Annotated in this window: 54 protein-coding genes, 1 tRNA gene and 1 other RNA gene; 17 read left to right on the top strand and 39 right to left on the bottom strand. The window is 53.4% G+C overall.

Translation table 11 applies throughout. The features are described 5' to 3' along the window. From FKW19_RS03650 to hrcA, 7 genes are all read right to left on the bottom strand, one after another. A partial coding sequence (locus FKW19_RS03650) for a biopolymer transporter ExbD (protein ID WP_035351224.1) occupies positions 1–437 on the bottom strand: 437 nt, incomplete at its 3' end. A 53-nt stretch (positions 438–490) separates the two neighbouring features. Then, positions 491–910, bottom strand: a complete 420-nt coding sequence (locus FKW19_RS03655) for a biopolymer transporter ExbD (RefSeq protein ID WP_089178349.1) — start codon at positions 908–910, stop codon at positions 491–493. 30 nt (positions 911–940) lie between these two features. Then, positions 941–1,915, bottom strand: a complete 975-nt coding sequence (locus tag FKW19_RS03660; RefSeq protein WP_089178348.1) for a MotA/TolQ/ExbB proton channel family protein — start codon at positions 1,913–1,915, stop codon at positions 941–943. 107 nt (positions 1,916–2,022) lie between these two features. After that, on the bottom strand, positions 2,023–2,772 hold the full coding sequence (locus tag FKW19_RS03665) for an energy transducer TonB (protein WP_006116656.1): 750 nt from the start codon (positions 2,770–2,772) through the stop codon (positions 2,023–2,025). Positions 2,773–3,113: 341 nt separating this feature from the next. Beyond that, positions 3,114–4,245, bottom strand: a protein-coding gene (gene prfB / locus FKW19_RS03670; protein ID WP_096884278.1) for a peptide chain release factor 2 whose coding sequence is annotated in 2 segments (ribosomal slippage) — positions 3,114–4,175 and positions 4,177–4,245 — 1,131 coding nt in all. Because the reading frame shifts where the segments join, the coding sequence is not laid out codon by codon here. 58 nt (positions 4,246–4,303) lie between these two features. Beyond that, positions 4,304–7,057, bottom strand: coding sequence for a penicillin-binding protein 1A (locus tag FKW19_RS03675; protein ID WP_089178347.1), 2,754 nt, complete (start codon positions 7,055–7,057; stop codon positions 4,304–4,306). A 96-nt stretch (positions 7,058–7,153) separates the two neighbouring features. Further along, complete coding sequence (gene hrcA, locus FKW19_RS03680) at positions 7,154–8,254, bottom strand: heat-inducible transcriptional repressor HrcA (RefSeq protein WP_193561100.1); 1,101 nt, start codon at positions 8,252–8,254, stop codon at positions 7,154–7,156. A gap of 100 nt (positions 8,255–8,354) precedes the next feature. On the opposite strand from hrcA, the gene rph reads away from it, so the two are divergent. Both rph and rdgB read left to right on the top strand, forming a co-directional pair. Next, a complete protein-coding gene (gene rph / locus FKW19_RS03685; protein WP_035350695.1) occupies positions 8,355–9,089 on the top strand; it encodes a ribonuclease PH in 735 nt (244 codons plus the stop codon). Next, complete coding sequence (gene rdgB, locus FKW19_RS03690) at positions 9,086–9,685, top strand: RdgB/HAM1 family non-canonical purine NTP pyrophosphatase (protein WP_089178345.1); 600 nt, start codon at positions 9,086–9,088, stop codon at positions 9,683–9,685. Before rph ends, rdgB begins: the two co-directional genes overlap by 4 nt. Before the next feature lie 16 nt (positions 9,686–9,701). Here the strand turns inward: rdgB and FKW19_RS03695 are convergent, their stop codons facing one another. The 4 genes from FKW19_RS03695 to aroA all read right to left on the bottom strand — a co-directional run bounded on the left by FKW19_RS03695 (position 9,702) and on the right by aroA (position 15,221). Next, a complete protein-coding gene (locus tag FKW19_RS03695; RefSeq protein ID WP_193561101.1) occupies positions 9,702–11,054 on the bottom strand; it encodes an L-dopachrome tautomerase-related protein in 1,353 nt (450 codons plus the stop codon). Positions 11,055–11,167: 113 nt separating this feature from the next. Next, entirely contained in the window at positions 11,168–12,886 is a 1,719-nt protein-coding gene (gene rpsA / locus FKW19_RS03705) for a 30S ribosomal protein S1 (protein ID WP_006116649.1), read from the bottom strand. A 284-nt stretch (positions 12,887–13,170) separates the two neighbouring features. Then, positions 13,171–13,824 (bottom strand): (d)CMP kinase, encoded by a 654-nt coding sequence (cmk, locus tag FKW19_RS03710; protein WP_089178343.1) that lies wholly within the window; start codon positions 13,822–13,824, stop codon positions 13,171–13,173. Then, the gene (gene aroA, locus FKW19_RS03715; RefSeq protein WP_089179855.1) at positions 13,821–15,221 is read right to left on the bottom strand and encodes a 3-phosphoshikimate 1-carboxyvinyltransferase; all 1,401 of its coding nucleotides are present in this window, start codon (positions 15,219–15,221) and stop codon (positions 13,821–13,823) included. Before aroA ends, cmk begins: the two co-directional genes overlap by 4 nt. A 193-nt stretch (positions 15,222–15,414) precedes the next feature. Here aroA and FKW19_RS03720 point away from each other — a divergent pair, with 193 nt between their 5' ends. Then, positions 15,415–15,750, top strand: a complete 336-nt coding sequence (locus tag FKW19_RS03720) for a TIGR02300 family protein (RefSeq protein WP_006116646.1) — start codon at positions 15,415–15,417, stop codon at positions 15,748–15,750. Positions 15,751–15,823: 73 nt separating this feature from the next. Here FKW19_RS03720 and folB read toward each other — a convergent pair whose 3' ends face one another. The 6 genes from folB to ffs all read right to left on the bottom strand — a co-directional run bounded on the left by folB (position 15,824) and on the right by ffs (position 20,261). Further along, positions 15,824–16,225 carry a dihydroneopterin aldolase gene (gene folB, locus FKW19_RS03725; RefSeq protein WP_089178342.1) on the bottom strand — a complete coding sequence of 134 codons (402 nt, stop codon included), beginning with the start codon at positions 16,223–16,225 and terminating at the stop codon, positions 15,824–15,826. Positions 16,226–16,228: 3 nt separating this feature from the next. Next, positions 16,229–17,029 (bottom strand): SDR family oxidoreductase, encoded by an 801-nt coding sequence (locus FKW19_RS03730; protein WP_035350721.1) that lies wholly within the window; start codon positions 17,027–17,029, stop codon positions 16,229–16,231. A gap of 20 nt (positions 17,030–17,049) precedes the next feature. After that, the gene (gene recR / locus FKW19_RS03735; protein WP_035350698.1) at positions 17,050–17,646 is read right to left on the bottom strand and encodes a recombination mediator RecR; all 597 of its coding nucleotides are present in this window, start codon (positions 17,644–17,646) and stop codon (positions 17,050–17,052) included. Positions 17,647–17,677: 31 nt separating this feature from the next. Next, positions 17,678–18,001 (bottom strand): YbaB/EbfC family nucleoid-associated protein, encoded by a 324-nt coding sequence (locus FKW19_RS03740; protein ID WP_035350700.1) that lies wholly within the window; start codon positions 17,999–18,001, stop codon positions 17,678–17,680. 99 nt (positions 18,002–18,100) lie between these two features. Further along, positions 18,101–20,092 carry a DNA polymerase III subunit gamma/tau gene (locus tag FKW19_RS03745; protein ID WP_089178341.1) on the bottom strand — a complete coding sequence of 664 codons (1,992 nt, stop codon included), beginning with the start codon at positions 20,090–20,092 and terminating at the stop codon, positions 18,101–18,103. A gap of 71 nt (positions 20,093–20,163) precedes the next feature. Then, an RNA gene (ffs, locus tag FKW19_RS03750) (signal recognition particle sRNA small type) lies at positions 20,164–20,261 on the bottom strand. A 29-nt stretch (positions 20,262–20,290) separates the two neighbouring features. Between ffs and FKW19_RS03755 the strand changes: the two genes are divergently transcribed. From FKW19_RS03755 to nagA, 3 genes are read left to right on the top strand one after another with little or no spacing between them, the layout of a single operon-like run. Then, positions 20,291–20,833 carry a hypothetical protein gene (locus tag FKW19_RS03755; RefSeq protein ID WP_050793146.1) on the top strand — a complete coding sequence of 181 codons (543 nt, stop codon included), beginning with the start codon at positions 20,291–20,293 and terminating at the stop codon, positions 20,831–20,833. A gap of 33 nt (positions 20,834–20,866) precedes the next feature. After that, positions 20,867–22,141, top strand: a complete 1,275-nt coding sequence (gluP, locus tag FKW19_RS03760; protein WP_089178340.1) for a glucose/galactose MFS transporter — start codon at positions 20,867–20,869, stop codon at positions 22,139–22,141. Between the two features lie 12 nt (positions 22,142–22,153). Beyond that, positions 22,154–23,257 (top strand): N-acetylglucosamine-6-phosphate deacetylase, encoded by a 1,104-nt coding sequence (gene nagA, locus FKW19_RS03765; protein WP_089178339.1) that lies wholly within the window; start codon positions 22,154–22,156, stop codon positions 23,255–23,257. Positions 23,258–23,305: 48 nt separating this feature from the next. Here the strand turns inward: nagA and mdoH are convergent, their stop codons facing one another. The 3 genes from mdoH to FKW19_RS03780 form a co-directional block, all read right to left on the bottom strand. Further along, positions 23,306–25,438, bottom strand: a complete 2,133-nt coding sequence (gene mdoH, locus FKW19_RS03770) for a glucans biosynthesis glucosyltransferase MdoH (RefSeq protein ID WP_193561102.1) — start codon at positions 25,436–25,438, stop codon at positions 23,306–23,308. 2 nt (positions 25,439–25,440) lie between these two features. Next, positions 25,441–26,985 (bottom strand): glucan biosynthesis protein, encoded by a 1,545-nt coding sequence (locus FKW19_RS03775; RefSeq protein ID WP_089178337.1) that lies wholly within the window; start codon positions 26,983–26,985, stop codon positions 25,441–25,443. A 66-nt stretch (positions 26,986–27,051) separates the two neighbouring features. After that, positions 27,052–27,417, bottom strand: a complete 366-nt coding sequence (locus FKW19_RS03780) for a winged helix-turn-helix domain-containing protein (RefSeq protein ID WP_006116636.1) — start codon at positions 27,415–27,417, stop codon at positions 27,052–27,054. 69 nt (positions 27,418–27,486) lie between these two features. Here FKW19_RS03780 and FKW19_RS03785 point away from each other — a divergent pair, with 69 nt between their 5' ends. Then, a complete protein-coding gene (locus FKW19_RS03785; protein WP_089178336.1) occupies positions 27,487–27,999 on the top strand; it encodes a GNAT family N-acetyltransferase in 513 nt (170 codons plus the stop codon). Between the two features lie 6 nt (positions 28,000–28,005). On the opposite strand, the gene recA is transcribed toward FKW19_RS03785, so the two are convergent. Together recA and FKW19_RS03795 are read right to left on the bottom strand one after the other, a co-directional pair. Next, complete coding sequence (recA, locus tag FKW19_RS03790) at positions 28,006–29,031, bottom strand: recombinase RecA (protein ID WP_269320058.1); 1,026 nt, start codon at positions 29,029–29,031, stop codon at positions 28,006–28,008. 261 nt (positions 29,032–29,292) lie between these two features. Continuing rightward, positions 29,293–30,747 (bottom strand): gamma-glutamyltransferase, encoded by a 1,455-nt coding sequence (locus tag FKW19_RS03795; RefSeq protein ID WP_089178335.1) that lies wholly within the window; start codon positions 30,745–30,747, stop codon positions 29,293–29,295. A gap of 47 nt (positions 30,748–30,794) precedes the next feature. Here FKW19_RS03795 and FKW19_RS03800 point away from each other — a divergent pair, with 47 nt between their 5' ends. Next, positions 30,795–31,673: a DsbA family protein gene (locus FKW19_RS03800; protein WP_089178334.1), complete on the top strand. Its 879-nt coding sequence runs from the start codon at positions 30,795–30,797 to the stop codon at positions 31,671–31,673. Between the two features lie 51 nt (positions 31,674–31,724). Here FKW19_RS03800 and hemA read toward each other — a convergent pair whose 3' ends face one another. Both hemA and FKW19_RS03810 read right to left on the bottom strand, forming a co-directional pair. Beyond that, positions 31,725–33,032 carry a 5-aminolevulinate synthase gene (gene hemA / locus FKW19_RS03805; protein ID WP_006116631.1) on the bottom strand — a complete coding sequence of 436 codons (1,308 nt, stop codon included), beginning with the start codon at positions 33,030–33,032 and terminating at the stop codon, positions 31,725–31,727. Positions 33,033–33,092: 60 nt separating this feature from the next. Continuing rightward, positions 33,093–33,569, bottom strand: a complete 477-nt coding sequence (locus FKW19_RS03810; protein ID WP_035352952.1) for a hypothetical protein — start codon at positions 33,567–33,569, stop codon at positions 33,093–33,095. Between the two features lie 157 nt (positions 33,570–33,726). On the opposite strand from FKW19_RS03810, the gene FKW19_RS03815 reads away from it, so the two are divergent. The 3 genes from FKW19_RS03815 to FKW19_RS03825 are packed head-to-tail and all read left to right on the top strand — an operon-like array spanning position 33,727 to position 37,956. Further along, positions 33,727–35,658 carry a transketolase-like TK C-terminal-containing protein gene (locus FKW19_RS03815; RefSeq protein WP_089178333.1) on the top strand — a complete coding sequence of 644 codons (1,932 nt, stop codon included), beginning with the start codon at positions 33,727–33,729 and terminating at the stop codon, positions 35,656–35,658. Between the two features lie 52 nt (positions 35,659–35,710). Further along, positions 35,711–36,733 (top strand): type I glyceraldehyde-3-phosphate dehydrogenase, encoded by a 1,023-nt coding sequence (gap, locus tag FKW19_RS03820; RefSeq protein WP_006116628.1) that lies wholly within the window; start codon positions 35,711–35,713, stop codon positions 36,731–36,733. Further along, positions 36,733–37,956, top strand: a complete 1,224-nt coding sequence (locus FKW19_RS03825; RefSeq protein WP_006116627.1) for a phosphoglycerate kinase — start codon at positions 36,733–36,735, stop codon at positions 37,954–37,956. Before gap ends, FKW19_RS03825 begins: the two co-directional genes overlap by 1 nt. Before the next feature lie 81 nt (positions 37,957–38,037). On the opposite strand, the gene FKW19_RS03830 is transcribed toward FKW19_RS03825, so the two are convergent. The 7 genes from FKW19_RS03830 to FKW19_RS03860 all read right to left on the bottom strand — a co-directional run bounded on the left by FKW19_RS03830 (position 38,038) and on the right by FKW19_RS03860 (position 44,613). Next, complete coding sequence (locus FKW19_RS03830; protein ID WP_063353255.1) at positions 38,038–38,919, bottom strand: DMT family transporter; 882 nt, start codon at positions 38,917–38,919, stop codon at positions 38,038–38,040. Between the two features lie 59 nt (positions 38,920–38,978). Continuing rightward, positions 38,979–39,641, bottom strand: a complete 663-nt coding sequence (locus FKW19_RS03835; protein ID WP_089179854.1) for a tyrosine-protein phosphatase — start codon at positions 39,639–39,641, stop codon at positions 38,979–38,981. Between the two features lie 176 nt (positions 39,642–39,817). Further along, on the bottom strand, positions 39,818–40,600 hold the full coding sequence (locus tag FKW19_RS03840; RefSeq protein WP_006116624.1) for a succinate dehydrogenase iron-sulfur subunit: 783 nt from the start codon (positions 40,598–40,600) through the stop codon (positions 39,818–39,820). 36 nt (positions 40,601–40,636) lie between these two features. Next, positions 40,637–42,448, bottom strand: coding sequence for a succinate dehydrogenase flavoprotein subunit (sdhA, locus tag FKW19_RS03845; protein WP_063353254.1), 1,812 nt, complete (start codon positions 42,446–42,448; stop codon positions 40,637–40,639). Between the two features lie 117 nt (positions 42,449–42,565). Then, positions 42,566–42,979: a succinate dehydrogenase, hydrophobic membrane anchor protein gene (sdhD, locus tag FKW19_RS03850; RefSeq protein WP_006116622.1), complete on the bottom strand. Its 414-nt coding sequence runs from the start codon at positions 42,977–42,979 to the stop codon at positions 42,566–42,568. Between the two features lies 1 nt (position 42,980). Next, positions 42,981–43,454, bottom strand: coding sequence for a succinate dehydrogenase, cytochrome b556 subunit (sdhC, locus tag FKW19_RS03855; RefSeq protein ID WP_006116621.1), 474 nt, complete (start codon positions 43,452–43,454; stop codon positions 42,981–42,983). A 136-nt stretch (positions 43,455–43,590) separates the two neighbouring features. Continuing rightward, the gene (locus FKW19_RS03860; protein ID WP_089178332.1) at positions 43,591–44,613 is read right to left on the bottom strand and encodes an aspartate-semialdehyde dehydrogenase; all 1,023 of its coding nucleotides are present in this window, start codon (positions 44,611–44,613) and stop codon (positions 43,591–43,593) included. Between the two features lie 401 nt (positions 44,614–45,014). Between FKW19_RS03860 and FKW19_RS03865 the strand changes: the two genes are divergently transcribed. The 5 genes from FKW19_RS03865 (at position 45,015) to FKW19_RS03885 (ending at position 50,441) form a co-directional block, all read left to right on the top strand. Next, complete coding sequence (locus FKW19_RS03865; protein ID WP_089179853.1) at positions 45,015–46,166, top strand: NAD(P) transhydrogenase subunit alpha; 1,152 nt, start codon at positions 45,015–45,017, stop codon at positions 46,164–46,166. Then, complete coding sequence (locus tag FKW19_RS03870; RefSeq protein WP_089178331.1) at positions 46,163–46,489, top strand: NAD(P) transhydrogenase subunit alpha; 327 nt, start codon at positions 46,163–46,165, stop codon at positions 46,487–46,489. The genes FKW19_RS03865 and FKW19_RS03870 overlap by 4 nt, the downstream gene beginning before the upstream one ends. Further along, positions 46,490–47,905 carry an NAD(P)(+) transhydrogenase (Re/Si-specific) subunit beta gene (locus FKW19_RS03875; protein ID WP_089178330.1) on the top strand — a complete coding sequence of 472 codons (1,416 nt, stop codon included), beginning with the start codon at positions 46,490–46,492 and terminating at the stop codon, positions 47,903–47,905. 76 nt (positions 47,906–47,981) lie between these two features. Next, positions 47,982–49,010, top strand: coding sequence for an alcohol dehydrogenase AdhP (adhP, locus tag FKW19_RS03880; RefSeq protein ID WP_063353251.1), 1,029 nt, complete (start codon positions 47,982–47,984; stop codon positions 49,008–49,010). Positions 49,011–49,049: 39 nt separating this feature from the next. After that, entirely contained in the window at positions 49,050–50,441 is a 1,392-nt protein-coding gene (locus tag FKW19_RS03885; RefSeq protein WP_006116615.1) for an NAD-dependent succinate-semialdehyde dehydrogenase, read from the top strand. Positions 50,442–50,524: 83 nt separating this feature from the next. Here the strand turns inward: FKW19_RS03885 and FKW19_RS03890 are convergent, their stop codons facing one another. The 4 genes from FKW19_RS03890 to xseA form a co-directional block, all read right to left on the bottom strand. Further along, positions 50,525–51,700, bottom strand: coding sequence for a phosphoserine transaminase (locus FKW19_RS03890; protein WP_089178329.1), 1,176 nt, complete (start codon positions 51,698–51,700; stop codon positions 50,525–50,527). A gap of 31 nt (positions 51,701–51,731) precedes the next feature. Then, positions 51,732–51,818: transfer RNA gene (locus FKW19_RS03895), tRNA-Leu, on the bottom strand. A gap of 54 nt (positions 51,819–51,872) precedes the next feature. Beyond that, on the bottom strand, positions 51,873–52,214 hold the full coding sequence (locus tag FKW19_RS03900) for a hypothetical protein (protein ID WP_003623232.1): 342 nt from the start codon (positions 52,212–52,214) through the stop codon (positions 51,873–51,875). A 98-nt stretch (positions 52,215–52,312) separates the two neighbouring features. After that, positions 52,313–53,767, bottom strand: coding sequence for an exodeoxyribonuclease VII large subunit (xseA, locus tag FKW19_RS03905; protein ID WP_089178328.1), 1,455 nt, complete (start codon positions 53,765–53,767; stop codon positions 52,313–52,315). Positions 53,768–53,818: 51 nt separating this feature from the next. On the opposite strand from xseA, the gene purD reads away from it, so the two are divergent. Then, on the top strand, positions 53,819–55,102 hold the full coding sequence (gene purD, locus FKW19_RS03910; RefSeq protein WP_089178327.1) for a phosphoribosylamine--glycine ligase: 1,284 nt from the start codon (positions 53,819–53,821) through the stop codon (positions 55,100–55,102). A gap of 50 nt (positions 55,103–55,152) precedes the next feature. On the opposite strand, the gene rimI is transcribed toward purD, so the two are convergent. From rimI to FKW19_RS03930, 4 genes are all read right to left on the bottom strand, one after another. Further along, positions 55,153–55,605, bottom strand: coding sequence for a ribosomal protein S18-alanine N-acetyltransferase (rimI, locus tag FKW19_RS03915; RefSeq protein ID WP_193561103.1), 453 nt, complete (start codon positions 55,603–55,605; stop codon positions 55,153–55,155). 2 nt (positions 55,606–55,607) lie between these two features. After that, positions 55,608–56,300 carry a tRNA (adenosine(37)-N6)-threonylcarbamoyltransferase complex dimerization subunit type 1 TsaB gene (gene tsaB, locus FKW19_RS03920; protein ID WP_089178325.1) on the bottom strand — a complete coding sequence of 231 codons (693 nt, stop codon included), beginning with the start codon at positions 56,298–56,300 and terminating at the stop codon, positions 55,608–55,610. Beyond that, complete coding sequence (locus FKW19_RS03925) at positions 56,297–56,926, bottom strand: malonic semialdehyde reductase (RefSeq protein ID WP_089178324.1); 630 nt, start codon at positions 56,924–56,926, stop codon at positions 56,297–56,299. The genes tsaB and FKW19_RS03925 overlap by 4 nt, the downstream gene beginning before the upstream one ends. A gap of 67 nt (positions 56,927–56,993) precedes the next feature. Further along, entirely contained in the window at positions 56,994–57,554 is a 561-nt protein-coding gene (locus tag FKW19_RS03930) for a NifU family protein (protein ID WP_006116607.1), read from the bottom strand. Between the last annotated feature and the right edge of the window lie 117 nt (positions 57,555–57,671).

A 57,671-nucleotide genomic window follows, 5' to 3' on the forward strand; every position in this document is an offset into this window, starting at 1 on the left:
TTACCGTCTACGAACTGTTCCTGTCCGACGATTCCGAGTTTTGTAACGCCGAGGCGCTGTGCGTCGGCCATGACGTGGATGACGGTTTTGTAGTCTGCCAGACGGTTGGGCTGGAGATGGAATTCTGGTCGGCTGGCCTCGGGCCCGCTGGCGATCTCGCGCAGATGCGCCTGCAGATCGGCTTCCCCATTAATCGGCTGGCCATTCCATGTCAGCGAATTATCAAAGTCCACAACCAGCGTCACCACAGGGGTTTCTTCCGTGCTGGGCGGCGGGTTGCCCTGCGGCAGATCAATCGAGACCGCCTGCGTCTGCAACGGGATGGTGATGATCAGCATGATCAGCAACACCAGCATCACGTCAATCAGCGGCGTGGTGTTGATGTCAACAATACCTTCATCTTCCGTTGTGCTCTCAGAGCCAACATTCATGCCCATGGCTGTGCTCTCCCCACAAGGATGGGGTGGCGTGCTGCGCCACCCGCCCCTGCCTATTTCGGCTTTTCCGTAATGAAATCGATATGGCTGATGCCCGCTTCCTGACACGTCGCCACCAGACGGCCCACACTCTCATAGCGTGTGGTCACATCCCCGCGGATCTGGATCTGCGGCTGGGGCTTTTGCACCGCTGCCTTCTCCAGCCGGGCCAGAAGATCGGCCCGATCTCTGATCGGCGTTTCATTCCAGAAGGTCTGCCCATCTGCCGTGACAGCCAACACCACATTGCTCAGCTTGGTCTGGGTGGGCTGGTTCATGTCCTTGGGCAGCTGCACCTTGACGGTATGTGTCGCCACCGGAATGGTGATCAGAAAGATGATCAGCAGCACCAGCATCACATCCACAAGCGGTGTGGTGTTGATGGCGGAGACGACGTCGTCTTCCCCGCCACTATCGCCAATCTGCATGCCCATAAGCGCTCTCCTTAGCCTTGACCTGACCGATTATCCGACGCGGTTGGATACCGTGGCTGTGGTGGGGGAGTTGTCCGGGCGCACCTCAATCTGCTCTGCAGCCGCACCGTGGCGCACACCCCCGATCAGGATGGACTGCAGGTCAGACGCAAAGTCACGCACCAGATCCATGGCTGTCTTGTTGCGGCGCACCAGCAGGTTGTAGCCCAGAACGGCAGGCACGGCGGTTGCCAGACCAATGGCCGTCATGATCAGGGATTCACCCACAGGCCCCGCCACCTTGTCGATGGATGCCTGACCGGCAATGCCGATAGCTGTCAGCGCGTGGTAGATCCCCCACACCGTGCCGAACAGACCGATGAACGGAGAGGTGGAGCCCACCGTGCCCAAAAAGGCCAGACCCTTTTGCAGGCTGTTCTGGATGTTGTTCACCGCGCGCTGAATGGACATGCCCGTCCAGCTATGCAGATCAATGCTTTCCTGCATCGTGCCTTCATGGTGCTCGGCCGCCACAATGCCGGTATCGGCAATATATCGGAACGGAGATGTGGAGGTGAGAGCTGAAGCGCCTTCCTGAATGCTGTGTTTGGTCCAGAAGCTTTTGGTGGCTTCCTTGGCGGCGGCAAACAGACGGGCCTGCTCAATGAACTTGGTGATCATGATATACCATGTGCCCAAAGACATGATGAGCATGATCAGCAGCACGCCGCGGGCGATGATATCACCGTTGGACCACAAAGCCCCCAGACCGTAGGGGTTGGCTTCTTCCTTGGTGTCTGCCGCAGGTGGGGCCTGTTCGGCCGGTGCGGGTGCTGGGGTGGCATCCGGTGTGGCGGCAGGCGCCGGTGCGGAAGATGGCGCCGCATCGGGGGCTGGAGCCGTGGCCGCAGGCGCTGTGGGGGCTGCATCCTGCGCAAAGGCCGCAACTGGGGCGGCCGTGCTCATCAGCAGCGCCAGAGCCGGAGCGGCAAGACCTGACACAAAAGAACGGGGCAGTCTGGTCATCTTCCTCATAATCCTCATCATCAGGGCCCAATCCGCTACCCTGTTACGCAAGCAGATCGGGCAATCCGTATTTGTACTACTGGCCAGTATGAAAAACTGACCCCGTTTTAGTCATCCAGCCTAAAGCGGATGACATAGACCTTGTGCAGTTCCTTCACCGGAGCGCCATTGCGCGTGGCCGGGCGATACCGGGCCTTGTGCACGTAATCCAACGCCGACTGAGCAAAGGCCTGCCCCCCAGAAACCGACTGCACATGGCAGTTGCTGGTCATGCCCGAAGGTTCCACATCGCAAATCAACGTAACGCGGCCTTCAATATTGTCTTCCTCCATTTCTGGCGGATAGACCGGCTGCACATTGTTTAAAGGTGCCGAACCAGCAGATGTATCTGGTGCATCTGTTGTGCCATTCCCTGCTGCTGCCGCACTGCTTGGAGCAGTTGCTGCTGGCGGTGCCGCTGCCGTTTTGGTTTGCGGTGGCGTTGGGTGCTTGGGCGGCGCCTTGGCCACATGCTTGATGGGCGGCTTGGGCGGTGGCGGCACCTTGATTTTGGGCGGCGGAATATATGGCGGCGGAGGCACTGCCATAACCGGCGGCGGTGGAGGCGGTGGTGGAGGCGGCGGCGGCGGTGGAGGCGGCGGCAGCATGACTGTTTTGATAGGTGGATGTGTAACGGGAACGCTTGCTGTGGTTCCCATACCGTACATCAGCCCCAGCACGCCCATAAGATGCAGCGCGACAACCACCAGCAGGGCAACAACACTGACAACAGCCCCTACCCGGAACGTATATTTCACCGAGCCCGGCTGTTGCTCGTAGTCATTCATATTTGCACGTCCTCCTTTGTCACCCTGCATCTCAACAGATGCTATTGTCTTACCCTTGATGCACAGGGCGTTACCGGAGCCTGTTTACGCTGGCATGACAATAACAGATTGCTGTTCTGCCATACAGGTAACCTTTTCCAACTTTCGATTGGGCAATTAGATAGGCTTTCTGTCAAGAATGTTCTGCTAATTTCACATTTTCTTTCATAAAGACAATCTGTTCTGGCTTAGGAACAAACTCTCTCTAAAGCGGAGTTTTCTTGGCTCTACCGGTGTTTTCTCTGTTCAGTTCTGCCTTTCAGCACAACAAAAAAGCAGGCTCCAGTTTGGGCCTGCTTTTTGTATTTTTATTCCGATATAGAAATAAATACTTACTGAGCAGAGGCACTGGCCTCTGACCGCGTTGCCCCTACGCGCATGGCAAGTGCTGCCGCCATAAAGGCATCCAGATCTCCATCCAGCACGGCATCCGGGTTGCCGGTTTCTACCCCTGTGCGCAAATCTTTTACCATCTGGTAAGGTGCAAGCACGTAAGAGCGGATCTGATGCCCCCAGCCGATATCCGTTTTGGCAGCTTCTGCCGCTGCGGCCTCGGCTTCGCGCTTCTGCAACTCTGCTTCATACAAACGCGCACGCAGCATTTGCATGGCCGTTGCACGGTTGCGGTGCTGGGAACGATCCGTCTGACACGCCACAACAATACCTGTGGGCATATGCGTGATACGGATAGCGGAATCCGTTTTGTTAACGTGCTGCCCACCGGCACCAGAGGCCCTAAAGGTATCTACCTTCAGATCTGCGTCATTGATCTCGATTTCAATGGAATCATCAATAACGGGATATACCCAAACAGATGCAAAGGACGTCTGGCGCCGGGCGGCAGCATCAAACGGTGAAATACGCACCAAACGATGCACACCGGCTTCTGTTTTCAACCAACCATACGCATTGGGGCCAGAAACCTGAATGGTGGCGGATTTCAGACCTGCTTGCTCACCTTCGGAGCTTTCCATCAGCGTGACTTTGTAGCCATGCGCCTCTGCCCAGCGAGTGTACATGCGCAGCAACATTTCTGTCCAATCCTGCGCTTCCGTACCACCAGCACCTGCGTTGACTTCCAGATAGCAGTCATTGCTATCTGCTTCGCCAGAAAGCAGGCTTTCTGTTTCACGCCGTTTGGCTTCTTCCGCCAGATCACGCAGCGTGGCCATGCCTTCGGCCACCAAATCCGCATCACCTTCGGCTTCTGCCAGTTCAATCAGTTCACTGGTATCGCGCACATTGGTTTCAAGCGCTTCCACACCTTCAATCTGATTGGCCAGAAGAGTACGCTCACGCATCATTTTTTGCGCGGCGTCTGAATCGTTCCACAAATCGGGGTCTTCTGCCCGGTTGTTCAGTTCAGCAAGTCTTTCCTGAGCGACATCCCAGTTAAAGATGCCTCCTCAGCAGTGCCACTGACTGCTTGATCTGGTCGTTAAGGGCTTCAGTCTCGGCAGACATCAGGCCGATTCTCCATATTTTTCTATCATGTCAAAAAAGACAGTGCGGTGCTGGTCTCTCAATAAAGGCCACCCATACCAATGTCACCCCCAGCTGGCGCAGAAGGTGCCGCAGAACCAGACGATCCGCTAGCCCCAGAAGGCGCGCTCCCCCCAGCCTGCCCACCGCCAGAACCTTCAGCAGCCATATCGCTTTCAGAATCAGGCATGTTTTCAGCACCTGTATCTGCTGCTGTAAGTTCCTGCGGGTTTACGTTGCTTGAAAGGTTTGCGCTAAGCCCCGGCACCTGCCCTTCCTTAAAGGCATCTATCGCCACGCCCCTGCCCGTATCATACTGCACAAGCGTAATGCCCGCAGGTGGCACAAAATCCTGCCGTGGGTACCCATCCAAGGCGGTTTTCATCACCTTGTTCCACAAGGGGCCCGCAATAGCGCCACCGGTTTCATTCTTGCCGAGAGACTGCGGCGTATCAAACCCAATCCACACTACGGTTACAATATCAGGGGTGTACCCAGCAAACCATGCATCATTGAAGTTCTGGCTGGTGCCGGTTTTGCCTGCAATTGGCACATCTATGCCTGTTCCAGCCCGCATACCCGTGCCGCGCCGGATAACATCCTGCAACATGGTGGTAATCTGGAACGCACTTTGGGCGGATGCCACCTGCTGTCGGCTATCATGCAAGGCAGGCAAATCATTCTGCCCCGGCATCACAATAGGCTGTTGTGCAGGCGCTGGTGCTGGCGCACCTTTTCCTGCGTCTCCAGATTTTTGATCCGATGGCGCATCTGGAAACACAGCATCAGCGGCAGGTTGATCTGCTGTTTGTCCGCTATTGGGTTGCGCTAAGGTGGCTGTGGTCAATGCCAGCCCCTCCGGACGCCAGATCACGTGCCCTTCTCGGTCCTGCACATCATCCACCAAAGTTGGCGTTACCTTGCGCCCACCTGCTGCGAGCGAAGCATAGGCTCCGGCTTCTTTCAGCACCGTGGTTTCCACTGCCCCCAGCGCTGCGGGCAGCACATGCGGCATGGAATCCACCAGCCCCAGGTTGGTTGCCATATCCGCTACGGTTTTCATGCCCAGATGGGCCGCCAAACGAATAGTGACTAGGTTGCGCGATTCACGCAACGCATCATGCAGAGTGGTGGGCCCCCAGAAATCTTTTTCATAGTTATTAGGATGCCATGCCCCGTAGGAAACCGGGGAATCATCAAACTTCTGGGAAGGGGAAATCCCCTGTTCCATGGCATCCAGATAAACAAATGGCTTGAAGGAAGACCCCGGCTGACGCAGCGCCTGCGTTGCGCGATCAAACTGCGAGGCCTGAAATGACCATCCCCCCACCAGAGCCAGAACCCGGCCCGTGCGCGCATTCATGGTAACAATGGCACCTTCCACCACAGGTACCTGCATAAGGGCAACATGCCCCCCCTCGGCCTGCGGTTGCACCATCACCACATCACCCACACGCAATGGTTTGAAGCGCCGCGCCCATGCCATATCCTTGGCCTGCACAACGCCTGTACGGGGCTCTCCTCCGCTTTGAGAAGCATTGTTCCGCCGCACCACGCTGCCTTCTAGCCAGCCCACCTGCCCCTTTGCATCCAGAACAACAGCCAAACGCCATTGGTCAAGCATACCAGCAGGCACGGGCACTCCCCTTAAAGCCTGCACCCAGTCTGCCGTAGAGGCAGATGACCCGATATCGGAAAAATGGTGCACAGGCCCTCGCCAGCCACGATGCGCACGATCATACGCCATCAAGCCTTGGCGCAAAATATCCTGTGCATCGCGCTGGAGCGGCAGATCCAGACTGGTATGAACATCCAAGCCCCCCTGCATTGTTACGTCCTGACCGTAACGCTCCATCAGTTCGCGGCGCACTTCTTCCGCAAACCATTCAGCCCCTGGCGCCGGGCCGGGCCGGGTGAAGCTGCGGGTAGTAAGTGGTTGGGCTTCTGCTACGCGGGCCGCATCATGCGTAATGGCACCAATATCGGCCATACGTTCCAGCACCCAGTTTCTGCGCCCTCTGGCTGCATCTGGGAAACGTACTGGATTATAATTGGTGGGAGACTTTGGCAGCGCCGCCAAAAACGCGGCTTCTGCATCATCCAATTGATCAAGCGGCTTGTTGAAATAGGTTTGGGATGCCGCGGCAATACCATATGCCCCGCTGCCCAGATAAATTTCGTTGAGATAGATTTCAAGAATCTTATCTTTGGGCAGCACCTGCTCCACCCGCATGGCCAAAAAAGCTTCCTTGGCTTTACGCTGGAAAGACACCGCATTGCTGCCCAGCAGCATGATACGTGCCACCTGCTGCGTAATGGTGGACGCCCCAATGGGCCGCTTGCCCTTACCGCGCGTTAAATCTGTAAGCCCGGCACGGGCAATAGCAACGGGGTCCACCCCTTTATGCGTCCAGAACTTCTGGTCTTCCGCCGCAACAAAAGCGTTTTTTACCTTATCTGGCACAGCGCTGATGGGTACAAAAATACGCCGCTCATTAGCCAGTTCAGCAATAAGCTCATCATCCCCAGCGTAAAGGCGGCTCATGACTGGCGGCTGATAGGAGCGTAAGCCCTCTACCGTTGGCAGATCAGCTACAATCCCTTCGTACTGAGACCAAAGCAGAACCACAGCGCCCGTTGTGCCAACCAACGCCAGTGCAGCCGTTGCTCCAATTACCTTCCGCCACTGTCGAAAACGTGGGCGGCGCAAATCGGGCCTGCGATTTTGCGGAGGCCTGCCTTGAGAATGGCTGGAAGATAAACCCGGATCACCAGAAGACGGAGCGCTTGTCATACAGGCCCTTTACCATTCTCACACATAATCGTCTGCCCTGTTTGCGCATTGTAATAAAAATCATGGCCGAATTCCGACCACATGCACAAACAGTTACTAACCTAACATTTCACCTAGCAGGCGGGCTGTATAATCTACCACCGGCACAATACGCCCGTAATTGATACGGGTAGGACCAATAACACCAATAGCACCTACAACCCGGTTCGCGTCATTCCGGGCTGGAGCCATAACAACGGACATGCCCGTGGCCCCAAACAACCCACTTTCCGCACCAATAAAAATACGCACGCCCTCTGACCTCTCCACCAACTCCAACAGACGCAGCATGGTTTCCTGCGCTTCCAGCCGGTCAAACAGTGTTTGAATGGCCAATAGCCTGTCCTGCCCATCGACATCAGCCAATAAACGGGATTGCCCGCGCACAATCAGGGTGCCGCCCAGCCCATCTCCGCCACCATCCCAAATAGCAAGACCACTTTCTACCACCTCTGCTGTTAGACCGTTGAGAATGCTCCGGTCTTCCATCATTTCAGAACTTACGCGCGTGCGTAAATCCGGCAAGGATGCACCCATGGCCCGTGCATTCAGGTAATTTGCGGCCTCCACCAAAGCGGAAGGCGGCATACCCGGAGGCGTTTCAATCACACGGTTTTCAACATGCCCATCCGCCCCCACCAGAATAACCAGTGCACGGTTGCTGCCTAACGCCACAAACTCAATATGCTTGATACCTCCGTCCCCTTTGGGTGCCACCACAAGCCCTGCGGCATCGGACATACCTGCCAAAAGCGAAGAAGCCTCCGTAAGCGTATCTTGCAATGAACGCCCCTTGGCCTCCAGAGATTGGCCAATTACCCGCTGGTCTTCTTCCGAAAGCGCGCCAAACTGCAACAAGCCATCTACAAACAGCCGTAATCCTTTTTCTGTAGGCAGTCGCCCGGCAGATGTATGAGGGGAAAACAGCAATCCAGCTTCTGTAAGGGAAGCCATGATGTTGCGTATTGTGGCCGGAGAAAGCGGCAGCCCAAGCCTGTGAGACACAGTGCGCGAACCAACGGGCTCCCCACTCGCAACATATTCTTCCACCACTTCACGCAGAATAGCCGCAGACCGTGCATTCAGCCCCGGAGGCAGAGCAGCTTTTACTGGCAGCAAACCACGCTTCATGACACAAGGGCTCCTTCGTATATCCATAAATCCTGGATAGCCTTTATATACCTTATTCGTGCAGTTTTACTGCCGACAAAAGCGCATCATACGCGCCACACATCTTAATTTTACCAAGGAGCTTTCTATGCGCCCTTCAGGCCGCCAGCCAGACCAGATGCGCCCCATTACCATTGAAACCGGCTTTGCCCATCACGCTGAAGGTTCTGCCCTTATCCGTGTTGGCGGCACGGAAGTACTGTGCACTGCCAGTATAGAAAACCGCGTACCGCCTTTTTTACGTGGCAAAGGCACCGGCTGGGTTACGGCCGAATACGGCATGCTGCCCCGCGCCACCCACACACGCGGCAACCGTGAAGCCGCCAAGGGCAAACAGTCTGGCCGCACGCAGGAAATTCAGCGTCTTATTGGCCGCTCCCTGCGCGCGGTAACAGATCTGAACGCTCTGGGTGAAATGAGCATTACGCTGGATTGTGACGTGCTGAACGCTGATGGTGGCACGCGCTGCGCTTCCATTACAGGTGCATGGGTGGCACTGCGTCTGGCCCTTGGCAAACTGGTTGCGACCAACGTGCTGCCTCGGCTGCCGCTGCGGGGACAGGTTGCGGCTGTTTCCTGTGGGTTAACAACGGAAGGCGCTGTGCTGGATCTGGATTATGTGGAAGATAGCTCTGCTTCTGCCGACACCAACTTTGTGCTGACAGCAGACCGCCGCATTGTGGAAATTCAGGGCACGGCAGAAAGCGCACCGTTTACAGAAGACGCGTTTGACAACCTGTTCGCACTGGCCCGCAAAGGTGTGACCGAGCTGTTTGAAGCCCAGATAGCTGCCGTGGAAGCTGCGGAAAAAAAGCACGCATGAATTCTATAAAACTAGAACGTGGCAGCACCCTTGTGCTTGCCACGCACAATGCTGGCAAGCTGGCAGAATTTGCCACGCTGCTGGCTGATTTTGGCATTAAGGTTATTTCTGCCGGGGCACTAAACCTGCCAGAACCAGAGGAAACGGCCACCACCTTTACTGGCAACGCTGCCATTAAGGCCTTAGCCGCAGCCAAAGCTGCCAACCTGCCAGCACTGGCCGATGATTCTGGGCTATGCGTAGCAGCTCTAGATGGCGCGCCGGGCATTTATTCTGCCCGCTGGGCTGGCCCCAACAAAGATTTTACCGGGGCTATGGCGCGTATTGAAGAAGGTATTGGCCAAGGCAAACGCAACGCATGGTTTATTTGTGTGTTGTGTCTGGCTCTGCCTGATGGCCGTACGGAAAGCTTTGAAGGCCGTATAGATGGCCAGATTGTCTGGCCACCACGCGGCACGCATGGCCATGGGTATGATCCCATTTTTGCCCCCGAAGGCGAAACCCGTACCTTTGCAGAAATGGCTGATACAGAAAAAAATGTAATCAGCCACCGTGCCCGCGCGTTTGATGCCTTTAAAAAAGCGTGCTTGAGCTAAACAACCGCATTTCGGATTAACCACCTGCCGGTTCTGCGGAACTGACAGGTGGCCCCTGGATAGGGAAACGAATCAGCAAATACGGTGGTTGGCGTTCATCTTTGCCATCATGAAACCCGGCAAGCCGATTCCATTGCCCCAACGTGCAGTAAACATGGGTTTGCGTGCAAAAAATACCATCTGGGGAAAGCACGCGCGGGTCATGCACCATGAGTTCCATAGAACCATCGGTATTGCGGCGGAAAATAGCATCATGCTCGAAATTGGTGGTGTAAATGCGCCCTTGTGCATCTGTTGCCAGACCATCCGCAACGCCTTTCTCCCCTTCATCCTTTACCGCAGCAGCCAAAGTACTTTCTGAGGCAGACATATCAGACAACAAAGCCGTTGGCAGACTATACAAGCGGCGGCTGGTAAGAGGTGAATAAAATACACGACTGGAATCTGGGCTTAGAGTAATGCCGTCTACCCCGCCGGTAACAAATTTGGGTTTTTGCGCGGGATCATATTTGAGCGGCAGCCCTTCCACCACGGCCATAAAACCTGCTTCTGCCTGTATGGATGGATGCTTCCCCAACACGCGCTTTTGCTGTCCTGTGGCAATATCCACCACCACCAAAGCCGGGCTATGGCCGAAGGAACTATCGGTCACGTAAACACTTCCTTCCGCCCCATGCGTAAGATCCACCCGCAAATCATTCATATGGCTATCAGGCAACAAAGCCGGTGATTTGAGAACGATAGAACGCACCAATTTATTAGTAGCAGGGTCAAAACAGACAATTTTTGCAGCCCCCGGCTGCAAAGGTAAGCCAGCCAATTTGCCGTCATCAATCGCCCAGATAAAACCGCGCGTATCCTGTGTCATACCGTGGATGGAAAGAAGGCGTTCTGCCGGAGGTGCATCTGATGGCATGCTCAGCGCAGCGCTTGGCCACGGAACAAGATGGCCGTTTACCAACTCTGCCAGCGTAGCCCCTTTGTGGTTGATGGCATGCCGCGGAAAGCCCACAAAAATACGGCCATTATCCGTAACAACAATGCCTGATGGCCCCGGCCCATAAAACTCTGCCACAATCTCGAACGACCCAGCGGATTCATAACCCTGATCACCATGCACCCCGGTTTGCACAATAGCTCTCGACACTGCACGCGCTGCGCGGGAAAATGCCAGACCTAACCCTATGCCACCGGCTACAAGCAGATGCCGACGTGCAAGTTTTGAGCTGATTATAGGGCTGAGTGATTTTTGATTCAGCGTTATGTTCCTGCGCACCATTCCGTTGTGTCTCCAGTTCTTTGATGAATCTGAAACACAGTGTGGCACAGATTGGCGGATATCCGCGTGATTTCTGTCCGCAACTCTCATCACAACACGGCACAGCACAAAAAAATGGCGCCGGAAACCGACGCCATTTTCTTAAAACGTAATGTTCAAAAAACATAAAGGAGCAGCCAGACCGCCCCTTTATGGCTGAACAATTAGTCTTCGCCGTCTGTATTACGACGACGGATAGCTGCACCCAGGATATCACCCAAGGAAGCACCGCTATCAGCAGAACCGTATTCGTTAATGGCCTGCTTGTCTTCTTCCACTTCACGGCCCTTAATGGTCAGGGCCAGCTTGCGGGCTGCACGATCAACAGAGATGATCTTTGCATCCACGCGTTCGCCAACAGCAAAGCGTTCCGGACGCTGTTCTGCCTTATCACGGGCCAGTTCAGCGCGGCGGATAAAGCCGGTCAGAACATCGTCAACCTTCACTTCGATACCGTTCGTCTGAACAGCGGTCACGATGCAGGTTACGATGGAGCCCTTCTGAACGCTGGCAAGCGCATCGGCTGCCGGATCTTCCTGAAGCTGCTTGATGCCCAGAGAGATACGTTCTTTTTCCACATCCACGTCCAGAACCTTGGCTTTGACAACCTGGCCCTTTTCGTAATGCTTCATGGCTTCTTCGCCCGCTTCGTCCCAAGACAGGTCGGACATGTGAACCATGCCGTCGATGTCTGCAGACAAACCGATGAACAAGCCGAACTCGGTGATGTTGCGGATTTCGCCTTCTACGGTGGAGCCAACTTTGTGCTCTTCCGCGAACTGCTCCCACGGGTTGCGCTGAACCTGCTTGAGACCCAGAGAAATGCGGCGCTTGGCGCTGTCCACATCCAGAACCATCACATCCACTTCCTGAGAGGTTGCGACGATCTTGCCCGGATGTACGTTCTTTTTCGTCCAGGACATTTCGGACACGTGCACCAGACCTTCAACACCCGGTTCCAGCTCAACAAATGCGCCGTAATCGGTGATGTTGGTCACGCGGCCCGTGAAGCGAGCACCCGGCGGGTACTTCAGGGCAACATTTTCCCACGGATCAGCTTCAAGCTGCTTCATGCCAAGGGAGATACGCTGCGTTTCCGGGTTGAAGCGGATAACCTGCACGCGCACTGGCTGGCCGATCTGCAGAGCTTCAGACGGATGGTTGATGCGCTTCCATGCAATGTCGGTCACATGCAGCAGGCCGTCAACGCCACCCAGATCAACGAATGCACCGTAATCGGTGATGTTCTTGACCACGCCATCCAGAATCATGCCTTCCGTCAGGCCCTGGATCAGTTCGCTGCGCTGTTCAGCACGCGTTTCTTCCAGAACGGCACGGCGAGACACAACGATGTTGCCACGAGCGCGATCCATTTTCAGAATCTGGAACGGCTGGGGCACACCCATCAGCGGGCTAACATCACGCACAGGGCGGATATCCACCTGGCTGCCGGGCAGGAACGCCATGGCGCCACCCAGATCAACTGTGAAGCCACCCTTCACACGGCCATAAATGGTGCCGTTGACGCGATGATTGGCTTCGAAAGCCTTTTCCAGGCTGGTCCAAGCTTCTTCACGACGTGCTTTTTCACGGGAAAGCACGATGCTGCCATCGCGATCTTCATACCGTTCAACATATAGTTCAACGATATCGCCGGGCTTAACTTCCGGCTTTACACCCTGAGGTGCAAATTCACGCAGGGCAACGCGGCCTTCACTTTTCAGGCCGACATCAACAATGGCGTAATCATCGGTCAGACGAACAACGCGGCCGCGAACAACGGAGCCATCAAAGCCCGAATCCCGGCCAAGGGTTTCGTCCAGAAGGGTTGCAAAATCTTCACCGCGGAAATGATCCGCAGTCTGGGTTGTGGCTGAAGCCATGTGTAACTGTTAACCTTGGGCCTGCCTGCAATGGGCAAACAAGCTATTCCTGCGCCCCGCATCCTGCGGCACGGCTTACTTGGCGCACCTATAGGGGCCATCCCCTGTAGCCTTTTTGCCAAGCCTCAAATCAAAATAAAAACAAACCTGCATGGTACGCAGTGTTTGATCATGCACAGACACTGTCCGCAGGCCGCTTGTCAATACAAACCACCCGTGCACAGCCTGAAAACTGCCAGAAAAACGGTATTGCGCAACCGCTCGAACACACTTTCGCAGAATTTTTATTCTGAGATTCCAGCGAGTCGTTCCCGTACGATCTGCAATGCTTTTGCCAAAACGGCATCTGCTTCCAGCGTATCTGTCTCAATCACATATGCGTCATCCGCCACAAGCATGGGAGCAGATGCACGCCCGGCATCTGCATCGTCCCGAGTGCGTAAGGCATCTTCTAGTTCTGCTATACGGGTTGGGGCATCTGGAGCATTCCGGTCACCACCAAGCTGCAAAAAACGGCGCAAAGCCCGCGTGCTGGGAGATGCCGTAATAAACAGTTTTACGTCTGCATCCGGAAAAATAGCGGTGCCAATATCCCGCCCATCCAGCACAGCCCCTTTTGCCTGCGCAAACCGACGCTGCGTTTCCACCAAAGCGGCGCGCACTTCTGGCTGCCCTGCCACCTTGCTGGCCGCTTGCGCTACCAACGGGGTGCGTAGATCCGTTCTTTCCAAATCTTCTGGCAACAAACGTGCAGCAAATTCCTGCGCGGGAGAGGCTGGGTCCTGCCCCGCATCCAACGCCAAGCGCCCGACAGCACGGTAGAGCAAGCCTGTATCCAGATACGGCAGGTGCAGAGCTTCTGCCAATCTGCGTGCCAAAGTGCCCTTACCTGCTGCGGCAGGGCCATCTACTGCAATAACTGGGCCGCCCCGCGTCATGCTACAAACCCCGCGCCAATGCTGTTCATCAGATCCAAATACTGCGGAAAGCTGGTTTCGATAAAAGAGGTGTCATCAATTTCCACAGGTTTTTCGGCAACAAGCCCCATAACAGAAGCGCTCATGGCCAAACGATGATCCATGTGGGTTTCCACCTTGCCGCCACCGGGAATATGGCCAGCCGTGCCGTACACGACCATGTCATTCCCTTCCACTGCAGTGCGGACTCCGTTGTTTTCCAACAGTGCTACGGTTGCGGCCAGACGGTCACTTTCCTTCACCCGCAGTTCTTCCACCCCGCAAAAGCGTGAAACACCAGAGGCATAGGCCGCCGCAACAGCCAACACCGGGTATTCATCAATCATGGAAGGCGCACGTTCTGGTGGCACCTCTACGCCCTTGAGAGCAGAAGCCCGCACATGCAAATCCCCCACGGGTTCTCCGCCTTCTGTGCGTGCATTCAGGATTTCAAGCTGCGCACCCATTTCCTGCAATGTGGTAAATAACCCGGTGCGCAACGGATTGAGCCCTACGCCAAAAATGGTGATATCAGACCCAGCCACCAACAGTGCGGCAACAAGCGGGAAAGCGGCGGAGGAAGGATCTCCCGGCACAGCAACATCACGCGCCACAAGGTTGGGCCGCCCCTGCAAACGAATAATCCGACCACCTTCTGGCGTTTTTTCTACGGAAACTTCTGCCCCAAAATGGCGCAGCATATTTTCCGTATGATCACGCGTGGCAACTGGTTCTTCTACGCGCGTTTCCCCCACTGCATTCAACCCAGCCAACAATACAGCGGACTTAACCTGAGCAGAAGCAACGGGAAGACGGTAATCCAGAGGCTTGGGATCTGCCAAGCCGCGAATAGCCATGGGTAAACGGCCACCCTCACGCGCAAGGAATGTGGCCCCAGTGCCTGCCAGTGGGTCCATAACGCGCTTCATGGGTCTGCGGCGCAGGCTGGCATCACCCGTCATCACGGATGTCATGCCGTGGCTGGCCAAAATGCCGGACAGTAAACGAGCTGCTGTGCCCGAATTGCCCATATCCAACACGTTATTCGGCTCTTGAAGCTGGCCGACACCCGGCCCGCTTACACGCCACTGGCCAAGGCCTTCTTGCACGGCATCTGCGCCCAATGCACGCATGGCTGCGGCCGTGCACAACACATCCTCACCTTCCAACAGGCCGGAAATATGCGTGGTCCCTTTGGCAAGGGAGGCAAACATGAGGGCACGATGGCTAATAGACTTATCGCCCGGCACCCGGATGGAACCAGAAAGAGAAGCCGGAGCACGAGAAACCCGTAATGGGCGAGTAGAAGATGTGGTCTGCTGTGTCATACCTTGTTCATTCCGGCGTGTGGGGCGGCAAGTCAATCCGCCAGAAACCATAAAAACTGCTTTCTGCTGCCAGAAAATGCATTTGTTCTGCAAGTCGGGTTTGACAGGACACAAAACACAATGGCATTTGGCGTCGCCTTATAGTCTGGTTCGATTCCACCCCGCGTTGCGGGAGGGAACCGTCCTTCTTTCCGGGGCATCTGTGCCCCCCCAATCTGACTGCTCAGGATCGACAGGTAGCAAGATGTCTCAGCCCGATCTCGGCACCAAACGCGTCTGCGTCTCCTGCGGTGCCCATTTTTATGATCTAAACCGCACTCCTGCCGTATGCCCCAAATGTGGCACGGAACAGCCCCCACTGGTGCCCCGTTTGCGCCGGAATTCTGATACTCTGTCCAGCACCCCGGTAACGGCAGCTCCCGCCAAAAAAACCAGTGAAGACGATATTGATCTGGATACAGATGCGGATACAGATGCCGATGACGTACTAGAAGATACCGCCGATCTGGATGATGACGATGATGATGACATCAGCTCCGATATTGATGTCAGCACGGATTCGGACGAACACGATTCCTGATCTGCTGCCATAAACACAGCAAAGAAAAAGCCCGCCTTTTGGCGGGCTTTTTTATGAAGATCTCATCAATTTTTTACGGAGTTGTTGAACGTCTTTCTATTTCCACCCCCACGGCTTCGATTTCTTCAAAAACATCCAGCTTTTCAATCCGTACCCGCACAACCTTTACGCGATTATCTACCAACACACCGGCGGCAATACGTTCAGCCAGCGTTTCCACCAGCCTTACGTGCCCCTCCGCCACAATCTGGCGTACCAGCACAACCACTTGCTCATAGGAAACTGTGCGGCTCAGATCATCCGCGCCAATTTCCAGATCTGTCCGATCATCCACACCGAACGAAACGGATACGCGAATGCGTTGCGATACCCCCTGTTCGTGCGGAAAGACGCCAATATTGGCATCCAGAATCATGTTGCGGATAAACAGGCGGCGCAAAGGCGGCTGATCCGCCCATGGAGCAAAAACAGCCATTTTCTATTCTTCCAATACAGCACCGGCAGGCAAAGCCGGAGACCATTGTAAATGCTGCCCGCCATCCAACGCCAGCATCTGGCCTGTTACAGAGGGCAAAGCCAGCAGCGCCAGCGCAGCGCGCGCAACTTCTTGCGGTGATGTGCCATGCCCCAAAGGCACAGATGCACATTGCCGGGCAAACTGCTCTTCTGTCTGCCGCGTACTGGGTAATGCTGGCCCGGGGCCTATAGCATTCACACGTATGCCTTTGGGGGCCAGCGCTAACGCCATTGTTTGGGTTAACGTCCACAAAGCGCTTTTAGAAACCGTATAACTGACAAAATGTGGCGTAAGAGACCACACGCGCTCATCCAGCATGTTCAACACCATGCCCTGCGCCGTTTCTGGCAGCGCCTTGGCAAAATGCTGCATCAGCACAAACGGGGCGCGTAGGTTGGGTTTAAGGTGTGCCATCCAGCTTTCACGGGTGACATTATGCCACTCATCCCGCTCAAACGTAGAAGCGTTGTTGACCAGAACACCCAGCGGCCCACCCAAGGCCGCAGAGGCCTGTTGCACCAGAGGTTCTACCCCTTCTTCCCGCGCCAGATCAGCTTGCAACAGGCAGCTTTTTTGCCCGCATGCGTTAATAGCAGCGGCTGTTTCCTGCGCATCTTCCTGCCCGGAGCGATAGTGAATCGCCACATCAAATCCGGCCTGCGCCAACCCTAGGGCTATGGCACGGCCAAGCCGAGCACCTCCGCCCGTAACCAATGCACGACGGGGAATAGCCGCCGAAATGGGAAAACCATTCAGTGGCATCGTGTCTGCCTCCTTTATCGTCATGCAGGGCGCCGTGCGCCCAGTGCTGCTGCCAAAGTGCCATCATCCAGCACATCCAACGCCCCACCCATCGGCACGCCTTGCGCAACACGGCTGACAGTCACGCCACCATAAGATGCAAGCTGATCCATGAGCCAATGCATGGTGGTAGCACCTTCCACCGTGGCACCTAGCGCCAGAATAATTTCGCGCACCGTGCCTTTGTTCAGCTTTTCAAACAGCGGAGCGACGTCCAGATCTTCTGGCCCGATTCCCGCCAGTGGGGACAATGTGCCACCTAGAACCTGATAGACTCCACGATGCACGCCCGCACGCTCCAGCGCCCACAGATCACCCACCGTTTCCACGACACAGATCAGGCCCTGATCTCGCAGAGGATCAGAGCAGATATGGCACGGGTTTATCGTATCCAGATTACCGCAGGATGAGCAGGTTTTTATAGCATTGCCTGCCCGCTCCATTGCGCGCGCTAAAGGTGCCAGCCGGGTTTGAGGCTCCTTTAGCAAATATAGCGCAACCCTGCGCGCAGAGCGCGGGCCAAACCCCGGCAACCGGCCCAAAAGCCGGATAAGCTGCTCTATTTCCTGCCCACCCATACCGGACAATTCTGCTACCCGTTCCGTTATATCAGAACGGCAGCTTCATGCCTGGAGGCAGGTTCAGGCCACCGGTCACTTTCTGCATTTCTTCTGCTGCTTTTTCATCCAGCTTTTTGCGGGCATCTGCACAGGCCGCCACAATCAGATCCTGCAGCATTTCCATTTCTTCTGGATCTGCCAGCTTGGGATCAATTTTAATGGAGCGCATGTCTCCTTTACCGCTCAGCACAACCTGAACCATGCCTGCGCCGGCTGAACCATCAATGTTCATGGCTTCCAGCGTGCTCTGCATTGCTTCCATTTTGGACTGCATCTGCGTGGCCTGCTTCATCAATGAGGCAAGATTTTTCATCAACTATCCCTTTATTCTCAAACTGCCCTGTTACTGGCAGCCTGTTGCTATATGTCACACCACACAGCCTGATGGGCGTGCATTACCTGCTCACCGGAGTCAGTCTGGAGACATGCCCGGATCATAGGGGCGTTCATCATCATCCAGAAACTCTGCATCCAACGGTGCAAAAAGCAGTTCTGGGGCCGGTTCTTCTGGCGGTAGGCCGTAATCATCCAAACCATGATCACGCACTTCGCCCAGTTCTGCATCCGGGAAAAACTTGAGAATGGCCTTCACCAATGGGTGAGCTTCAGCTTCCTTACGCCGAAACTGAATGATTTCAGCCCCCTGCGCATCCAAAGTGGGTTCGCCCTCTTCCTCCGAAAGCCCCACCCGCCATGACATACCCGTGGCACGATCCAAAACTTTACGCAGTTCTTGCGCGGCCCCGGAGGGCACGTGCTGTTCAAACCGCAACACAATATGCCCCGGCGCAAAGGACACCAGATGCGCCGCATGCCGAAGCTGACCGTGCAGGATGGCTTCTTTCTGGTCCTTCACCAAAGCCACGGCTTCTCGCCATGTGCGTGGGTTGGAAAAAACCTGTGGTTCAGCAGAGGGAGCAGAAACCGGAGCAACGACTGGCACGGCGGCAGAAACACTTTGTCCACCAATCACCATACGCAATGGCGGCTGATGCCCTGCTGAAGCTGATGGCGTAGGCAACGCAGAACTTGCCCCAGCCGTGGGGGCTTGAGAACTTCCACCTGTATTTGGAGAAGCTACTCCCTGCCCTGCTGAATGCCCCGCGCCAGAAAGACGTTTTATTAAATCTTCAGGAGATGGCAGATCCGCCACATAACACAGGCGAATCAGCACCATATCTGCGGCAGCGCGCCTATCAGATGCGGCTTCCACTTCCTGCATCCCTTTTACCAGCATCTGCCACGCACGCATCAGCACAGGCACAGTAAAGGTATCAGCCATATGCGTGCCCCGCACACGCTCGGCCTCTGGCATATCTGCCGAATCGCGCAAGCTGGGAACGGCCCGCAAACGAGAAACCGTGTGCACCAGTTCCAGCATATCCCCCAACACAAGGCCGGGGTCTGCGCCGCGTGCATATGCTGCATCCAGCAACGCCAAAGCCTGCTCTGGCTTGCCTGTTAACACCGCTTCCAGCAGATCGAACACAACTTCCCGATCTGCCAAACCCAGCATGTCACTGATAACTGTGGCGCCAATTACACCATCTGCATCCGTTTGGCCGGTACCCTGCGCAATTGCCTGATCCAACAAGGAAAGCCCATCACGCACCGAACCGTCAGCAGCCCGTGCTACCAATGCCAGCGCATCTGGTGACAGACGCACATGCTCTTTATCTGCGATGCGGGAGAACAACCCCACCAGTTCAGATTGTGGAACGCGCCGTAAATCAAACCGTTGGCAACGCGAAAGCACCGTTACCGGCACCTTCCGCAGTTCTGTCGTGGCAAAAATAAACGTAACTTGTGCAGGCGGCTCTTCCAGCGTTTTGAGCAGCGCATTGAAGGCATTGCGAGAAAGCATATGCACTTCGTCAATAATAAAGACCTTCATGCGCCCTTGCATGGGGCGGAAGCGCGTGGCTTCTATAATCTCACGCACATCATCTACACCTGTGCGGGAGGCAGCATCCATTTCCAGCACATCTGGGTGCCGATCGTTCAAAATAGCCACACAGTTTGCGCAAACACCGCATGGATCTGCCGTTGGGCCACCTTTGCCATCTGGCCCGATGCAATTAAGAGCGCGTGCAATAATACGGGCTGTAGTGGTTTTACCCACCCCGCGCACACCTGTAAGCATAAACGCGTGGGCCACCCGCCCCAGTGCAAACGCATTACGCAGCGTGCGCACCATGGCTTCCTGGCCAATCAGATCATCAAATGTGGTGGGGCGATATTTACGGGCCAGCACCCGGTACGGCGATGCTGCCTGATCCTGCGTTGCGGGAAGCTGCTCAACCACTTGTTGGGCAGGCTCATCACCAAACAGACCAGGGCCTTCCATTTCAGGATTGGGGAGTCCCTCATCCTGAGGAAGCTGCGCGTCTGTTTTGTCGCTCATGTCTTGCCCGAAGAAAAAGTTCACGCCTTGTTTTATATGCGAAACACGTGCCGCATTGGCGGAAAATAACGGGTGGAAAGCCGAACAATGACCCGGACGAAACTTACCATGGCTGCTTCCTTCCGGATCTGACCGGGTTGGCAAGGTGTCCGTCCACTGCCGACTTTCCGCTTTTTACATAACACTAAATGCAGGCAGATGCCAACCCTGTGTAATAGCTACCAAAGCCCGTTGCTTTACCTTCTGGCCATGAACAGGCTAAAAACGGAACACCCCAGAAGCACAGACCTGTGTATTAAGAGAGTTTTGCGCGTGTTTTTATTCCGCCCTTCCACTCCGCTTTTTCGGCCTCTTACTTTGGCATCCCTCTTTTTTATGGGCTCTCTTGCTGCCTCAGCAGTTGCGCGCGCAGATGATGATCCGCCAGCCCGTACAAACGTGCCAAATGTGCAGTTACAAAAAGAGTTAGCCGTATTGCACTTTAAACCAGAAGCAGCTAGCCCGGCCTGCATTGATGCACTGAAAGAACTGCACAAAACGCAGGATATGCTTAAAGCTGAAGAAGCGCGATCTCATGATCAGGATCTGGCTATTGCGGAAGATGTGCTGGAATCTGATTTTGAAAATTCTATAGAAATGTGTGCACCAGATGTGCAGCGCCTGTGCGAAGCACCCAATCCTTCTGCCGAGCTGGCGCATACCTGTGAGAAAATTGACAGTCTGCCTGATTCTGCAAACTGATTTTTCTTTAAACCCAGAAAGGCCTGGCCCTGCATGCACAATCGCACCTTCTGGCGCGCTGTTTCCTGCCCGGCCGGGCCTTATGGCTGGCTACCACTTATTCTGATTGCAATATTGTTTTTTATAATCGGCTTTGTAACATGGCTGAATGGGCCTCTTATATCTTTTGTAAAAATTGCATTTTCCCTTGATGATATAAGCGCATTTTTTATCCCTTTCGTTTTTTATATTTCATATTTTTTATTCGCCATTCCGGCCGGTAGAATTGTAACAAAACAAGGCCTGCGACAAAGCCTGATATATGCTTTAAGCATTATGACAACAGGCATGATTGTTACAGGCCAATTTATGAAAGCATCATCCTATCTTGGTGCATTATGCGGATTTTTAATTCTGGGTAGCGGGTTGGCGCTTCTGCAGGTTGCTATAAACCCTTATATAAGCTTTTTAGGCCCAACTGATCGCGCTGCACAACGTATTGCAATTATGGGTATTTGCAACAAAGTTGGCGGCATTTTAGCTCCTATTGCTTTGGCAGCGTTTGCCATGCCGCATATTGGAGATTTGCCACTTACTTACAATGCACAAAACAATTCGATCTTACAGCAACAATTCATTTCTACAATTTACTGGCCTTATATAGGAATGGCTACGCTTTTAGCTCTGACAACTTTGTATATAAAATGTTCAACTCTACCTGATATAAAAATATCTCATCTAAAAAACATAGAAACAAGCGTTCCTACAAATTCAAACCCAACCTTATGCTTTGGTGTTTTGGCCATGTTTCTTTACGTTGGCGTAGAGGTGTTGGCTGGAGATGCTATTGGAACCTATGCATCTGGATTTCATATTCCATTCAGAATATCCAGTCTTTTTACATCAGCTACTCTTGTTTGTATGCTTTGTGGGTATCTGGTTGGGTTAATATGTGTACCACGCCACATCTCTCAAGAGCGTGCACTTCTGCTTTCCTGCCTTACAGGTTTTGCCTTAAGCCTTCTGGCATATATGACTCATGGATACATATCTGTTGCATGCGTAGCGCTGCTGGGCTTCTCAAATTCCATGATATTTCCATCTCTTTTCCCAACCGTTTTAAACTCCACCCACAACAAAACCTCTTTTGTCTCTGCGTTGTTGGTTATGGCATATTGTGGAGGTGGTATTTTACCGCAATGCTTTGTATGGCTAAAATCCATTATAGGGTTTCAGGCAGCATTTTCAGCATTATCCTGCATATGCTATTTTGTAATTTCCTTATTTATTTTACATTTTTCAAAAATGCCCCACAACACAAACACCTAATGGCTGGCTGATATGACCGAACTTTCCGGAAATCTTGTGCTTCCAAATACAATTGTAAGCGGAAGTATACATTTTGAAACCAAAATTCAGGATATTACACCTACTCAACATGAAACAGACCGCTATATTCTTCCTGGCTTTATCGACGGACACATCCACGGGGGCGACGGCGCAGATACAATGGATGGTGTAAAAGCCATTCACACCCTTAGCCGGTTTCATGCTCGGCATGGCACGACAACATTATTGCCAACAACCATCACCAGCCCTTGGCCGGATGTTATCAACACATTACATGCTATTGCTGAAGTGACTGGGCAACAAATTCCAGATGGCCCGATGATACATGGCGCGCATCTGGAAGGACCTTTTGTGAGCCCCCATAAACTCGGGGCTCAGCCTCCTTTTAATATCGCCCCAACATCAGACAAGGTTTTAGAAGTTCTTGCTACAAACTGCGTGCGTGTTGTGACACTAGCACCGGAGCTTCCTCATGCACAAACTGCCATGAAAAGTTTTGCCAAAGCTGGCGTGCGCGTAAGCCTTGGTCATACAGTTGCCAGTTATGAACAAGCTCATCAGGCTATTTGTCATATTTGCAAATCTGGTGGTGTGGTTGGGGGCACCCATCTCTTTAACGCTATGCCGCCCATTGAAAGCAGACGCCCCGGCCCAGTTACCGCCTTAATGTGCAGTGACGCCTATGCCGAAATGATTTTTGATACACACCATATCCATCCAGCAACATTTCAACTAGCTCAACGCATTATGCCAGATCGGCTTGTTTTTGTAACCGATGCCATGCGTGCTGCTGGTTTGCCAGATGGGCCAAGCCAACTTGGTGGGCAAGACGTAATTGTAGAAAATGGAACAGCACGCTTGCCAAATGGTAGCCTTGCAGGAAGTGTGCTGACATTAGATGTTGCCCTACGCAATGCCGTAAAGACCGGAACATCATTGCACGAAGCAGTAGCACTTTTAACGCGCAACCCAGCAAACTATCTAGGGCTGCATGACCGCGGCATATTAGAGGCCGGAAAACGTGCTGATTTTGTTGTAATGGATTCCAACCTGTATGTGCAGGAAGTATGGGTAAGCGGCCAGCGTATTTATTAAAAAAGACGGGAAGACTTTTTATGTTTCTTCCCGCCTTATACGCAAGATTTACTCTGAAAGTTGCAGAACGCTTTCCACGCCTTTGCGTGTGCCCAGCACTGCAGCTTTTTCTTTTACCGTAAGCTTATGTTCAACCTCAGAAACTGTGTGAGATTCTGAAAGTTTTACTAAACCCACGAGCTGATCCGCATTGATGGGATCTCCCGCTTTACGCTCTGGTGGCAGCATAGCCATATGCGCCTGCGCCAGCCCCACATCTGCCCGCAAAGCCCGCAAAGCATCTTCTGGAAAATCTGGGGTTTCATCACTTTCGCGGTCTTGCTCTGCCTTTTTAAGAACATCCGGCATATTGGTTTCTTCTGGCACTAAAAGAAGGCCAGCTTTGCGAAAATCCAAGCCAACATTACGACTGCTGGTAAACGCCACCAGAGGGATGGAAAAAACCAGCCCCAGCAAAACCGGTGTCATCCAGAAGAAAAGAGAGGGAGACACAACCCATGCTCCAGCCCCTAATAGCACACCAAAAATGGTAAAACGCCCATACTGACGGACAATATCCATAAATGGCACACCGCCATCATCTCGCCGTTGTGCATTCCAGCCGGAATCATGTCCTGTAAGAATGGAGAATACACCGAGTGTTTGAATCAACATGGCTATTGGTGCAATCAAACCACCAATCAGTGTTTCCACTAATATGGAACCTGCCGCACGTATGGCACCACCACACCCTTTGCAGTTTTCCCTATCCAGCAACAACGCGATATACGCAAGAAGTTTTGGTGCTAGCAGCACAATCATGGTACCGATAAACACATACTTCGCCTGTACAGGATCAACATGCGGCCAGTGTGGATAAAGAAGCTTTGTTTCTCCAAAATATTCTGGCCGCTCAAAATGAGCCTGAAGAGAAATTAAAATACCAGTCAACAAAAACACAAGCCACAAAGGCGATGTTACATAAGCCCCGATACCAACAACCATGTGCATCCGGCTGACCCAATGCAGCCCCTTTGTTGGCAGAACCTTGACGTGCTGCAAATTACCTTGGCACCAACGCCTATCGCGAATGGCAACATCTGTAAGGGAAGGAGGACTTTCCTCGTAAGAGCCATCAAGAGCTGGCACCATATGAATGGCCCAGCCCCCGCGGCGCATTAAGGCAGCTTCTACAAAGTCATGGCTCAGAATATGTCCACCAAAAGGTGGCTTGCCCGGCACATGCGGCATGCCTGCCTGTTCGGCAAAAGCGCGAGTGCGAATAATGGCATTATGGCCCCAGTAATTTCCCTCCGAGCCATGCCACCATGCAATACCGTACGCAATAACAGGCCCGTACACACGGCCCGCAAACTGTTGCAAACGTGCAAAAAGCGTTGTGCCACCAGTAATAACCGGAAGTGTCTGTATAAGGCCCACACCAGGGTTACGCTCCATGGCTGCGGCCATACGCACCAACGTGGCGCCAGACATAACGGAGTCTGCATCCAACGTAACCATGTGGTCATATGCTCCGCCAAAGCGGCGCACCCATTCCCCCAGATTACCAGCCTTACGCTCTACATTATTATGGCGACGGCGGTAAAAGATATGATCATATCCGCCAGTTTCTTCACGCAGCGCCAGGAAGGCTGCCTCTTCCTCTACCCATACATCCGGGTTTGTGGTGTCTGAGAGAATAAAGAAATCGAAGGCATCCAGTTCCCCCGTTTCCTGCAAACTATCGTAAATAGCTTTCAACCCCGCCATAACACGGCGAGGAGGTTCATTATACGTAGGTAGCAGAACAGCATTCCGCCGTGTAAGCTGCGGCAGCGGGCCAGATTTGCTGATACCTAGCCCAAGGCCACCATGCGCAACCAGAGAACAGAACCCGGCAACAGAAGATGTAAATGCCAGTGCAATCCACATAAATAGAGCAATAAACAACAGCAGCATGATCACACCCAAGGTGGAAACACCTGCTTCATCCATCACTTTATGCGTGCGCCATGCCCCATAGGCCGTCAGCAACAATGCTGATCCAATAACAGCCAACCGACGCAGCACGATATTCCGCGGAGAGGTAAGAGGCGTGCGGCCACGCCCTGCCATATTGGGTGCAGCATGAAAATCCTGCACCGGCATATCCAACGGAGATTCTGAAGGGAGAGCGCGAAACATTTGTGTAGAATCCGGCATGCTTACGGCGTCCATCGGTATAGCCACTGTTCAGACACTGGGCCCGTATCAGTTTCTAGGGCACAGCTTAAATCCGCCACCTTGGCATCACCTGGCACAAACTCAAATGTTGTGCGCCAACCGTTAATTTCCGGATTTGGCTCTACAACAACATTACGAATTGTGCCCGCAGATGCTTGCGGAGAAACGTGGAAGTGCGTGTCTTTTGGCAGATGCTCAAAAGGTGCGCCCACAAAATCTATGGCGAAGAAACGAGCGGTCTTATCATCCACCACAGCGCCTACACGTGTGGCACCAATACGTGCCAACGGAGTGGGAAAAGGTGCATCCCATCCCCAGTACATACGATAGGTGAAGCTGTATTCCTTGCCAGCCAGCAAAGGTTCCTTGGGCCGCCAGAAGGCAACAATATTATCGTTTACTTCATTGGGTGTAGGAATTTCCACCAGATCTACCCAGCCGGAACCCCAGTCTCCAATAGGCTCAATCCACAGGGAGGGACGCTTTTCATAATGCAAGGCCAGATCTTCATAATCATGAAAAGAACGTCTGCGCTGCATCAGCCCGAAACCGCGCGGAGAGGTATCAGAAAATGTTGAAAACTGGAGATCAAGCGGGTTACGCAATGGGCGATAAAGCTGTTGATCTGCTCCTGTCCACATTTGCAGAGCTTCGCTATCATGCGCAGCGGGGCGCCAGTCATCAATGTGGTTGCGATCGTTGCCATCAAAATAAAACATGCCCGTAAGGGGCGCGATGCCAGATTGTTCTATCTTGGTGCGTGGGAATAATGTGGACTGCACATCAAACACCGTGCTGTCACCGGGGCGGATGGTAAAACGAAACGCCCCTGTAAGAGATGGGCTATCTAACAACGCATGTATAACAACAGACTGCACGCCCGGCTGAGGTTTTTCCAACCAGAAGGCGCGAAAAAGAGCAAATTCCTCGCCTTTAGGATCACCCGTGCCATCAGCAAAGCCACGTGCAGAAAGCCCATAAATCTGGTCTTTACCTACTGCACGAAAATACGATGCCCCCAGAAAAACACAGAACTCTTCCATTACACCCGGGGTGTTAATGGGGGCACGTAGCCGCAAACCTGCAAAACCCAGATTATCTTCTACCCGCAAAGAAGGATCTGCATATGTAAACAAATCTGGAGAATAGGGAACAGCTGCTGCCTGCCCATTCTGCACTTCGTAAATTTCGATCCGCGGCTTGTATAAAAAACCACGTGGATAAAATTCCACATCAAAACCCAAATTATCGCCAGCCCACAAAGCGCGATCTGGACGGTAGGCAATGCTCCGGAATTGATCAAAATTCAGGTTTGAAAGTGTCTTTGGTAACGTTTGATCTGGCCCCTTGTAAGGTCCATTTGCCAGCCTGCGAGCAATCTGCGCAACTGTGTTATCATCAAATGCACCAGTAGCATTTGCTAGCCCTTCGGCATGTGCCCGCCCAATGGCACCCCCTACCAGCGAAGCCAGGGTAGCGCCTGCCCCTGCCTTGATTACATCACGTCGCTGCACATTTGCTGACACGTCTGTCTCCCGCTCTTTTGCTAAATTTTATGGGATGGTTGTTTCATTGTTCTGAATAGACCCATCTCATTCTGGTGAGGTTTTTTGTGGGCACGCAGACAATAAATTTTCCAGTTCCGCTATATCAGAACGAGCAGCCTGTGCTGCCTTATCTGCAATCTGCCGATACAGCGTGACAACAGTTTTACCTGTAAGTGTAAGAAAAGCCCCACCGCCACCGCCGGGCCGCGTGATAACCAGAGGTTCCTTAAAAAGCTGGTTCAGATTATCTACCAACAGCCATGTACGACGGTAAGACATACCCATGGCGCGCCCCGCCGCTGAAATGGAGCCTGTTTCTTCCAACTTTTCCAGAAGATGTATCTTACCATGCCCCAACGCAGGCTTACCATCTGCATCTAGCCGCAATGTCAGTCTTACTCGTGCCGTCATGCCTACCCACTTTTCCAGTTATCAGCCTTTAAGCTGAATAACTGTATAAGGAAAAAACGGAAATTCTATATGACTCCCAGCGCAGATACCACTTGGCGTTCCATGACACCAGATGATCTTGCCGGTGTTATGACATTAACTGCCCGCATCCATCCCGATTACATGGAAGATCTGGTTGTTTTTGAAGAACGCCTGAAACTTGCACCTGATGGCTGCTTTTCTCTTGTGCGGGGTAAAGAAGTGCTTGGCTATCTGATAAGCCACCCATGGCAAGGCCTTGTTTCCCCGCCATTAAACACCTTGCTGCATACCCTGCCTCGTAAGGCAGACAGTTGGTATATTCATGATCTTGCCTTATCCCCAACAGTAAGGGGGCAAGGGTTTGCGCAACAGGCTTTGCTATTGGCCGAACAGGCTGCGCGCAGGCAAAAACTGCATACTCTTTTACTTACATCTACCTGCCACGCCATTGGCTTTTGGCAGAAAGCGGGCTTTACGGATGCGCCTACCAATAAAGCAGAACAGGCGGTGCTGGCATCTTATGATGCGCAAGCCCGCCTGCTCTATCGTGCTATAAGCTAGAAAATTTTAGTCACCTTCATGGTGTTCTGGTGCCACCATCATAGCCTCGGCAACAACGCCTGCGTGTTCACGCACGCGGCGTTCAATATCCGCGGCCATTTCTGGGTGATCACGCAAGAACTGCTTGGCATTTTCACGCCCCTGCCCAATGCGCTGGCTATCGTATGAAAACCATGAGCCAGATTTTTCAACAACTCCGGCTTTTACGCCAAGATCAATCAGCTCACCAACCTTACTGATGCCTTCGCCGTACATGATATCAAATTCTACCTGACGGAAAGGTGGCGCCATCTTGTTTTTAACAACCTTTACGCGCGTCTGATTACCTGTCACCTCATCCTTGTCCTTGATGGATCCGATGCGGCGAATATCCATACGCACGGAAGAATAGAACTTCAGGGCATTACCACCCGTGGTTGTTTCCGGATTACCAAACATCACACCAATTTTCAGGCGGATCTGGTTCAGGAAAATCATCAGAGTATTGGAGCGTGCCACCGTACCCGTAAGCTTACGCAAAGCCTGGCTCATCAAACGCGCATGAAGGCCAACATGGCTATCGCCCATGTCTCCTTCCAGTTCTGCGCGCGGCACCAGTGCTGCAACACTATCTACCACCAAAACGTCAATAGCGCCGGATCGCACGAGTGTATCTGCAATTTCCAACGCCTGTTCACCCGCATCTGGCTGGCTGATCAGCAGGTTATCTACATCCACGCCCAGCTTTTTGGCATAACCGGGGTCCAACGCATGCTCGGCATCAATAAAAGCACAAGTGCCACCACGCTTTTGTGCTTCTGCAATAGCATGCAGCGCAAGCGTGGTTTTACCAGAGCTTTCTGGCCCGTAAATTTCCACCACACGGCCACGGGGCAACCCACCAATACCCAGCGCAATATCCAGCCCAAGGGAACCAGTAGGAATAACATCTGCCTCTACCTTGGGCCGCTGCCCCAAGCGCATGACAGAACCTTTGCCAAAAGCACGTTCAATCTGTCCCAGCGCGCCTTCCAGAGCCTTTGCCTTATCCATTTTTACCATTCCCTTCCTGTGGGCCGGACTGCCAGATGTACGTAAGGCCCTTGAATGTGCATAACGCACCATGCACAAAAGATTATGCGTTCAATTCCTGCCATAAAGCCTCTACGGCAGCAACGAATGTACTGGGTAACCGCTTTATGGAAACTTTTTGCTAATGTTGCGATCTCTACCTGTTCCATTAAGAACAAATTAGCAACTTTTCAAGATGGCAGCATAAAATTCATCTGCCATCTTTTAAGATTCTAAAAATTATCAGCTCTTTTTCCCATGATCGGAAGAAAGAGCCAGCCCAAACCCCCTAGGGTCAGTCCAACCAAAGCATTTACTGCCATCCCCCGGCAAACCGGCTGGGCAGGACACAAAATTGGCGCGCCCCACACCATTGGTCACCTGTGGGCGACTTCCCGCTATTGCTGCCTGCAAGGCTACGGCTGCCGTATCTGCCGCCACATTCTGCCCAGACGCCGTGGCCGCAGCCTGAAACTGGTTACCCCGGTGCGCAATAGCAACAGGCAGAAGCGGCAAAGGTTTCCGCACGGGGGAAGCCCCCAGCATAATGCCTGTAGACCCAGCAATACGCCCGGTACCAAACAGATTGTTCATGGTGAATGCACAACTTACAGATTCACCCTGCCTATCCGTCACCACAAAAGATGTGGAAGCAGGCAAGGCAGGTAGAACCGAGCCAGCAGGAATGTGGCCAGAATTCAGAAGAGCCTGTGCATCTGCAATACTGGTAGCAGCTCCTTTTGCACCCTGCCGCGCACGCCAACCAGATACAGCCGTTTCCGCCCTTACGCGGCCGCCATTTTGCCCCACATTGGAAAGATACGCCGCAGCCATACCAAACCCACCATCTGCAGGTGGCGGCAAGAAGCTGATATCAATGCCATCAACACGCGCTGTAAGCGGCTGTGCTGCCATAGGAATAGCTGCGCGCAAATCCAACGTTGTCAGCCCCGCACCGGCAACACGCGCAGCCTCTGCAAATGTCTGGCCCAGTGCGCCGGCGTAAAGATCGCCCACACCAGCAATACGCATCCGCTCCAGTGCACCCGCCAGACGTGTCTGCACCATCACGTCATCTGCTACCAATACGTTGCCGTTGGCATTGCCAAAAATGGCACGGGTTTTTTCATCTGCCAGCAAAGGTGCCTGTACAGCAGCAAGGTCAGACGCCAACAACCCGCCCACCGGCACACCACGAGAGGCCAGATTACGCGCAGGCAACAACAGATCAGCAAAATCCACACTGCCGTAACGCAACTGCATTAAATACAGGCCGCGCGCCAGCATGGGAGCAGAGGCGGGACGATCCGCCCCGGCGTCATTCAGCCCGGCTCTGGGCAGAAATACAAAGGCCTGCCCAGCGCTTTCACCCGGCTTCCATGCCAGACATGCACCACCACCACCCAAAGAGGCTCGGGAAGGCAGCGTAACAGAAAGGGCCAACCCAAGAGCAGCCGCAGCATCTGCTGCGTTGCCCCCTTTAGCCAGAACATCACGCCCAACCAGAACGGCCTGCGGTTCATCCGCCACAACCTCTCCCACAAATCCTGTTTCCACAGGTTGCGCAATATGACTGCCAGAACTACAGGCTGGCAGAACAGAGGTAAGAGCAAGAGCCAAAGCCCCCGCACGCTTGCGAGAACCAGAAAGCACGGTTTTAAACCGCGTAAAACGGGGGATAATAGAACGGGCGGCCACGCCTTGCTTTCTCCACTACTGGGCCCGTCCGGCGGGCAGTCGTCTGGATGGTATTCCTCTGGATTAACCTGCTTTACGGCGGGCAGCAACAGCCCAACCTTGCCGTAATGACCGCACGTGCCATACCATTCCAGTTTATGGACAAGGACACCATGCAGAATCTGAAATCTTTCTTCCGCCTTACAGTAAGCGCTGGCGCATTGGCCACCGCTCTGTTTTGTGCGGACTCCGCGCCTGTACGTGCAGCAGACAGCAGCTTTACACCAGCCCAGCGTGCCGAAATTGTAAACATCATGCGCAACGCCCTGAAAACCGACCCCACTATTCTGTCGGATGCGATTGCCTCCCTGCAAAACCAAGCCGCAGCGCAGAAAAATGCCTCTGCGCTAGACTTGGTACGCCATAACAAGCCGCTTTTTGGCGGAAGTTCTACTGATGTGGTGCTGGGGAACCCACAGGGCTCCCTGAATGTGGTGGAGTTTTACGATCCACGCTGCCCTTACTGCCGCAAGGTTCTGGATGATCTGGATGCGCTTGTTACCGCAGAACCAGACTTAAGGCTGGTGGAAAAGGTTATCCCTGTTCTGGGGGCTAATAGCACACTGGATGCGCAGGCCATTATGGCTGCTGGCCTACAGGGCAAGTACATTCCATTCCAAAAAATCCTGATGGCGGATTCTTCTGCCCCCGGCATGGATCGAATCCGGAATGCAGCACATCAGGCAGGACTGGATACAGACAAGCTGGTGAAGGATATGAAAAGCTCAGCCGTTACCACAGCGCTGGCAAAAAATGTTGCTCTGGCCCGCTCCATCAATCTGGAAGGAACGCCCACCTTCATTATTGGGGATCAGGCAATTATTCCCGGTGCAGTTTCTCTGTCTGAACTTAAAACTGCCGTGGATAAGCTGAAAAGCAGCCACTAAACCTATTATGGCGGGCGCGGGCTTCAACCTCACCCGCCATAATGGTTTTTCTTACGCGGCGGAACAGGCTGCCTGGCGTGCGGGCATAATGCCTTCTTCACGCAGGAGCACACTCAGCGCGTTAATCAGATCATCCATCATCTCATCCGTATGGAACGGCCCCGGGGTTAGGCGTAGGCGCTCCGTGCCCTGCGGCACAGTTGGATAATTGATGGGTGTTGCGTAATGCCCATATTCCGTCAGCAAGCGGCGGCAGATGCGTTTGCAACGCTCTGCATCCCCAATAGGAATGGGCACAATGTGGCTGGGTGTCATGGTGAACGGCACACCCGCAGCCCGCAGCCGATGGCGGAATGTGTTCACACGTTCAAAAATAGACTCGCGCCGCCAGTTTTCTGCGCGCACCTTGCGCACGCTGGCAAGCGCCCCCGCCACAACCGGTGGCGGCAAAGCTGTAGTGAAAATAAAGCCAGAAGCTGTAGAGCGCAGGAAATCTACAATTTCAGCAGAAGCCGTAATGTAACCGCCATGCACACCAAAGCCCTTGGCCAGTGTGCCTTCAATAATGTCAACCTGATCGGCCACACCATCGCGCTGGGAAACGCCGCCACCTTCCTGACCGTACAGGCCGACAGCATGCACTTCGTCCAGATAAGTCAGTGCATTATATTTACGGGCAAGCGCGCAGGTTCCGGCAATATCGGAAATATCACCGTCCATGGAATAAACGCTCTCAAACGCAATCAGCTTGGGGGCATCTTTTGGCGCAGCGGCCAGTTTTTCTTCCAGATCTTTCAGGTCATTATGTTCATAAATGACTGTCTGAGATCCGCGCGCACCTTTAATACCCGCAATCATGGACGCATGGTTCAGTCGGTCTGAAAAACAGATCCAACCTGGCATGGATGTCAGAATGGTTTGCAGGCTGGCCTGGTTGGAAACATAGCCAGAAATAAACAGCAGCCCAGCTTCTTTACCATGCAAGGAAGCAAGTTCTGCTTCTAGCTGTGTATGCAGCGGGCTTGTGCCGGCAATATTACGCGTACCACCTGCGCCAGCTCCATGCTCCCGAATAGCGGCGATAGCAGCGTCCTGCACCTCCGGCACAACGCCCATGCCCAGATAGTCATTAGTTGACCATACAATAACTTCACGCCCTTGCGGCAGATCGCGCACAGCCTCTTCATACAGAGGAAACCGCTCTGCCTGACGCGCTAATGGCGTAAAGGTTCTGTAACGCCCCTGATGTTTGATCTGATCAAGCGCCTCATGGCAGTGATCATAAAAAGGATGGCGGGCGTTTTTTATCGCTCCCACGCTAACTTTCTCCTCGCTTCTCGTCAGAAACGGTCGGGGCATGGCGCGTACCCATCGGCCGTCTGGCCTGTGTGTTCACACGTTTGTGTATATAGTGCTGCTTTACCGCACATACACCCGCACAACCGGTTTCGTCACGGAAGAATCGGGCATAGCGGACATTTCCACCTGCGCCTCTGATGCTCCAGCATTAATCATTTCCTGCAACACGGCACGGCCATCACCCTGCACCAAGTTCATCAAGGAAGATTGTTCCGCATCTGCATTGGCCTGTGGCGGCACAAGACATCTGACAACAAACAGAACATCAGGTTTGCGGCTAAGGGCAAGGCGCGTAATCTGATCAACCGGAGCTTCCCATTGCGATGCAGGGGTGCCGGCAGCCAGTTCAATCAATGGCGGCACAGGTGGCGGCCCCGGTGGCGGTGGCGGAATATATGGCTTGGGTGCCACGCCTGCGTTTGGGTTGAAGGTTTTTTGATCAACCAGCTTGCAGCCTGTCATGCCAACCAGCACGCACCCCGCAACAACGACACGGAGAAAAGACCCTTTTTCTGTAACTCGGGAAACGGGCAGCATAACAGGACAGTTCTCCACCAGAACGTATAATGGCAATTCAACATGGCTTTACGGGGCCATTTTTATTTCTTTCGCGCTGTCCTGCACCGGGTGCAAGCCCTTTGGGCCTTTTCATACCCTTTTCAGCAGCAAAAATTCGTTCCACACTCTCTTTCCAATGGCACAGGCCACACTCATAGAGCATCCATTTACTTCCCCTGTAGCAACCCTACCTGCGCAGGATACCGTTGTGCTGCGCCTATGTGCAGCAGCCCGTGTACTGCTTGGTAAAACCAGAAATTCTGCGCATCTGGCGTTGCTGCAAACACTTTGCCTGCCTGTTACGGCACTGTGGTGCCGCATGCTACGTTTTGATCCAACACACCCCGATTGGCCCGACCGAGACAGGTTTGTTGTGCCTTCCGCTACCTTGCATCCTTTATTGCAGGCCATGTTGCACCTTAGCGGCACTTATGCGTTTTCCGAGTCCCCTTTGGAATACGGCGTCCACCCGGGCGTAGAAACCGCCCCCGGCCCTGCTGGGCAAGGCATTGCAGCCGCAGCTGGTATGGCACTTGCAGAACACCTGCTGGCAAAGCGCTATGGACGCTCATTGGTAAACCACCGCACATGGGTGCTTGCGCGTGATGGAGATTTGGCAACAGGTGTTGCCATGGAAGCCGCGCAGCTTGCCGGACGTTTTGGGCTGACCCAACTTGCCGTTCTGGTTAGCCCCACACCGGGAGCAGATAGAACCGAGTTTTCAAACTCTTTGGCACGTTTCAGCGCATCTGGGTGGAGCATCCGCAAAGTGGACGCATCACAATTAAGCGCCATCAACGGTGCTTTAGCTGCCACCATGCGCGCTAAAAAACCAACGCTTATTGCTTGCATGCCGCCTGAAAGCCCACAAACCTTTCACCCCCAACCCAGCCTATCTCCAGAAGAAGAACTGACCGGCCCTTGGAGTCCAACTGCCAGACGCGGCGCCACAACATACCGTTCTTGGCTAAAACGGCTGGCCAGACACCGTCAACGCACCGCCTTTGAGCGTGAAACGACCAATACATTCCCCAGCCTGTTGATGGAGGACTGGAACCGGCTTTGCCGCCGTGCCATGCAACTCACACATCAGGCCTCCACCCAGCAGGCGGCCATTACCAGCCTGCATACGCTTTCCGCTCTTTTACCAGAACTGACAGTCTTAACAGCTACCTCTGCGTTGCCGCGCACATCTGCCGCAGCGCACATCCAACCAGACTGGCCATGTAATATTCAGGAACATGGCATGGCCGGAATGTTAAATGGCATGTCCTTGCATGGTGGTATTTTGCCCTGTGGCATTGCTAGCATGATTACGGTGGACCGTATGCGTGCGGCACTCCGCATGGCCGCACTGATGCGCCAGAAAATTATCTACCTTTTAACAGATGATGGGCTGGCTCTCAGCCATGATGGGGCAAGCTGGCAACCAGTAGAACAACTTGCCAGCCTACGCGCCATGCCTCATTTGGCCGTTTTTCGGCCAGCAAACGCACAGGAAGCATTTGCTTGCTGGAAGGCGGCCATCCGTTGGCAATCTGGCCCTGCTGTTATCATGCTCTGCCCTACCCCGCCCGAACATTCCTATGCAGTGCCCATGCAGGGGTCTGCTGCCCGTGGGGGATATATTTTGCATGGCAGTAGCTCGCGGCGCGTTACCCTTATAGCCTCCGGCCCAGAGGTAAGTATTGCACTGGAAACAGAACAGCTTTTGCGGCAACACGGCGTACAGGCTGCTGTGGTTTCCATTCCCTGTTGGGAAGTCTTTTCCAATCAACCCGAAGCTTACAAAACAACCATTCTGGGCACGGATGTGCTGCGTGTGGGGATTGAAGCTGCATCGGGGTTCGGATGGGAACGCTGGCTGGGTAGCCAAGGATTTTTCGTTGGTATGGATGATTTTGGCGTATCCGCACCTGCCAACGCGGTGTATGAACGTTTTGGCATTACTGCCGGAGCGATTTGTGCGCGGGTTTTAAAACACTTGCGCGCATCCGGCGCCATAGAAGAAAGGTTCCTTCAGGCGTCATCACCTACCTCCCGTCGGCAAGAGCGGGAGCCGTTGTAACAATAAGAAGATCGCACAAGATCACAGAACGACAGAACGGAGAAAGAAAACCATGGCAGTCAAAATCGCTATCAATGGCTTCGGACGCATCGGCCGCCTTGTGCTGCGCGGCATTATTGAGAGCGGACGCACCGATGTTGTGCCGGTAGCTATCAATGATCTGGGCAGCGTAGAAGCCAATGCCCATCTGCTAAGCTATGACAGCGTACATGGTCGCCTGCCTGCTGATATTCGGGTGGATGGCAACAAAATTATTGTCACCGCCAACGGCCGCACATGGGACCCCATTACCGTTTCTGCGGAACGTGATCCCTCCAAAGTGCCTTTCCAGGGCGTTGATGTGGCCATGGAATGCACAGGCCTGTTCACCTCCAAGGAAAAAGCCCAGCCTCTGCTTACGGCTGGCGCCCGCAAGGTCATTGTTTCCGCACCCGCAACAGATGTAGATGCCACCATTGTTTACGGCGTGAACCAGGATGTTCTGACACCGGACATGACCGTGATCTCCAACGCATCCTGCACCACCAACTGTCTGGCCCCAGTGGCCAAGGTGCTGGAAGATGCCTTTGGGATTGAACGTGGCTATATGGTCACCATCCATTCCTATACAGGTGACCAGCGCACAGTGGATACCCTGCACAAGGATCTGCGCCGCGCCCGCGCTGCTGGCCTGAATATGATCCCGACTTCCACTGGTGCAGCCCGCGCTGTTGGGTTGGTTCTGCCGCAGCTTAAAGGCAAGCTGGATGGCACCGCCATTCGTGTTCCCACCGCCAATGTTTCCATCGTTTCTCTGGACTTTGTGCCCAAAAACGCGCCAACTTCGGTTGAAGATGTCAACAATGCCATCAAGGCCGTTGTAGACTCCGGCAAGATGAAAAACGCTCTGGCTTATTCTGATGCACCGCTTGTCAGCTCTGATTTCAACCATGCGCTGGCATCTTCAACATTCGATGCAACTCAGACAGCGTTGGTAGATGGCGGCAAGCTTGTTCGTGTCTGCGCTTGGTACGATAACGAATGGGGCTTCTCCAACCGCATGTCTGATACAGCCGCCCTGTTCGGGAGCCTGTAATGGCGGAACTCCCCTTCAGCACGCTGGATACGCTTGACCCCAAGGGCAAACGTATTCTGCTGCGTGTAGACCTGAACGTCCCCATGAAAGACGGAAAGGTAACGGACGAAACACGTATTGAACGTGTTGTGCCCACCATTCGTGAACTGGCTGAAAAAGGCGGGCGAGTTATCCTGCTCAGCCATTTTGACCGGCCAAAAGGCAAGGTGGTGCCGGATATGTCGCTCCAGCCCATAGCTACGGCTCTGGCTACAGCTTTGGGGCGGCCCGTCAGCTTTGCGCATGATTGCATCGGCCCGGATGCAGAGGCTGCTGCGCGCTCCATGCAGGATGGAGACATCCTGCTGCTGGAAAACACGCGCTTCCAGCCCGGTGAAGAAAAGAACGATGCAGGCTTGTCCGCTGCCCTCGCCAGTCTGGGCGATGTGTATGTGAATGATGCCTTTTCCGCCGCCCATCGGGCACACGCTTCTACTGCTGGTGTTGCAGCCCATCTGCCATCTTATGGTGGCCGGTTGATGCAGGCGGAACTGGAAGCCCTGTATGCTGCGCTGGAAAATCCGGAGCGGCCCGTAGGGGCTATTGTGGGCGGCGCAAAAATTTCCACCAAACTTCAGCTACTTGAAAACATGCTGGCTAAGGTGGACATGCTGGCTATTGGCGGCGCTATGGCCAACACGTTTCTGGCCGCCAAGGGCCTACAGGTTGGTAAATCCCTGATCGAGAAAGACATGCTGGATACAGCACGTACGATTATGGAACAGGCCCAAGCCAAAAAATGCGATCTCATTCTTCCCGTAGATGTCGTGATTTCGGAAGATTTTATCGCAGGGGCCCCCACACAGGTTGTGCCCGCAACGGCTATTCCTGATGGCTGGATGGCGCTGGACGTTGGCCCAGAAACAGTAAAGCTGCTGCAAAGCAAGCTTGCAGGCCTAAAAACGCTGGTCTGGAATGGGCCTTTGGGCGTGTTTGAGCTGCCACCGTTTGATGAAGGCACCAATGCTGTAGCTCAGGCTGCTGCTCAGCTCACGCAGGAAGGCAAACTGAAAACCGTAGCCGGTGGTGGGGATACTGTTTCCGCCCTCCGCCATGCGGGTGTGCTGCATAAGATGTCTTATGTTTCCACCGCAGGTGGGGCTTTTCTGGAATGGCTGGAAGGCAAGATCCTACCCGGCCTAACGGCTATCAGCACCACACTGGAAAAAACCCTGCCAATCTAAGGCAAAGTTTTAAAACATAACTTTGTTTTAAAACTTATTCTTGCAAAACCACTTCAGATTTTAATGTCTGAAGTGGTTTTTTTATGCCTTCACTTGTGGGCGCGGGTGGCCATACATCTGCATTAGCCCAACGCCTGCCATCACAATGCACCCACCAATAAGAGTGCGCACATTTGGCACTTCTCTCACCAATACAAATGCCAGCAGAAGCGTTGTGGGAGAGAGTAAATACAACAGCCCAGAAGAACGGGTGACCCCCACCTGCCCCACCACATGCGCCCAAGCGCCATACCCCAAAATAGATGGAAATATGCCCAGCACACCAACCAATGCCCAAGCCTGCCAACCATTATGCGTGCTTATGGCGCTAGGGAGCCACGGCAAAAGCAGGCCAGCACCAATCAGCAAAATATAGGCTGTGGTCACTAACGCTCCATAGCGCGTTACTAAAGGCCGTTGGAGCAGATAGTAGGTTGCAGAGCATAAAGCTGCTGCCAGCATAACCGTAGTGCCAGAACCAAAACCAAGGCCACCGGGCTGCCCACTGCCAATAATCACCACACCAGTAAAACTGGTAAGAGAACCTAACCAGCCCCATAGTGTCAGACGTTCATTTAAAAACAGAACGGCGGCAATAGCGGCTAAAAAAGGAGCTGTATTCAATAATAGACTGGCCGCACCGGCAGAAACTGTCTGCTCCCCTGTATTAAAAAGGATATTGTAAAGCGCAATGCCAATGCCGCCACATGCCAAAAAGCGTGGAAGATCCTTTAGCCGTGGCAACTGTGGGCGCTTTACACACAACCAGCATACAACAAGGCACGCAGCCACCATATAACGTGCGGCAGCTAACGAAACAGGTGCAAAAAAAGGCAGTGCTAGCCGCACAACAGGATACGCACAGGCCCATGAAAGCAGTGCAGCAACAACGGCCAGAACAGGCACAGGTTTATGAGGAACCATGTGATATCATGGCCTTATCATCAAAAAGGATTGTGGAAGCCGTAATTTTTTTGCAGCGCTTATTCGCGCCGCAAAACCTGATCTGTCAGAAAAGAAGATAGCTTATTTGCTACAAACTCTTCTTTTAAAGCGTGCTCATCATATTCATTCCGCACCCACTCAAGAAAAGGCATGCGGCCTTCTCCTTCTGCCTGATAGTGCAGAAAAAAAGCATCCAAAATACCTGTACGAGAGCTACGGAAGTGTCCGTATTTCCAAGAAAGTTCCTTAAGCGCCTGCTGGGCAGATCCGCCCTCAAACAACACAACCAAGCCAGATGCCAAGCCGGCGCGGTCTGCGCCCGATTTACAATGCATCAGTACTGGAAAATCTAGCTTTTGGTACATATCTGCAAACCGCAGAATTCTGTCCTTATGGGGGGCGCCACGGCTTTCAAACGCCATATCTACATGGTGCAAACCAAGGCCGCGTGCAGCATTGCGGGAAAGAGCATCAGACCCGCATTTTCTATGCCCACGTAAATTCACCAGCGTACGCAAGCCCAACCGCCCCATGGCCCTTTTCAAACGCGCAGGAGTGGGGTGGTTACACCGATATACTTTGCCAGGAATAACTGCGTGGAAGTTGGTCCACATCAAGCGGAAAATAGCGTGATCTACAAACAGGCTGTCAGTCCAGGCCCGCGCGCGGCCAGATGATGAAGAAAGATGGCCGTCAAACACAAAAAACCTCACTACCAAACAGATCGTCTTCTAGCAGGTTTCATGTTCCACCTTCCTTTGCTGCCGTCAATGCAGAAGGCGCGGAAGAAGGTATATCGCTGCTTACGTTACAAAAAACCCGGCAAGGCAAAGCCATACCGGGTTTTTTACGTCTATGTTTCTGGAAAAACGAAAAATCAGACTTTCCGTTCCAGTTGCAGTTCCTTAATGCGCCCAATGGCCTTGGCTGGGTTCAGACCCTTCGGGCATGTCTGGGTGCAGTTCATGATGGTGCGGCACGCATACAGTTTGAAGGTATCTTCCAACCCGTCCAAACGGTCGCCCGTATGTTCATCGCGGCTATCGGCAATCCAGCGATAAGCAGCCAGAAGAACGGCTGGGCCTAAATACTTGTCACCATTCCACCAATAGGATGGGCAAGAGGTTGTGCAGCAGAAGCACAGAATGCATTCCCACATCCCATCCAGCTTGGCGCGTTCCTCAATGCTCTGCTTCCGTTCGGAATCCGGCGGAGGGGCGCTGTCTGCCTGCATCCAAGGCTGGATGGAACGCAACTGCGCATAAGCACCATCCAGATTGGAAACCAGATCTTTTACAATTGGCATATGCGGCAGCGGATAGATGCGCACATCGCCCTTGATATCCTTGATGGGCTTAAGGCACGCAAGCGTGTTTTCCCCATCAATATTCATGGCGCAGGATCCACAAATCCCTTCACGGCAGGAACGCCGGAATGTCAGCGTAGGATCTACTTCGTTCTTGATATGGATGATGGCATCCAGCACCATTGGCCCGATGGTATCCAGATCAAGTTCGTAGCTATCAATAACCGGGTTTTTATCATCATCCGGCGTCCAACGGTAAATCCGGAATGTTCTAACGTTTTTTGCACCGGCTGGTGCGGGAAAGGTTTTACCTTTCCCGATCGTGCTGTTGCGCGGCAGTCTGAGTTCAACCATGTTCGCCTCCCTTTATCGCCCGTTCGTTCCGATAACTCAGTAAACGCGCTTTTTGGGTGGGAAGACCTGCACATCATCGGTCAGGGTCTTCATATGCACCGGACGGTAGGTTAGCTTCACGCCACCTTTATCATCCAGCCACGATACGGAATGCTTGAGCCATTCCTTGTCATCACGGTTAGGATAATCATCCCGCGCGTGCGCCCCACGGCTTTCATGCCGCGCAAGGCCACTTTCCAGCGTGACAGTAGCGTTCGCCAGCAGGTTTTCAAACTCCAGCGCTTCCATCAGATCGCTGTTCCAGATCAGAGAGGAATCTGCCACAGAGATATCGCTCACGCCGTTCCAGATATCGCGAATCTTGTCCACGCCTTCCTGTAGGCTTTCTTGCGTACGGAACACAGCAGCATGTGTTTGCATATCACGCTGTAAACGCTCACGCAGGGCAGAAACCTTGGTGCCACCCTTGGCATAACGCAGACGATCCAGCCGATCCAGCGCAGCTTCACCCGCACCGGCAGGCAGCGGACGGGTAAAGTCTGTTGGTTTTACCACTTCCGCAGCGCGACGAGAGGCAGCACGGCCAAATACGATAAGATCCAGCAGAGAGTTTGTGCCCAGACGGTTTGCACCATGCACGGAAACACAGGCTGCTTCACCCACGGCCATCAGCCCCGGCACAACGGCATCCGGGTTATCTGGGGTCGGGCGCACCACTTCACCATGAATATTGGTGGGGATACCACCCATATTATAATGCACGGTTGGCAGAACCGGCACAGGTTCCTTGGTAACATCCACACCCGCAAAAATACGTGCCGTTTCAATAATACCCGGCAGACGCTGGTGCAGAAGATCAGAGCCAAGATGCTCAAGGTGCATCATGATGTGATCTTTTTTCGGGCCACAGCCACGGCCTTCCTTGATCTCAATCGTCATGGCGCGGGAAACCACATCACGCGATGCCAGATCTTTGGCCGTTGGCGCATAACGCTCCATAAAGCGTTCGCCTTCGGAATTGGTCAGATAACCACCTTCACCACGGCAGCCTTCCGTCAGCAGGCAGCCTGCCGGGTAGATACCAGTGGGGTGGAACTGCACAAATTCCATATCCTGCGTTGGAATGCCCGCACGCATGGCCATACCGTTACCATCACCCGTACAGGTATGGGCAGAGGTGCAGGACTGGTACGCACGACCATAGCCGCCAGTGGCCAGCACAACCATCTTGGCGTTAAAGCGATGGATTGTGCCATCATCCTGGCACCAAGCCATTACGCCACGGCATTCACCTTCCTCATCCATGATAAGGTCGATGGCAAAATATTCGACAAAAAATTCAACATTGTGCTTCAGACACTGCTGATACAGCGTATGCAAAATAGCGTGGCCGGTACGGTCGGCCGCAGCGCAAGCACGTGGCACAGGGGCCTTGCCGTAATCGCTCATATGCCCGCCGAAGGGGCGCTGATAAATCTTGCCATCTTCCGTGCGGGAGAACGGCACACCAAAGTGCTCCAGCTCGCGCACAGCAGGCACGGCCTCACGGCACATAAACTCAATTGCGTCCTGATCGCCCAGCCAGTCAGACCCCTTTACGGTGTCATACATATGCCAGCGCCAGTTATCTTCGGCCATATTCCCCAGAGAAGCCCCGATGCCCCCCTGAGCAGCCACAGTATGGCTACGTGTTGGAAAAACCTTGGTAACACATGCAGTGCTTAGCCCTGCTGCGCCCATTCCCAACGTTGCACGCAGGCCCGAACCACCTGCTCCCACAACCACAACATCATAAGCGTGATCAACAATTCGGTAAGCTCCCCGTGACGGAGAGGTATTGGCGTTCATCGTGACGGCGCTCCCATTGCGTTCGGCCTGTCAGTCTTTTCAGGTTCGTGCCACAGCGCTTCAGGCTTTGGGGCGCTGGCGGCACAGGCTCTTGATTCTATAAGGCGGCGGCCCAGCTTATTTGGCGTTACTGCCGCGCACAAACAGCTTGATAACGGCAATTACGCCCAGCAACCCCAACAGGGAGGTGCCAATTTTAACAAGCAGGCGGGCTGGCAAATGTGCCTTGCCATGCACGTAATCATCCACAATCACCTGAAGCCCAAGCTGGGCATGGTAAAAGGTGGTGATGATCAGGGCGATCAGCATGGTGGCATTTACGGGCTTACCGCCCCATTTCACCACTTCTGCATGATCTGCGCCGCCCAGGCGGAACATTTGCACCACAAACCACGTTGAAAGCGGAAGCAGGGAAGCCGCCGTTACACGCTCGGCCCACCAGTGGCCCACACCGGAATGCCCGGCCCCAAGCCCGCGTGCCCGCCCAAGCTGGGAGCGCATGACTTCAATATGAGGAGCAGAAGCATTCATGTCAGGATACCTTTCCTGCTTTGGCGCGGCTGCGTTTGCGACAAATGGAAACAGCCAAAAGGCCAGCCGCCAAAACAGTGCTGACACCAGCGGTAACACCCACGGCTACCGGGCCATCCTTGTTAACTTCCTTTTTGTCATACCGGTAACCGCTATCCCAGATCAGATGGCGGATACCGCCAACAGTGTGATAAATAACAGATGCCAGCCAGCCAACTAGCACAAGCTGCCCAAGCGGGTTGCCCGTAACCTTACGCGCTGTGGCAAAGGCTTTTGGCCCTTTGGCCGCAGCCCCAAGCCAGAACACACCCAGTGTTGCACCTGCTGTTGCGATAACGCCCGTAATACGGTTCATAATGGAAAGAACCATGGAAAGGCGATAACGGTAGACCTGTAAATGCGGCGACATGGGCCGCTGAATAAGTCTGCCGTCACTTCGGCTCCCTACATAGAGGGCCTTACGGATATCCTGCATTGTCTGCCTCGTACCCCGTCTCTATCCCGTAGCGCCGGCTGGATCCGGCGTTTGCATCGTTTTTGTCCTACGCCCCACCCCTCTGGCCGGTCAATTGAACAGACCAACACGAGGCCGAGAGGGGCGGGATTCTCACTCAACCGTGTCTGGGCAGGAGATCGAGAGCAATCATGGTTTCGGCAATCTGCACCGCGTTCAAAGCCGCACCTTTCCGCAGATTATCGGACACGCACCAGAACGCGAGGCCATTGGGGATCGTCGGATCGACACGAAGGCGTGAAACGTAGGTTGCGTCTTCCCCCACCGAGTCAATCGGAGTCACGTAGCCACCATCTTCGCGCTTATCCAGCACCACAACACCTTCTGCTTCACGCAGGGCTTCATAGGCGCGCTTGATATCAACGGGCTCTTCAAACTCAGCCACAACAGCTTCAGAATGGCCAATAAACACAGGCACACGCACGCAGGTGGCAATAACTTCTACATCCGGGTCGAGAATTTTCTTGGTCTCGACTCGCATCTTCCATTCTTCCTTGGTCGCACCATCATCCATGAAACGGTCGATCTGCGGAATGCAGTTGAAGGCGATCTGCTTCTGAAACTGTTCAATCTTGGGCGGATCATTCACAAAGGTGCCGCGCGTCTGGGCGAACAGCTCATCCATGCCATCCTTACCTGCGCCAGAAACCGCCTGATAGGTGGACACCACAACCCGCTTGAGAGTGAACAGATCATGCAGGGGCTTCAGTGCCACCACCATCTGAATGGTAGAGCAGTTGGGGTTGGCAATAATGTTGCGCTTGATCTGCTTAAGGGCGTTGGGGTTTACTTCTGGCACCACCAACGGCACATCCGGATCCATACGGAAATGAGAGGTGTTGTCGATCACCACACATCCGGCTTTGGCGGCAATGGGTGCATATTTTGCAGACACAGACCCACCGGGAGAAAACAGGCCAACATCCCAACCGGTAAAATCAAATGTTTCAAGGTTCTGCACTTTCAGAACCCGATCTCCAAACGAAACTTCCCGCCCGGTAGAGCGGGGTGAGGCCAGCGCTACAATTTCATCTACCGGAAATTCCCGCTCAGCCAGTGTTTTGAGGATTTCACGCCCCACGGCTCCAGTCGCGCCTACAACAGCAACCCGATATCCCATAATCCACCTGCTTTTGATCTTGTATATATGTCGGCCATATATATGGCCTGATGGCGGCAGACCCTAGACCATTACGCAACCAAATGGAATTGCCCGCCATGGGCATCTGCCCCAGTGATTATACGCCCCGCAGCTTTTTTCTGCCCCAAAAACCTTGATACCCGCCCGACACAGAAACCCGATGCCGTGGTTAACCGTTTAAGCGCACGACATACGGAACACGGGATGTGCCAGCATTAAACAAAAATACAACAAATTATTTGAACACTATGACCACGTTTTTGATACACATCATTGCAGCACCCCTACGCGCCGTAGTGTCATAATTTTCGTGCCTCAGGCAGGATGCAAAACCTGTTCTGACCTTTGCCCAACTTTTACAACAGAGTTTGGAACAGACCGTGACACTTAAAATTGCAATTCTGAAGGAAACGGCAACCGATGAAAGACGGGTTGCCATGATTCCCTCAGTCGCCCAGCGCATTGCCAAACTTGGAGCCTCACTGGTTCTGGAGCAAGGTGGAGGAGCCGCAGCAACCTATACGGATGCAGCATACTCACAGGCTGGCATTGCCACAGAAGCAGATCCGCAAAAACTTCTAGAAGACGCAGATATTGTGCTGGCTGTGCAGCCGCCCTGCGTGGAGACGATAAAAAAAATGAAAGCCGGCAGTTTGCTGGTGTCTTTCATTTACGCCAAAACCCAGCCTGATCTGGTAAAGGCTTTGCGCGATAGCAAGATCACCACATTTGCCATGGAGCTTATTCCACGCATCAGCCGGGCACAGGCTATGGATGCTCTTTCCAGCCAAGCCGCGTTAGCCGGATATTACGCTCCGTTACTGGGCTGTGTGCATATGCAAAAAATCCTACCCATGATGACAACAGCCGTTGGCTCGCTCCGGGCGGCACGCGTGTTGGTTATGGGGTTGGGTGTGGCCGGGTTACAGGCATTGGCAACAGCACATCGACTTGGCGCAGTTTGCGAAGGCTACGACGTGCGCCCCGAAACAAAAGAAGAAGCAGAATCTGTTGGTGCGCGCTTTGTCGATACCGGCGTGGATGCCCGCGGAGCTGGTGGGTATGCACGTGAACTGACACCCGAAGAAAAAACAAAAGTGCGTGCCGCACTCAGCCAACACATCGCACAGGCAGATTTAATTATCACCACAGCGGCTGTTCCCGGAAAACACGCCCCACGCCTGATTGACGCAGACCAGTTGGCCGCCATGAAGGAAGGATCTGTTGTAGTGGATATGGGCGCCCCTAATGGCGGCAATTGTGAAGGCACAAAAGCAGGAGAAATTATAAAAATTGGGCCCGTTACATTGGTTGGGCCAACAAACCTGCCATCCTGCCTGGCAGCACAGGCGAGTGAGCTTTATGCCAAGAATATCTACAACCTTTTAGAACAGGTTGTGCATGATGGTGTGCTGAAGCCTGATTTTACGGATGATGTCATTAAAGGCACTACTCTTACGCATAATGGTGCAATAACTAATGATGCCATCAAACAGTTTATCGAAAGCTCGCCAGTGGAGAAAGCATCATGATTACCGCAACATCCATGACCTTTATTATCGCTTTATACATTTTCATGCTGGCCGCCTTTACCGGTTATGTGGTGATCAGCCGTGTGCCATCCATCCTGCATACGCCCCTAATGTCCGGCTCCAACTTCATCCACGGCATTGTGGTTGTGGGTGCGTTGGATGCACTGTTTAACGCCACCAGCATTCCCGGACAGATTATTGGTTTTATTGGGGTTTTTCTAGGCGCAGGCAACGTGATGGGCGGCTATGTGGTAACAGACCGTATGCTTGCCATGTTCCGGCCCAGCCAAAAAACAGCTGCACCCAAAAAGGAACAGCAATAAATGTTTATTGAATACATTGTGGGCCTAAGTGGCCTTATTGCTGCCGGCCTGTTTATTTACGGGCTGAAAGCCATGTCATCCCCCGTTACGGCTGTATCTGGTATTGTTACAGCCGGTTACGGTATGATCTTTGTTATTGCAGCAACTTTTCTAAATTTATTTAACGTAACAGAAGCCGCAAAACCGCATCTTCTGGTAAATGTGGTATTGGCTGTTCTGGCTCTGGTTTTGGGTTGCGCATGGGCTGGCTGGCGTGGCCGTACCGTGCAAATGACAGCTATGCCGCAGATGGTTGCCATTTTTAATGGTATGGGCGGTGGTTCTGCTGCCTGTTTGGCAGGCGTAGAACTTTTAAGCGATGACCCAACATCTCCCTTGCACCTCAGCATTACCGTTTTGGGCGCGCTTATCGGGTGCATTTCGCTTACCGGTTCCATTATAGCATGGGCCAAGTTGGACGGGCGGATGAAAAAGCCTGTGCGCTTTACTGGACAGCGTGTTTTCAATGCTGGGGTGTTTCTTATTGCTTTGGTATTAGGTGCGCTCACAGTCATGCAGTATAGCACCCCAATGGGGGAGCTGCCGCGGGATCTATTCTTCCTGATGGCTCTGCTGTTTGGCGTGTGCATGACACTGCCTATTGGTGGTGCCGATATGCCGGTTGTGATTTCGCTCTACAACGCCTTCACAGGGCTGGCCGTTGGGCTTGAAGGGTATGTGATGAACAACCCGGCCCTCATGATTGCTGGCATGGTTGTAGGGTCTGCTGGCACGCTGCTTACCGTGTTGATGGCAAAAGCCATGAACCGTTCACTCACCAACGTATTGTTCAGCAACTTTGGTGATAGCTCAAGCAGCGCCAAAGGGCCGCAGGGTGAAATGCAATCTGTTGATCCTGCAGATGCCGCCACCACCATGCGTTATGCCTCCAGCGTCATCATTATTCCCGGTTACGGACTGGCTGTTGCACAGGCACAACAGAAACTTTACGAATTTGTCAAAATTCTTGTTGCCGATGGTGTGGATGTTAAGTTTGCCATCCACCCTGTAGCAGGCCGTATGCCAGGGCATATGAACGTTCTTTTGGCTGAAGCCGGCGTGCCATATGACATGATTTATGACATGGATGACATAAATGATAGTTTTGCCACAACGGATGTTGCGCTGGTTATTGGTGCCAACGATGTGGTGAACCCGGAAGCCCTAACAGATAAATCCTCCCCCATTTATGGCATGCCTATTTTGAACGCTTACAAAGCACATCAGGTATTTGTCATTAAACGTGGCACGGGCGTTGGATATTCCGGCGTACAGAACCCGCTTTTCTTCCAGAAGAACTGCACAATGGTATTTGGAGATGCACAGGCTGTGCTTTCCAAAATGGTTGAAGCTGTCAAAAGTCTTGGCGGCTCCTAAACATGACACGGGCGAGGCTTCCCCCTCGCCCTTTTTTATTTCTCATGTCTGTTTGTAAAATATAAGGAAGCATATCATGTCCGGAAAAATGAAAGCCGCTGTGGTTCATGAATTTGGCAAACCACTAACCATTGAAGAGCTGGACATCCCGACCATTAAACCCACACAGATTTTGGTTAAGATGATAGCCTGCGGCGTGTGCCATACAGATTTGCATGCTGCCAGCGGAGACTGGCCAAAAAAACCACATCTGCCGTTTATTCCCGGTCATGAAGGCGTGGGAACTGTGGTGCAAGTTGGCAGCGAAGTAGACTGGGTGAAGGAAGGCGATGTTGTAGGCGTGCCTTGGCTCTATTCTGCCTGCGGCCATTGCGAGCACTGTTTGGCAGGGTGGGAAACCCTTTGCCCGAAGCAGGAAGAAACGGGCTATTCCGTAAACGGTTGCTTTGCCGAATACGTGGTGGCTGATCCGAATTATATTGCCCATCTGCCCAAAGGCGTGGACCCCGTAAAAGTTGCCCCCGTACTGTGCGCTGGCCTGACCGTTTATAAAGGCCTGAAGATGACAGATACGCGAGCAGGGAACTGGGTAGCCATTTCTGGCGTTGGGGGATTAGGCCAAATGGCCGTGCAGTACGCCGTAGCAATGGGGCTAAATGTTGTGGCGGTAGACATTGATGATGAAAAACTGGCAACCGCCAAAAAGCTTGGCGCCATGTACACTGTTAACGCCAGAAACACAGACCCAGCAACATTTATGCAGGAAAAGGTTGGTGGCGTGCACGGGGGATTGATTACCGCTGTTTCCACCAAAGCGTTTTCTCAGGCTATGGGATATGTGCGGGCAGGGGGCACATTGGTGCTAAATGGCCTGCCACCGGGTGATTTCCCAATTTCTATCTTTGACATGGTCATGAATGCCATTACCATTCGCGGTTCCATAGTAGGCACACGGCTGGACATGATTGAAGCTCTTTCCTTCTTTGCAGAAGGGAAGGTAACATCTGTCACCACAACAGATCGGATTGACAACATCAACGCAATTTTTGATGCGCTCAAGAACGGTCGGGTGGAAGGCCGCGTGGTTCTGGACTTCCGCAACTGAGCAACTCCTAACCTCAGAAACAAAAGAAGGGTTATTCTGATGGCTTATGCAACAATCAATCCCTTCACCGAAGAGCAGGTGAAGACGTTCCCCACCACCACGGATGCGGAAATTGAAACAGCAATTGCCAAGGGTGATGCAGCTTTCCAGAAATGGAAAAACTTCTCCCATGCTGATCGTGCACGCATCCTGCAAAAAGCAGCCGATCTGCTGCGCGAAAATCTGGATGAGTATTCCAAGCTGCTGACCCTTGAAATGGGCAAGCGCTTTGCCGAAGCTCAGGCAGAAACGGAATTGTCCGCCGCTATTTTCGAATACTATGCCAAGAATGCTGAAAAGCTGCTGGAGCCACAGGATCTGCCCGTAGCAGACCCGCAGGAAGGCCGTGCCAAACTTGTGTACGAACCGCAGGGGATTATCGTTGCGATTGAACCGTGGAACTTCCCGTTCTATCAGGTTGCCCGCATTATTTCCCCTCAGCTTTCTGCTGGTAACACGGTTATCCTAAAGCACGCTTCCAATGTGCCGCAGTGTGCTGCCGCCATGGAAAAACTGATGCTGGATGCCGGGTTGCCAGAAGGTGGCTTTATCAACCTGTATCCATCCCATTCCCAGCTTGCCACGGTTATTCAGGACCCGCGCGTGCGTGGTGTTGCCCTTACGGGTTCTGAAGGCGCGGGCGCCAAAATTGCTGCTACAGCCGGTGGCGCACTTAAAAAGTGTATCATGGAACTTGGTGGCTCCGATGCGCTGATCGTGCTGAACGATGCAGACATTGAAAAAGCTGCCAAATGGGCTGTTTTTGGCCGCCACTGGAATGGCGGGCAGGTGTGCGTTAACGCCAAGCGCATGATTGTGGAAGACGGCGTTTACGACAAGTTTGTAGAACTGTACCGCAAAGGTGTAAGCGCCCTGCGTATGGGGGATCCGATGGACCCCAACACCACCATGCCGCCGCTTTCTTCCCGCGGTGCTGTAGAAGATCTGAAAAAGCAGGTTTCTGAAGCCGTAGCACACGGTGCAAAGGCAGAAGAAGTTCCGCTGGAAATGCCCAACAAAGGCTGCTTCTTCCGCCCTGTTATTCTAACAGATCTGGATGAAAGCAACCCGGCGCGCCGTTGGGAATTCTTTGGCCCAGTTACCATGCTGTTCCGCGCGAAAGACGCAGATCATGCTGTAGAAATCGCCAACGATTCTCCATACGGTCTGGGTGGTTCCATCTTCTCTCAGAACGAAGAAAAAGCTGCTGAACTCGCACGCAAAATGGACACCGGTATGGTGTACATCAATCACCCAACCATGGTGAAAGCTGATCTGCCGTTTGGTGGCGTGAAACGTTCTGGCTTTGGTCGTGAACTGATTGACCTTGGCCTGAAAGAATTCGTCAATACCAAGCTGATCGACATCGTGGACATCGACGCACCTTTCTAATAGGTGCGGCTTCATCCAACAAAAAAGGCGGAGGGAAAATTCCCTCCGCCTTTTTTAATGCTGTGTAACGCTAAAAAATTTAATTACTGCGGCGCAACCTGAGCAAAAGCCCAATCCAACCAAGGCAATAATGCACGCACATCTGCCGCTTCTACCGTAGCACCACCCCAGATACGCAGGCCCACAGGGGCATCACGGTAACTGGCCAGATCAAACCCAATGCCTTCTTCTGCCAGAACGGCCAGCATTTTCTTGACTGTTTTAGTCTGTTCATCGCGCTCAAGGGCCAAGAACCACGGGGCCACAATACGCAAGCAGATTGCTGTGGAAGAACGTTCCTCAGGCTTCTGGGCCAGAAACTCTACCCAATCCGTTTTTTCCACCCACATGGTCACTTCAGCCAGATTGGCTTGGCTGCGTGCTTTCAGCCCTTCCAGGCCACCAGCACCTTCTGCCCATTTCAGGCTATCCAACGCATCTTCCACACACAGCATGGAAGGCGTGTTGATGGTATCCCCCCGAAAGATGCCTTCAATCAGACCATTCTTATTGGTCATACGGAAAACTTTTGGCAGTGGGCGCGGAGCCTGAAAACTTTCCAACCGCTGCACAGCTTTGGGGGAAAGGGCAATCATGCCATGTGCGGCTTCACCCCCCAAAGCTTTCTGCCAAGACCATGTAACCACATCCAGCCGGTCCCACGGCAGATCCATTGCAAACGCAGCAGATGTAGCATCACAGATCACCAGCCCACCATGTTGCGCCGGAATGGCATCTGCTGAAGGAATGCGCACACCAGATGTGGTGCCATTCCATGCCAGCACCACATCGTGGTTCCAATCAACCTGCGCCATATCTGGCAGGCTGCCGTATTCGGCTTTCAAAACTCGTGTATTTTCGAGCTTAAGCTGGGTGACAATATCCTGCGCCCATAGTGCAGAAAAACTTTCAAACGCCAACACATCTACTGGGCGTTCCCCCAACATGGACCACAAGGCCATTTCCACAGCGCCAGTATCAGAAGCAGGCACGATTCCTACGCGCCACCCTTCAGGCACTCCCAAAATGGCGCTGGAGCGATCAATAACTTCTTTCAGCCGTGCACGCCCTTCCGCAGAGCGATGCGAACGCCCAACCAACGCATTTGCCAGCGCCGATACATTCCAACCCGGCCGCTTTGCGCAAGGGCCAGAAGAAAAGCATGGATTAAGGGGACGGCTGGCCGGACGAGGAAGAACGGATAAGGAAGCGGCTGTCATAACCTTGGCCAGAATAGGGGGAGAAGAAATCTGGTGCGAGAGAGGGGACTCGAACCCCTAAGCCCTTTCGGGCGGTCGATTTTGAGTCGACTACGTCTACCAATTCCGTCACTCTCGCAGCGTGGCCCTTTTCCTACCAGCAAATTGCCGCTGGGAAAAGAGCATGCATGCATTATCGGCACACTCTTTTTGTACCATCAGAGGCAATATAGGTGCCTGTCTGGGTATCAAAGCATGCATTTTGCACGCAAGAATTGCCAGAAGAAAGGGGCTGCGGATAATTTTGCACACCCATCGCCATATTTTCACGCGCAGCTGTTCCACACAATGGTGTGTTCAGCGGTGCGGAGGGATCATTCGTCAAATGGCTATCATTGGTAGCTGATGGCTCGGTTGTCAGACCCGGAGCGAAGCTTTGTGGTGGAATACGATGCCCCTGCTGAGGCGCACACCCTGCCAGCAGCCCTCCTGCCAGACACAGGCTGACAACACCAACAGAAAAACGGATGGACATGCGCTTTATTCTTTCCTGACGGCGCGGGCCCCTCCGCCCGCGTGGTTTATATTTGGCAGATCATAAACCCGATTGGCAGTACATCTCAACTCGGTGTGTTACAGCTCCAGTACACCTTGCTTGGGGCGGTGTGTGCCATCACCAATAACAGCCGGACGCGCGCCATCACCAAATGTTAGTTCTACACGCTCACCATCACTGAGTTGTTCAGCACTGGTCACTGGCCGCCCCTCTGCGGTAACAAGCGCGTACCCACGGGCCAATACCGCACGGGGGGAAATAGCTTCTAACTGCCCGGCAATACCAACAAGAGCTGTGCGTCTTTCCCGCACCAATGCTTGCAATGGGGCAGGGGATATCCGTGAGCAACCCAACCGGGCATCCTGCCTTTGGAATGTATGCGCCATGCTGGCCTGCAACATGTTTGCCAGTACGGCCAAGCGTGTGCGCCGCCCTGCCAATAAGGTTTCAACCGCAGGCATATGACGTTCAACCGCAACCAGATCCGCCTTACGCCGCTGCACCAAAGCGGGCAAGGCAACATCCAGCCGCCGCCCTCTGTCATCCAACTGCATACGCGCTGTCTGCAACAGGCTTGGCAGATCCGGCATGGCGGAAGATGCACGATCCAGCCTTAAGCGGGCCGTTTGCAGCAAACGGGAAAGCGCGCCCACTGCCCTTGCATTTCGGTGCTCAATATCCGCCAAAAGTTCCGTGCGCACTGGCACAGCCATTTCTGCGGCAGCTGTGGGTGTTGGCGCACGCCTGTCTGATGCAAAATCAATCAGGGTAGTATCTGTTTCATGTCCTACAGCAGAAATCAGCGGAATTGAGCATGCAGCCGTCGCACGCACCACAGCTTCATCATTAAAAGCCATCAGATCTTCTAATGATCCGCCACCGCGTGCCACAATCAACACATCTGGCCGTGGCACGGCGCCCAGCCCGTCAAGCTGCGAAAATCCATCAATAGCCGCAGCAATGCGGGCTGCTGCCCCTTCTCCCTGTACGGGCACGGGCCAGACAATCACAGGTCGGGGGAAGCGCCTTTGCAGGGTTGTACAGATATCATGCAGCACAGCACCTTGAGGTGATGTTACCACCCCGATCACACGCGGCAAAAGCGGAATGTCTTTTTTGCGGGCTGTATCAAACAGCCCTTCTTCCGCCAGCTTTAAGCGCAAGCGTTCAATACGGGCCAGCAAAGCGCCTTCGCCCGCATATTCCATCCGCTCTACAACAAGCTGATAACTGGAGCGCTCACCATAAGCAGAAATCTTGCCGGTGGCGATAATCTCCACCCCGTTTTCTGGCACCAGACCAAGACGGGAAACCGAACCACGCCATACCACACCGGAAATCTTGCCCCGTTCATCCTTGAGCGAAAAATACACATGCCCGGAAGGGTAGCGTTTAAGTTCCGTAATCTCACCACGCACACGTACGCGGCTGAACGTGCCCTCCAGCGTACGCCGGATAGCCCCCGAAATTTCTGAAACGGTAAATTCCGGCACATTGTTACTGGCCGATGGAATGTCAAACTGTTCGGTCATGCGGCTAACCTATGCTACAGACGCTCGCCCTGAAAAGAGCAGAACATCAAGATGCAGGAGAAAACAATGCGGGTACTTCTGGTTGGATCTGGCGGCAGGGAGCATGCGCTGGCCGCAACACTTGCCCGTTCTCCGGAACTTTCAGCCCTGTTTATCGCACCCGGCAACCCCGGCACAGCAGAACTTGGTATAAACGTGCCCATTGGTGCGCAGGATGTTCCTGCACTTGTGCAGTTTGCTCTGGAACAAAAAGTCGATCTGGTTATTCCCGGCCCGGAAGCTCCGTTGGTAGCTGGTTTGGCAGATGCCTGTGCCCGCGCCAAGCTGGCCTGCGCTGGCCCCACACAGGCCGCCGCCCGGCTTGAGGGCAGCAAAAGCTTTACCAAGGAAATCTGCTACGCCGCCAATATTCCCACAGCACAGGCTGAGCGGTTTACGGACGTAAACGCTGCTTTAACATACGTGCGTGAAAAAGGCGCACCCATTGTTATCAAGGCCGATGGTCTGGCCGCCGGAAAAGGCGTTGTGGTGGCCACCACACTGGCCGAAGCCGAAAGCGCTGTACAGGACATGATGGCCGGCGGCTCACTTGGGGATGCAGGCCGCTGCGTGGTGATTGAAGATTGCCTGATTGGTGAGGAAGTCTCGCTTTTTGCGTTCTGTGCGGGAGAAACAGCCACGCTGATTGGCGCTGCCCAAGACCACAAACGCATTGGAGATGGAGATACAGGCCCCAATACCGGTGGAATGGGAGCGGTTTCTCCTCCAAAAAGCTTTGGTCGGGCAGAACAGGAAGCTGCGCTTGATGTGATGGTACGCCCTATGCTGAAAGAAATGGTGCGCCGTGGCACACCTTTCCGGGGCGTTATTTTTGCGGGGCTGATGCTGACAGAAAGTGGCCCTCAATTAATCGAATACAACGTTAGATTTGGTGATCCGGAAGCCGAAGCTCTGCTGCCTCGGCTAACGTCTGATCTTCTTCCTGCCCTAAAGGCTCTTGCTGAAGATAAGCTGGATACAGCCCCTGTCACATTTTCCGATCAAGCATCTGTTTGCGTTGTAATGGCAGCCCGTGGCTACCCCGGCACGCCAGAAAAGGGTGCCGTGATTTCCGGTATCGAAGACGCCAACAAACTACCTGATGTGCAGGTGTTCCAAGCGGGCACCAAACTGAATTCTGCGGAAGAACTTGTTGTAGCCGGAGGGCGCGTGCTGGTTGTTTGCGCGTTGGGCAATACCGTGAAACAGGCGCAAGAACGCGCTTACGAAGGTGTTAAAACCATTTCGTGGGATGGAGCAATATGGCGCACAGATATCGGTAACCGCGCCCTTTAAGCCGCTTTTAAAATAACAGCCCTTGGTTATGCAGAGTTACTTCTGTTTGGCTAAGGGCTTACTGCTTGGCAGGATCGACCCAGAACCAAGGCATCCGATCCATCTTCATAATATTTTTTACGTAAACCCAGTTTTTCAAAGCCCTGTTTTTCATACAGGGCTCTGGCGGATTGATTGTTTACAGACACTTCCAAAAACAGGTTTTGCATCCCATTATGCTGCCCAACCTGTATGCACCATGCCAGCAAACGTTGCGCCAAACCGCGCTTTCTATATTCCGGCAGAATGCAGATAGTTAAAACCTCTGCTTCATCCACCACGCTTCGCAACATTATAAAGCCCGCTGGTTGATCTTTCACCATAACCAGACCTGCCTGCACACCCGGAGATGACAGCAAAGCCGTTATGGCTGCTTCATCCCACTGTGCGCCTGCACCAAAGCACTGGGTATGTATGTTGGCCAGCAAAGGTGCGTAAACAACGCTGGCTTCCTGCACATGCACGGTCAAACTGGTTTGGCTCTTAATCCATCCGCCGGGAGCTTGGCTTCTGGCGGATCTACGTACAGTGGAACAGGATCTAGCAAAGGCAGCTTACCCATTTGGCGCTTTAACGCTGCACTTGCAATTTGCTCTGGTGTTGGTGTGTGTAATGAAGAGTAAACAGCATGTGAAAAAGAAAGAGCCTCACAGGCATCCCCCGCCACCAACCAGCTTCCTTCTGGCGGATGCCAATTGGCTATCATGACGGCACGGACTTGCTGAGCATCCTCTACAAACACTCGGCCACGACGCGCTGGCGTTATCACCATCCACCCTTTTAACTCTGGATAACGCTGCAATTCTGCGTCCAGTGCAGGTGTCAGTGCTTCTGCTCGTGTTACGCCCACCACTGGGCAGCCTGCGCCCAATGCAAACCCGGCGGCTACAGCACAAGACGCCCGCAACCCTGTAAAAGATCCCGGCCCCACAACCACGGCCACAAGGTCTGGCTGTACGCCGGTTTCAGCGCCCCATCCTGCTTGTTGTAAAACCTGATCAGCAAGAAGATTAATGCCTTCTGCTGCCTGCTTGCCAGCAACAACCTCGGCATGCAGCACCAAAAGCTTATCCCTCTCAACCTGAACACATGCAGCCATTCCACAAGCCGACTCTCCTGCCGGGCTACCATCCAGAACCAGAATACGCTGTACCATCATGAAACCACGCAGCAGGCTTCTTCAAACGCCAAACGAGGCGCACGTGGTGGCTGGTTTTCAAAATCTCCATATCCCAGACACAGCAGAAAATTTGCGCGCCACCCTTGTTCGGCCAGAAAAGCATCTTCCACCAACGCTTGGTCAAACCCAGAAATAGGCAAAGCATCCACCCCAAGGGCACGCGCTGCCATAATCATATAAGCCCCCTGGAGCGTGCCGTTACGAAAAGCAGTTTCTTCTGCCAACCCAACGTCTGATGCAAACCATGAACGCAGGTTTTCCTGCGGACACAAACGCGGCAACTGTTCAAAAAACAATGGGTCATGCGCGACAATGGCAATAACAGGCGCCCCCATAACCCGATTAACGTTGCCCGCAGACAAAGCCGGGCGCAGTTTCTCACGCCCATCTGAACCGGTAATAAAAACAAACCGGGCAGGGCTACAATTGCCGGATGTTGGGCCAAATTTTGTGAGATCATAAAGCTGGCGCAGCACATCTTCTTCAATTGTGCGGGTTGTCCAGCGGAGGGGCGTACGCGCCTTTCTGAAAAGGAGATCCAGCCCGTTTTCATCCAGCATATGTATCTTGCCCTGTCTTGCATCTATCATTGAAAGGGCAGGCATAAAAAACACCTGCCTGCTTTCTATGCCACGCTTTGAAGCGCGACAAAAGCAGACAGGTGCAGTGTGCTTAATCTACCTGTTCAACAGAAACCACTTCTGGCACGTAATGGCGTAGCATGTTTTCTACACCATGCTTGAGTGTTGCGCGGGAAGATGGACACCCTGAACAAGCCCCCTGCATGGTCAGCCGCACAATGCCATTGCGATAACCACGGAAAACAATATCCCCACCATCACCTGCCACGGCTGGGCGTACGCGTGTGTCTAGCAGTTCCTTAATTTGGGTTACAATTTCTTCGTCTTCCGGCGCGGTGGCATCTTCTGTAACCGCCACGCCTTCTGCCACCACAGGATGCCCTGCCACAAAATGATCCATCAGAGTGGACAGAATTTGCGGGCGCAGTTCTTCCCAATCTTCGGAATCTGCTTTTGTTACAGACACAAAGTCGTTCCCCAAAAACACACGGGAAACACCCGGAAGGGCAAACAAAGCCTCAGCCAAAGGAGAACGACCGGCTACGGCATCAGCATCAATAAAATCAATAGTGCCAGCATCGCCCATAACAGCCTGCCCCGGCAGAAATTTGAGCGTAGCAGGATTAGGTGTGCCTTCGGTTTCTATGAACATGACCAGTTGAGCCTGAGTAATGAGGAAAGAGAACTTGTTACCTTTCAGTTGGCATTAGAATGCGTACGAAACAAGTCCTGTATCCAAAGAAAAACAGCTCTTTTGAGGTTAATTTTC

It is taken from the genome of Acetobacter sp. DmW_125128, assembly GCF_008704325.1.
In the GTDB taxonomy this organism is placed as follows: Bacteria; Pseudomonadota; Alphaproteobacteria; order Acetobacterales; family Acetobacteraceae; genus Acetobacter; species Acetobacter oryzifermentans.

Excerpts from the sequence above, each read along its gene's own strand:
- FKW19_RS03655 (WP_089178349.1), bottom strand. The coding sequence starts at position 910 with ATGGGCATGCAGATTGGCGATAGTGGCGGGGAAGACGACGTCGTCTCC.
- FKW19_RS03660 (WP_089178348.1), bottom strand. The coding sequence starts at position 1,915 with ATGACCAGACTGCCCCGTTCTTTTGTGTCAGGTCTTGCCGCTCCGGCT.
- FKW19_RS03665 (WP_006116656.1), bottom strand. The coding sequence starts at position 2,772 with ATGCAGGGTGACAAAGGAGGACGTGCAAATATGAATGACTACGAGCAA.
- FKW19_RS03675 (WP_089178347.1), bottom strand. The coding sequence starts at position 7,057 with ATGACAAGCGCTCCGTCTTCTGGTGATCCGGGTTTATCTTCCAGCCAT.
- hrcA (WP_193561100.1), bottom strand. The coding sequence starts at position 8,254 with ATGGATATACGAAGGAGCCCTTGTGTCATGAAGCGTGGTTTGCTGCCA.
- rph (WP_035350695.1), top strand. The coding sequence starts at position 8,355 with ATGCGCCCTTCAGGCCGCCAGCCAGACCAGATGCGCCCCATTACCATT.
- rdgB (WP_089178345.1), top strand. The coding sequence starts at position 9,086 with ATGAATTCTATAAAACTAGAACGTGGCAGCACCCTTGTGCTTGCCACG.
- FKW19_RS03695 (WP_193561101.1), bottom strand. The coding sequence starts at position 11,054 with ATGAGAGTTGCGGACAGAAATCACGCGGATATCCGCCAATCTGTGCCA.
- rpsA (WP_006116649.1), bottom strand. The coding sequence starts at position 12,886 with ATGGCTTCAGCCACAACCCAGACTGCGGATCATTTCCGCGGTGAAGAT.
- cmk (WP_089178343.1), bottom strand. The coding sequence starts at position 13,824 with ATGACGCGGGGCGGCCCAGTTATTGCAGTAGATGGCCCTGCCGCAGCA.
- aroA (WP_089179855.1), bottom strand. The coding sequence starts at position 15,221 with ATGGTTTCTGGCGGATTGACTTGCCGCCCCACACGCCGGAATGAACAA.
- FKW19_RS03720 (WP_006116646.1), top strand. The coding sequence starts at position 15,415 with ATGTCTCAGCCCGATCTCGGCACCAAACGCGTCTGCGTCTCCTGCGGT.
- folB (WP_089178342.1), bottom strand. The coding sequence starts at position 16,225 with ATGGCTGTTTTTGCTCCATGGGCGGATCAGCCGCCTTTGCGCCGCCTG.
- FKW19_RS03730 (WP_035350721.1), bottom strand. The coding sequence starts at position 17,029 with ATGCCACTGAATGGTTTTCCCATTTCGGCGGCTATTCCCCGTCGTGCA.
- recR (WP_035350698.1), bottom strand. The coding sequence starts at position 17,646 with ATGGGTGGGCAGGAAATAGAGCAGCTTATCCGGCTTTTGGGCCGGTTG.
- FKW19_RS03740 (WP_035350700.1), bottom strand. The coding sequence starts at position 18,001 with ATGAAAAATCTTGCCTCATTGATGAAGCAGGCCACGCAGATGCAGTCC.
- FKW19_RS03745 (WP_089178341.1), bottom strand. The coding sequence starts at position 20,092 with ATGAGCGACAAAACAGACGCGCAGCTTCCTCAGGATGAGGGACTCCCC.
- FKW19_RS03755 (WP_050793146.1), top strand. The coding sequence starts at position 20,291 with ATGCCAACCCTGTGTAATAGCTACCAAAGCCCGTTGCTTTACCTTCTG.
- gluP (WP_089178340.1), top strand. The coding sequence starts at position 20,867 with ATGCACAATCGCACCTTCTGGCGCGCTGTTTCCTGCCCGGCCGGGCCT.
- nagA (WP_089178339.1), top strand. The coding sequence starts at position 22,154 with ATGACCGAACTTTCCGGAAATCTTGTGCTTCCAAATACAATTGTAAGC.
- mdoH (WP_193561102.1), bottom strand. The coding sequence starts at position 25,438 with ATGCCGGATTCTACACAAATGTTTCGCGCTCTCCCTTCAGAATCTCCG.
- FKW19_RS03780 (WP_006116636.1), bottom strand. The coding sequence starts at position 27,417 with ATGACGGCACGAGTAAGACTGACATTGCGGCTAGATGCAGATGGTAAG.
- FKW19_RS03785 (WP_089178336.1), top strand. The coding sequence starts at position 27,487 with ATGACTCCCAGCGCAGATACCACTTGGCGTTCCATGACACCAGATGAT.
- recA (WP_269320058.1), bottom strand. The coding sequence starts at position 29,031 with ATGGATAAGGCAAAGGCTCTGGAAGGCGCGCTGGGACAGATTGAACGT.
- FKW19_RS03800 (WP_089178334.1), top strand. The coding sequence starts at position 30,795 with ATGGTATTCCTCTGGATTAACCTGCTTTACGGCGGGCAGCAACAGCCC.
- hemA (WP_006116631.1), bottom strand. The coding sequence starts at position 33,032 with ATGCCCCGACCGTTTCTGACGAGAAGCGAGGAGAAAGTTAGCGTGGGA.
- FKW19_RS03810 (WP_035352952.1), bottom strand. The coding sequence starts at position 33,569 with ATGCTGCCCGTTTCCCGAGTTACAGAAAAAGGGTCTTTTCTCCGTGTC.
- FKW19_RS03815 (WP_089178333.1), top strand. The coding sequence starts at position 33,727 with ATGGCACAGGCCACACTCATAGAGCATCCATTTACTTCCCCTGTAGCA.
- gap (WP_006116628.1), top strand. The coding sequence starts at position 35,711 with ATGGCAGTCAAAATCGCTATCAATGGCTTCGGACGCATCGGCCGCCTT.
- FKW19_RS03825 (WP_006116627.1), top strand. The coding sequence starts at position 36,733 with ATGGCGGAACTCCCCTTCAGCACGCTGGATACGCTTGACCCCAAGGGC.
- FKW19_RS03830 (WP_063353255.1), bottom strand. The coding sequence starts at position 38,919 with ATGGTTCCTCATAAACCTGTGCCTGTTCTGGCCGTTGTTGCTGCACTG.
- FKW19_RS03840 (WP_006116624.1), bottom strand. The coding sequence starts at position 40,600 with ATGGTTGAACTCAGACTGCCGCGCAACAGCACGATCGGGAAAGGTAAA.
- sdhA (WP_063353254.1), bottom strand. The coding sequence starts at position 42,448 with ATGAACGCCAATACCTCTCCGTCACGGGGAGCTTACCGAATTGTTGAT.
- sdhD (WP_006116622.1), bottom strand. The coding sequence starts at position 42,979 with ATGAATGCTTCTGCTCCTCATATTGAAGTCATGCGCTCCCAGCTTGGG.
- sdhC (WP_006116621.1), bottom strand. The coding sequence starts at position 43,454 with ATGCAGGATATCCGTAAGGCCCTCTATGTAGGGAGCCGAAGTGACGGC.
- FKW19_RS03860 (WP_089178332.1), bottom strand. The coding sequence starts at position 44,613 with ATGGGATATCGGGTTGCTGTTGTAGGCGCGACTGGAGCCGTGGGGCGT.
- FKW19_RS03870 (WP_089178331.1), top strand. The coding sequence starts at position 46,163 with ATGATTACCGCAACATCCATGACCTTTATTATCGCTTTATACATTTTC.
- FKW19_RS03875 (WP_089178330.1), top strand. The coding sequence starts at position 46,490 with ATGTTTATTGAATACATTGTGGGCCTAAGTGGCCTTATTGCTGCCGGC.
- adhP (WP_063353251.1), top strand. The coding sequence starts at position 47,982 with ATGTCCGGAAAAATGAAAGCCGCTGTGGTTCATGAATTTGGCAAACCA.
- FKW19_RS03885 (WP_006116615.1), top strand. The coding sequence starts at position 49,050 with ATGGCTTATGCAACAATCAATCCCTTCACCGAAGAGCAGGTGAAGACG.
- FKW19_RS03890 (WP_089178329.1), bottom strand. The coding sequence starts at position 51,700 with ATGACAGCCGCTTCCTTATCCGTTCTTCCTCGTCCGGCCAGCCGTCCC.
- FKW19_RS03900 (WP_003623232.1), bottom strand. The coding sequence starts at position 52,214 with ATGTCCATCCGTTTTTCTGTTGGTGTTGTCAGCCTGTGTCTGGCAGGA.
- xseA (WP_089178328.1), bottom strand. The coding sequence starts at position 53,767 with ATGACCGAACAGTTTGACATTCCATCGGCCAGTAACAATGTGCCGGAA.
- purD (WP_089178327.1), top strand. The coding sequence starts at position 53,819 with ATGCAGGAGAAAACAATGCGGGTACTTCTGGTTGGATCTGGCGGCAGG.
- tsaB (WP_089178325.1), bottom strand. The coding sequence starts at position 56,300 with ATGATGGTACAGCGTATTCTGGTTCTGGATGGTAGCCCGGCAGGAGAG.
- FKW19_RS03925 (WP_089178324.1), bottom strand. The coding sequence starts at position 56,926 with ATGCCTGCCCTTTCAATGATAGATGCAAGACAGGGCAAGATACATATG.
- FKW19_RS03930 (WP_006116607.1), bottom strand. The coding sequence starts at position 57,554 with ATGTTCATAGAAACCGAAGGCACACCTAATCCTGCTACGCTCAAATTT.